This is a genomic window from Paenibacillus contaminans, assembly GCF_003285015.1.
GTDB classification, from domain to species: domain Bacteria; phylum Bacillota; class Bacilli; order Paenibacillales; family NBRC-103111; genus Paenibacillus_V; species Paenibacillus_V contaminans.
Genome location: NZ_QMFB01000005.1, coordinates 346,029 through 401,559, shown reverse-complemented (window position 1 = coordinate 401,559; position 55,531 = coordinate 346,029). Strand labels below are relative to the sequence as shown.

At 53.5% G+C, this 55,531-nt stretch carries 52 protein-coding genes (1 of these 52 running past the window's edge); 41 read left to right on the top strand and 11 right to left on the bottom strand.

The window, feature by feature from the left end; translation table 11 throughout:
* Positions 1–264 (bottom strand): hypothetical protein (locus DQG23_RS42940; protein WP_238177854.1); only part of this gene is annotated, 264 nt, incomplete at its 3' end.
* 171 nt (positions 265–435) lie between these two features.
* On the opposite strand from DQG23_RS42940, the gene DQG23_RS12050 reads away from it, so the two are divergent.
* Together DQG23_RS12050 and DQG23_RS12045 are read left to right on the top strand one after the other, a co-directional pair.
* Positions 436–2,142, top strand: coding sequence for an S-layer homology domain-containing protein (locus tag DQG23_RS12050; RefSeq protein ID WP_113031084.1), 1,707 nt, complete (start codon positions 436–438; stop codon positions 2,140–2,142).
* Between the two features lie 207 nt (positions 2,143–2,349).
* On the top strand, positions 2,350–2,901 hold the full coding sequence (locus DQG23_RS12045; RefSeq protein ID WP_113031083.1) for a superoxide dismutase family protein: 552 nt from the start codon (positions 2,350–2,352) through the stop codon (positions 2,899–2,901).
* A gap of 124 nt (positions 2,902–3,025) precedes the next feature.
* On the opposite strand, the gene DQG23_RS12040 is transcribed toward DQG23_RS12045, so the two are convergent.
* The 3 genes from DQG23_RS12040 to DQG23_RS12030 form a co-directional block, all read right to left on the bottom strand.
* Positions 3,026–3,442, bottom strand: coding sequence for a hypothetical protein (locus tag DQG23_RS12040; RefSeq protein WP_113031082.1), 417 nt, complete (start codon positions 3,440–3,442; stop codon positions 3,026–3,028).
* A gap of 114 nt (positions 3,443–3,556) precedes the next feature.
* Complete coding sequence (locus tag DQG23_RS12035) at positions 3,557–3,943, bottom strand: PspC domain-containing protein (RefSeq protein ID WP_113031101.1); 387 nt, start codon at positions 3,941–3,943, stop codon at positions 3,557–3,559.
* Positions 3,944–4,243: 300 nt separating this feature from the next.
* Positions 4,244–4,696, bottom strand: coding sequence for a DUF2621 domain-containing protein (locus DQG23_RS12030; RefSeq protein WP_113031081.1), 453 nt, complete (start codon positions 4,694–4,696; stop codon positions 4,244–4,246).
* A 222-nt stretch (positions 4,697–4,918) separates the two neighbouring features.
* Here DQG23_RS12030 and DQG23_RS12025 point away from each other — a divergent pair, with 222 nt between their 5' ends.
* Both DQG23_RS12025 and purU read left to right on the top strand, forming a co-directional pair.
* Entirely contained in the window at positions 4,919–6,046 is a 1,128-nt protein-coding gene (locus DQG23_RS12025) for a deoxyribonuclease IV (protein WP_113031080.1), read from the top strand.
* 158 nt (positions 6,047–6,204) lie between these two features.
* Positions 6,205–7,095, top strand: a complete 891-nt coding sequence (gene purU / locus DQG23_RS12020; protein ID WP_113031079.1) for a formyltetrahydrofolate deformylase — start codon at positions 6,205–6,207, stop codon at positions 7,093–7,095.
* 157 nt (positions 7,096–7,252) lie between these two features.
* On the opposite strand, the gene DQG23_RS12015 is transcribed toward purU, so the two are convergent.
* Positions 7,253–7,735, bottom strand: coding sequence for a YuzC family spore coat inner layer protein (locus tag DQG23_RS12015; RefSeq protein WP_113031078.1), 483 nt, complete (start codon positions 7,733–7,735; stop codon positions 7,253–7,255).
* Positions 7,736–8,041: 306 nt separating this feature from the next.
* Between DQG23_RS12015 and tkt the strand changes: the two genes are divergently transcribed.
* The 5 genes from tkt (at position 8,042) to DQG23_RS11995 (ending at position 15,509) form a co-directional block, all read left to right on the top strand.
* Positions 8,042–10,060, top strand: coding sequence for a transketolase (tkt, locus tag DQG23_RS12010; RefSeq protein WP_113031077.1), 2,019 nt, complete (start codon positions 8,042–8,044; stop codon positions 10,058–10,060).
* Positions 10,061–10,211: 151 nt separating this feature from the next.
* A complete protein-coding gene (gene ppnP / locus DQG23_RS12005) occupies positions 10,212–10,529 on the top strand; it encodes a pyrimidine/purine nucleoside phosphorylase (protein WP_113031076.1) in 318 nt (105 codons plus the stop codon).
* A gap of 283 nt (positions 10,530–10,812) precedes the next feature.
* Positions 10,813–10,980 (top strand): hypothetical protein, encoded by a 168-nt coding sequence (locus DQG23_RS42110; RefSeq protein WP_158560422.1) that lies wholly within the window; start codon positions 10,813–10,815, stop codon positions 10,978–10,980.
* A 32-nt stretch (positions 10,981–11,012) separates the two neighbouring features.
* Positions 11,013–12,821: a hypothetical protein gene (locus DQG23_RS12000; RefSeq protein ID WP_113031075.1), complete on the top strand. Its 1,809-nt coding sequence runs from the start codon at positions 11,013–11,015 to the stop codon at positions 12,819–12,821.
* A gap of 351 nt (positions 12,822–13,172) precedes the next feature.
* On the top strand, positions 13,173–15,509 hold the full coding sequence (locus DQG23_RS11995; protein WP_113031074.1) for an alpha-L-rhamnosidase-related protein: 2,337 nt from the start codon (positions 13,173–13,175) through the stop codon (positions 15,507–15,509).
* A gap of 714 nt (positions 15,510–16,223) precedes the next feature.
* On the opposite strand, the gene DQG23_RS11990 is transcribed toward DQG23_RS11995, so the two are convergent.
* Complete coding sequence (locus tag DQG23_RS11990) at positions 16,224–17,057, bottom strand: AraC family transcriptional regulator (protein ID WP_158560421.1); 834 nt, start codon at positions 17,055–17,057, stop codon at positions 16,224–16,226.
* Between the two features lie 190 nt (positions 17,058–17,247).
* Here DQG23_RS11990 and DQG23_RS11985 point away from each other — a divergent pair, with 190 nt between their 5' ends.
* The 5 genes from DQG23_RS11985 (at position 17,248) to DQG23_RS42105 (ending at position 21,708) form a co-directional block, all read left to right on the top strand.
* Complete coding sequence (locus tag DQG23_RS11985) at positions 17,248–18,534, top strand: Gfo/Idh/MocA family protein (protein ID WP_113031072.1); 1,287 nt, start codon at positions 17,248–17,250, stop codon at positions 18,532–18,534.
* A gap of 318 nt (positions 18,535–18,852) precedes the next feature.
* Positions 18,853–19,323 (top strand): hypothetical protein, encoded by a 471-nt coding sequence (locus DQG23_RS11980; RefSeq protein WP_113031071.1) that lies wholly within the window; start codon positions 18,853–18,855, stop codon positions 19,321–19,323.
* Between the two features lie 16 nt (positions 19,324–19,339).
* Complete coding sequence (locus DQG23_RS11975) at positions 19,340–19,525, top strand: hypothetical protein (protein ID WP_113031070.1); 186 nt, start codon at positions 19,340–19,342, stop codon at positions 19,523–19,525.
* A gap of 1,211 nt (positions 19,526–20,736) precedes the next feature.
* Complete coding sequence (locus DQG23_RS11970) at positions 20,737–21,528, top strand: hypothetical protein (RefSeq protein WP_113031069.1); 792 nt, start codon at positions 20,737–20,739, stop codon at positions 21,526–21,528.
* Positions 21,529–21,543: 15 nt separating this feature from the next.
* Positions 21,544–21,708, top strand: coding sequence for a hypothetical protein (locus tag DQG23_RS42105; protein ID WP_158560420.1), 165 nt, complete (start codon positions 21,544–21,546; stop codon positions 21,706–21,708).
* Between the two features lie 323 nt (positions 21,709–22,031).
* Here DQG23_RS42105 and DQG23_RS11965 read toward each other — a convergent pair whose 3' ends face one another.
* Positions 22,032–23,318, bottom strand: a complete 1,287-nt coding sequence (locus DQG23_RS11965) for an NAD(P)-binding domain-containing protein (protein WP_113031068.1) — start codon at positions 23,316–23,318, stop codon at positions 22,032–22,034.
* 155 nt (positions 23,319–23,473) lie between these two features.
* Here DQG23_RS11965 and DQG23_RS11960 point away from each other — a divergent pair, with 155 nt between their 5' ends.
* From DQG23_RS11960 to DQG23_RS11925, 8 genes are all read left to right on the top strand, one after another.
* Positions 23,474–24,829 (top strand): glucose-6-phosphate isomerase, encoded by a 1,356-nt coding sequence (locus DQG23_RS11960; RefSeq protein ID WP_113031067.1) that lies wholly within the window; start codon positions 23,474–23,476, stop codon positions 24,827–24,829.
* A gap of 163 nt (positions 24,830–24,992) precedes the next feature.
* Complete coding sequence (locus DQG23_RS11955; protein ID WP_113031066.1) at positions 24,993–25,634, top strand: YigZ family protein; 642 nt, start codon at positions 24,993–24,995, stop codon at positions 25,632–25,634.
* Between the two features lie 24 nt (positions 25,635–25,658).
* Positions 25,659–26,252: a TetR/AcrR family transcriptional regulator gene (locus DQG23_RS11950; RefSeq protein ID WP_113031065.1), complete on the top strand. Its 594-nt coding sequence runs from the start codon at positions 25,659–25,661 to the stop codon at positions 26,250–26,252.
* Positions 26,253–26,388: 136 nt separating this feature from the next.
* Positions 26,389–26,754, top strand: coding sequence for a DUF4383 domain-containing protein (locus tag DQG23_RS11945; RefSeq protein WP_158560419.1), 366 nt, complete (start codon positions 26,389–26,391; stop codon positions 26,752–26,754).
* A gap of 150 nt (positions 26,755–26,904) precedes the next feature.
* On the top strand, positions 26,905–27,150 hold the full coding sequence (locus DQG23_RS11940) for a DUF1128 domain-containing protein (protein ID WP_420330226.1): 246 nt from the start codon (positions 26,905–26,907) through the stop codon (positions 27,148–27,150).
* Between the two features lie 430 nt (positions 27,151–27,580).
* Positions 27,581–29,056 (top strand): PP2C family protein-serine/threonine phosphatase, encoded by a 1,476-nt coding sequence (locus DQG23_RS11935; RefSeq protein WP_113031062.1) that lies wholly within the window; start codon positions 27,581–27,583, stop codon positions 29,054–29,056.
* A 75-nt stretch (positions 29,057–29,131) separates the two neighbouring features.
* Positions 29,132–30,769 (top strand): PP2C family protein-serine/threonine phosphatase, encoded by a 1,638-nt coding sequence (locus tag DQG23_RS11930; RefSeq protein WP_113031061.1) that lies wholly within the window; start codon positions 29,132–29,134, stop codon positions 30,767–30,769.
* Positions 30,770–30,910: 141 nt separating this feature from the next.
* Positions 30,911–31,495, top strand: coding sequence for a YitT family protein (locus tag DQG23_RS11925; RefSeq protein ID WP_113031060.1), 585 nt, complete (start codon positions 30,911–30,913; stop codon positions 31,493–31,495).
* Positions 31,496–31,503: 8 nt separating this feature from the next.
* On the opposite strand, the gene DQG23_RS11920 is transcribed toward DQG23_RS11925, so the two are convergent.
* On the bottom strand, positions 31,504–32,082 hold the full coding sequence (locus tag DQG23_RS11920; protein ID WP_113031059.1) for a hypothetical protein: 579 nt from the start codon (positions 32,080–32,082) through the stop codon (positions 31,504–31,506).
* Positions 32,083–32,246: 164 nt separating this feature from the next.
* On the opposite strand from DQG23_RS11920, the gene DQG23_RS11915 reads away from it, so the two are divergent.
* The 3 genes from DQG23_RS11915 to csaA all read left to right on the top strand — a co-directional run bounded on the left by DQG23_RS11915 (position 32,247) and on the right by csaA (position 34,865).
* Positions 32,247–32,573 carry an ArsR/SmtB family transcription factor gene (locus DQG23_RS11915; RefSeq protein WP_113031058.1) on the top strand — a complete coding sequence of 109 codons (327 nt, stop codon included), beginning with the start codon at positions 32,247–32,249 and terminating at the stop codon, positions 32,571–32,573.
* 162 nt (positions 32,574–32,735) lie between these two features.
* Positions 32,736–34,448 (top strand): SulP family inorganic anion transporter, encoded by a 1,713-nt coding sequence (locus DQG23_RS11910; RefSeq protein ID WP_113031057.1) that lies wholly within the window; start codon positions 32,736–32,738, stop codon positions 34,446–34,448.
* An 87-nt stretch (positions 34,449–34,535) separates the two neighbouring features.
* Positions 34,536–34,865, top strand: coding sequence for a chaperone CsaA (gene csaA / locus DQG23_RS11905; RefSeq protein ID WP_113031056.1), 330 nt, complete (start codon positions 34,536–34,538; stop codon positions 34,863–34,865).
* 486 nt (positions 34,866–35,351) lie between these two features.
* Here csaA and DQG23_RS11900 read toward each other — a convergent pair whose 3' ends face one another.
* Positions 35,352–36,179, bottom strand: coding sequence for a M15 family metallopeptidase (locus DQG23_RS11900; protein ID WP_420330225.1), 828 nt, complete (start codon positions 36,177–36,179; stop codon positions 35,352–35,354).
* A 210-nt stretch (positions 36,180–36,389) separates the two neighbouring features.
* Here DQG23_RS11900 and DQG23_RS11895 point away from each other — a divergent pair, with 210 nt between their 5' ends.
* From DQG23_RS11895 to DQG23_RS11850, 10 genes are all read left to right on the top strand, one after another.
* Positions 36,390–37,442, top strand: coding sequence for an aldo/keto reductase (locus tag DQG23_RS11895; RefSeq protein ID WP_113031054.1), 1,053 nt, complete (start codon positions 36,390–36,392; stop codon positions 37,440–37,442).
* Positions 37,443–37,720: 278 nt separating this feature from the next.
* On the top strand, positions 37,721–38,317 hold the full coding sequence (locus tag DQG23_RS11890; RefSeq protein WP_113031053.1) for a glycerol-3-phosphate responsive antiterminator: 597 nt from the start codon (positions 37,721–37,723) through the stop codon (positions 38,315–38,317).
* 210 nt (positions 38,318–38,527) lie between these two features.
* A complete protein-coding gene (locus tag DQG23_RS11885) occupies positions 38,528–39,862 on the top strand; it encodes a sugar ABC transporter substrate-binding protein (RefSeq protein ID WP_113031052.1) in 1,335 nt (444 codons plus the stop codon).
* A 112-nt stretch (positions 39,863–39,974) separates the two neighbouring features.
* Entirely contained in the window at positions 39,975–40,931 is a 957-nt protein-coding gene (locus DQG23_RS11880) for a carbohydrate ABC transporter permease (protein ID WP_238177853.1), read from the top strand.
* A 14-nt stretch (positions 40,932–40,945) separates the two neighbouring features.
* On the top strand, positions 40,946–41,917 hold the full coding sequence (locus DQG23_RS11875; protein ID WP_113031050.1) for a carbohydrate ABC transporter permease: 972 nt from the start codon (positions 40,946–40,948) through the stop codon (positions 41,915–41,917).
* Positions 41,918–41,977: 60 nt separating this feature from the next.
* On the top strand, positions 41,978–43,303 hold the full coding sequence (locus DQG23_RS11870; RefSeq protein ID WP_113031049.1) for an alkaline phosphatase family protein: 1,326 nt from the start codon (positions 41,978–41,980) through the stop codon (positions 43,301–43,303).
* Between the two features lie 53 nt (positions 43,304–43,356).
* Positions 43,357–44,154, top strand: a complete 798-nt coding sequence (locus DQG23_RS11865) for an HAD-IIA family hydrolase (protein WP_158560418.1) — start codon at positions 43,357–43,359, stop codon at positions 44,152–44,154.
* 218 nt (positions 44,155–44,372) lie between these two features.
* Positions 44,373–45,074: a FadR/GntR family transcriptional regulator gene (locus tag DQG23_RS11860; protein ID WP_113031047.1), complete on the top strand. Its 702-nt coding sequence runs from the start codon at positions 44,373–44,375 to the stop codon at positions 45,072–45,074.
* A gap of 89 nt (positions 45,075–45,163) precedes the next feature.
* On the top strand, positions 45,164–46,423 hold the full coding sequence (locus DQG23_RS11855) for an MFS transporter (RefSeq protein ID WP_113031046.1): 1,260 nt from the start codon (positions 45,164–45,166) through the stop codon (positions 46,421–46,423).
* A gap of 117 nt (positions 46,424–46,540) precedes the next feature.
* Positions 46,541–47,338 carry an ABC transporter ATP-binding protein gene (locus tag DQG23_RS11850; RefSeq protein ID WP_113031045.1) on the top strand — a complete coding sequence of 266 codons (798 nt, stop codon included), beginning with the start codon at positions 46,541–46,543 and terminating at the stop codon, positions 47,336–47,338.
* A 592-nt stretch (positions 47,339–47,930) separates the two neighbouring features.
* Here the strand turns inward: DQG23_RS11850 and DQG23_RS11845 are convergent.
* Entirely contained in the window at positions 47,931–48,239 is a 309-nt protein-coding gene (locus tag DQG23_RS11845; RefSeq protein WP_113031044.1) for a hypothetical protein, read from the bottom strand.
* 63 nt (positions 48,240–48,302) lie between these two features.
* Between DQG23_RS11845 and infC the strand changes: the two genes are divergently transcribed.
* Both infC and DQG23_RS11835 read left to right on the top strand, forming a co-directional pair.
* Positions 48,303–48,776: a translation initiation factor IF-3 gene (gene infC, locus DQG23_RS11840; RefSeq protein ID WP_113031043.1), complete on the top strand. Its 474-nt coding sequence runs from the start codon at positions 48,303–48,305 to the stop codon at positions 48,774–48,776.
* Positions 48,777–48,946: 170 nt separating this feature from the next.
* Entirely contained in the window at positions 48,947–49,552 is a 606-nt protein-coding gene (locus DQG23_RS11835; RefSeq protein WP_238177852.1) for a YdeI/OmpD-associated family protein, read from the top strand.
* A gap of 890 nt (positions 49,553–50,442) precedes the next feature.
* Here the strand turns inward: DQG23_RS11835 and DQG23_RS41795 are convergent.
* Entirely contained in the window at positions 50,443–51,201 is a 759-nt protein-coding gene (locus tag DQG23_RS41795; RefSeq protein WP_146762292.1) for a pentapeptide repeat-containing protein, read from the bottom strand.
* Between the two features lie 18 nt (positions 51,202–51,219).
* Here DQG23_RS41795 and DQG23_RS11830 point away from each other — a divergent pair, with 18 nt between their 5' ends.
* The 4 genes from DQG23_RS11830 to DQG23_RS11810 all read left to right on the top strand — a co-directional run.
* Entirely contained in the window at positions 51,220–51,666 is a 447-nt protein-coding gene (locus DQG23_RS11830) for an OsmC family protein (protein ID WP_113031042.1), read from the top strand.
* A gap of 98 nt (positions 51,667–51,764) precedes the next feature.
* Positions 51,765–52,493: a response regulator transcription factor gene (locus tag DQG23_RS11825; protein ID WP_113031041.1), complete on the top strand. Its 729-nt coding sequence runs from the start codon at positions 51,765–51,767 to the stop codon at positions 52,491–52,493.
* Complete coding sequence (locus DQG23_RS11820) at positions 52,486–54,222, top strand: cache domain-containing sensor histidine kinase (RefSeq protein ID WP_113031040.1); 1,737 nt, start codon at positions 52,486–52,488, stop codon at positions 54,220–54,222. The genes DQG23_RS11825 and DQG23_RS11820 overlap by 8 nt, the downstream gene beginning before the upstream one ends.
* Before the next feature lie 687 nt (positions 54,223–54,909).
* Positions 54,910–55,531: the 5' portion of an ABC transporter permease gene (locus tag DQG23_RS11810; protein WP_113031038.1), read on the top strand. The gene runs 341 nt beyond the window's last position; the window shows 622 of its 963 coding nt (coding positions 1–622); its start codon is at positions 54,910–54,912; its stop codon lies beyond the right edge, outside the window.

Here is a 55,531-nt window from a genome sequence, read left to right as displayed (position 1 = left end):
CGCCGGCGCCTCGCTGCCGCGGGCCTGCGGCGCCACGCTTGGCGCCGACGCGCCCTGGCGCCGCTGCGCCGCCGTGCCGCCGTCGCTTCGTTGCGGCGTCTCCGGCGCCTTTGACGGCGCCGGGGCCGCTTCGCGATAAGCGCCGGCCCGTTCCGGCGCCGCCTCTTCGCCGGCGCCCCTTTCTTGACTGCTGCTGCAGCCGCCCGCAGCCAAAAGGGCTAAAATCGCCCAAATGATCGTTTTAGTGCTCATGCTGTTGTGCACGCTGCGATCCCTCCTTCCGCGAGCAGCCCGCCCGGCTATATTCTATAAAGCTGGTGCCCAACAAATGACTGTATACGTTTAATATGGAGACCCCGCCTGAATGCTATTCATCCGCAAAGCCGATTAGACAAAAATAGCAAATTTTACACGTTGTGCTGGAAGGCTTCCATTATGCACAATGAAAGGAAGGCTTACGCTTACGAAGTCGCTTTTTCGAAAGCGTTTAAGACGGCGCAGCCGTTTAACCTTGCCCATTTTTTCAGGAAAGGAACGAAAAAGATGCTTCGACGCTTGCAATGTATAACGGCAGCCGGCCTTGCGGCCGTTTCGCTCCTTGCCGCAGGATCGGCCGATGCCGAATCGGGGCGGCTTAACATGTCGTATTTATATTTTGGCAGCACGCAATCCTATATTCAGTATGTGGATCAAAGCAATGGAGCGTTGCAGATCGTATCTCCGAGTTTTTTGGATTTGACGGCAGACGGCAGTCTGCAGCTCACCGATAAGCTGGATGCCGAATTTGTGGAGCAAATGCACAAACGGGGCGTGAAGGTCGTGCCTTTTCTCAGCAACCATTGGGAGCGGGACAAAGGGAGGAACGCTTTGAATAACCGCGTTAAGCTGGCGGAGCAAATCGCGGATGCGGTTGCCAAGTACGGCTTGGATGGCGTCAACGTAGATATCGAAAACGTGACGGAAGCGGACCGCGACGCATATACCGATCTCGTCAAGCTGCTGCGGGCGAAGCTGCCTGCGGACAAGGAGGTTTCGGTTGCCGTAGCGGCAAATCCCGGAGGATGGACGGAAGGCTGGCAGGCTTCCTATGATTATGCCGAGCTTGCCCGGGTAAGCGATTACTTAATGATCATGGCATATGACGAAACTTATGAAGGCGTTCCGGAGGCCGGGCCAGTCGCAAGTCTTTCGTTCGTGGAGAATTCGATCCGTTTTGCGTTGACCAAAGCGCCGGCGGACAAGCTTGTGCTCGGCATTCCGTTTTACGGGCGGTATTGGCTGGCGGGCAGCTCCACAAGCGGCGCCGGTATATCGAACGAGAAGGCGGAGGAAGCCGTCGCGCGGTTTGGCGGGACGAAACAATACGACGAAAAGGCCCAATCCGCGTGGGCGACTTTTACCGTGCGGCCGGGGGACGCTCCGTTTATCGTCAACTATGCGCCGCTCGCGCCGGGGAATTACACCGTTTGGTACGAAAATGACCGCTCCATTCAACAAAAACTGACGCTCGTGCAAAAATTCGGACTCAAGGGAGCCGGCAGCTGGAGTCTGAACCAAGAAACCAAGTCGACTTGGGACTACTTTTCGATGTGGCTGAACGGCGTTTATTTTCGCGATCTGATCGGTCATTGGGCGCAGAACGATGTCTTGGCGATGATCGCGCAAAAATGGATGGTCGGCGTTGCCGATGACCGGTTCGCGCCGGAATCGCCGCTTACGCGGGCGCAGGCTGCGGCCATACTCGTAAGAGCCAAAGGGCTCGGTTCCGCAAAGCCGGCTGCGGCGAACCCGTTCGCAGACGTTCCGTCGGGCCATTGGGCGGCGAAGGAGATTGCGATTGCCAAAGAAGAGGGGCTCATAGAAGGGACCTCGGCGCGTACATTTGCTCCTGACCAGCCGATCAAGCGGGAAGAAATGGCGGCGATGCTGGCGCGGGTTGCCGGCATCACCGCATCGGCGGCTGCGAAGAGCGCGTTCGGCGACGTTACGACAGCGCAATGGTCTTATGCCGCGATTGCGGCGATGACGGAAAAAGGCATCCTTGAAGGTTTCCCGGACGGAACGTTTCGGCCGAACGGACAAATGACGCGCGCGCAAATGGCGGCGGTTATGAACAAGGCATCCGCTTGGTTTGCGGATTGACCTTTCGCTGCGCTGTATGACGGCGGTCGGTCGACCGCATGCTAGAGCGTTTTCGACAGCTGGTCGGCACGTATCCATGATTCGCTCGCCGTTGAGGGAAGACGGTTTTTTATTTGTCGGCATATGTCGCTTTATGTTTACCTTCGGAGCAAATTGCCAATCCTGTATGGAGTGGGATGAGGCATTTATAAGCGCGGAGGGTGTTGTATGAACAGAGCAAATTTGGCGGCAGGGCTTCTGCTGCTTGCGGGTACGGTATTATCGGGCTGCGGCGCGGCGAAGGAAACGGCCGGGCGCATGGATTCGGGCGGAGGAGCGGTTAACGTCAGTCTCATCAATGCGAAAGGCGAACCGATCGGAAAAGCGCTGATTACCGAGAAGACGGACGGCGTACATATCGTCATCGAAGCGTCGAAGCTGTCTCCAGGCAAGCATGGCTTCCATATTCATGAGAACGGCAAATGCGATCCGGCCGAATTTACTACGGCGGGCGCCCATCTGAATCCGGAAGGCAAGAAGCACGGCTTCGAAAATCCGAAGGGACCGCATGCCGGCGATATGCTGAACCTCGAGGCCGGACCGGATGGAATCGCGAAAGGCGAATTTGTCGACAAACATGTGACGCTTGCCAAAGGCAAGCCGAATTCGCTGCTTAAGGACGGAGGCACGTCCCTCGTTATTCACCAAGATCCGGACGATTACAAAACCGATCCGGCCGGAAACTCCGGAGCGCGGATAGCGTGCGGAGTTATTCAATAATCGATGCGAGAAAGGACGGCGTTCGCCGTCCTTTCTCCGTCATGCTTCCGCTTTCTATAAAGAGTCATCAGTGCTGAAATGGCAAAAAAGACCGCTGGATTCCGTATCCACGCGGTCTTTTTTTCTATTTGATCCGGAGCAGCTCCGCAATATCCGCTTCTTGGGAAACGGAACGAATGGACAGCCGCTCCAAAATTTTTTGCTGTTCTTGTTGAATGGACAACATGACTCGCTGCCCTTCTTTGAGCTCGGAAATATCCGTGCGCATCACGGCAATGTCGCTTTGCATGGCGATTTGTACTTCTTTAAGCGCCGTAACATCCGCCTGCATGCGGTGAACATCCATTGCCATTCCGTCCGGCTTCGCATCCGACTCGTCTTGACGGTCGCGAAGCGCGCGATAAATTTGGTACAACTCGGATTGCCCCGATTTCAGCGAATGAACATCCGATTTCAATTCGCGAACATCCGTTTTCAGCTCCTGTACGTCATTCTCGATGCGGCCGACCTTATCCAAAAGTAAATCCAGCTTGTCGCTCATAATCCGCTTCGCTCCTTAAAGTATCGATTGTTACAAGTGTAATACTTTTTAGGCGCGAAACCAAGAAAAATATTTCCGGTTTTCGAATAAAAGATATTTATAAATATAATTTTATCACAGTTCCGTTCTAGTATTCGCATTCTCGTATTTCGCCAGCTTGGCACGAAGATGGTTGATTTTTGCACGAACCGCAAGCTGCTCTTCTTCCGTCATCCAAGCTTCTTTTGCCGCTATCGCTTCATTTCTGTTGCTGTATCCGTATGCTTCGCCGCCGAACTCCATGTCCCGTTTCGCGAACGCCTCAGTAGCGGCAAGTGGCGCTTTAGGTATCAAGAATGCCGCCGCCATGTACAGAAAAATGAACCCGCCTCCCGAAAACAATACCGCAGCGACCGTGCCGAGCCGTACCATCGTAGGATCTACATTGTAACGTTCGCCGATTCCTCCGCATACACCCGCAAGCTTCACATCTTTATTGGACCGGTACAGTTTGTTCATCATTTCCATCACCTTTCGTTCTCGTCTATGTTTACATTGTAGTCTCATATCGAACGGCGCAAAACGGACCGGCGGCGGTTTTGCCCCCTGGACTTTAGTCGTAGACGGATACGGCTTTAAGTCGCAAAGCGACTTGGAAGTTTTAAAAAGAGCAGCGAAGCAGCCGCTTCGTTCCTTACCCGTACACCCGAAGCGGATATCGCGAAAATAAAACGAAGAAGCCGCCAACCCGCTGTGAATCGGACTGGAGGCTTCTTTTTGAACTGTATTTTCTAGCGTGATAGGACTTGCCTAGCCTGGCGGTTATTTCGCTCCCAGCAAATCTTTGAACTGGCTGTAGTCGATTTTCTCCTTGTCCAGGAAGGACACGAGGCTTTTGTAATCGCGCTTAGGCGTGGCCAAAATATAACCTTCGATACAGTGGTCGCGAGTGACCTCGGATGCGTTTCTCTCAAGGGCGACTTGTCCGATTCTTGCGGCGATCGAATGCTTGGCAATGTCGCGGAACGGTCCGGGAACCGGGGCGACTAGCTGGTCGAGAAATGTTTTGGAGTCGTCCGTCCACAGGTGGCGGGAGGCTTCTACGTAATGGTTCTGCCAATCAAGCTTCGATTTGCCGTCTTCCTTGGGAAGTACCTTCATAAACTTGCGGAACATGAAATAGCCGCCGATGGACATAAACGTCAGGAGCACGAACCCCCAAAACACCAGCAACTGCATAAATGTCGAATTCACTTCGCTGCTTGCCAAATACATGCTGTTCACCTCGAACCTTTTACATGGAAATTAACGCTCCGGCTTGAAAAGGCCCGGATATGGAAATTATACCTCATTTCTAGATTTAATTCGAGTTTACGAGTAAAATAGAATAGGTATATCTGGTTTGAACGCATTCATTTTGGCAGCTGCTCGGGCCGCCCGCATATCCGGCTTAGAATGGATAAGCATTTCCCAATATATGAAGGAGGTTTTTCATCGATGCTAAAAATCGGTTCGCACGTATCGTTCTCCGACAAAGGGCTGCTGAACGCAGCCGAGGAAGCCGTAACATACGGTTCCAGCACGTTTATGATATATACGGGGGCTCCGCAAAACACGCGGCGCAAACCGATCGAGGATCAATTCGTCGAGGAAGGCAAAGCGGTGATGGACAAGCACGGCATGGGCGAAATCGTCGTGCATGCTCCGTATATTATCAATCTGGGCTCCTATAAAGAAGACACGTTCGAGCTTGCGGTTCGTTTCCTGCAAGAGGAAATTCGCCGGACGAACTATTTGGGCGTCAAAAACATCGTGCTTCACCCTGGCGCATACACCGATAAAGATGCGGAATACGGCATCGCACGGATCGCGGAAGGGCTGAATGAAGTGCTGAGCGGCGTGAAGGACACGGATGTGAATATCGCGCTGGAGACGATGGCCGGCAAAGGAACGGAAATCGGCCGCAGCTTCGAGGAAATCGCGTCGATTATGGAGAAGGTCGAGGACAACCGTAGGCTGACGGTTTGTATGGACACGTGCCATATCCACGATGCCGGCTACGACATCGTCAACGATTTTGACGGCGTTATCGATCAATTCGACCGGATCGTCGGATTGGATCGGCTTGCGGTCGTCCACTTGAACGACAGCAAGAACGTCCGCGGGGCGGGCAAAGACCGCCATGCGCCGGTAGGCGCCGGATTGATCGGCTTCGATGCGATGCGATATATCGTTCATCACGATAAAATCCGCCACCTGCCGCTCATTCTCGAAACGCCTTGGATCGGCAAGGTGGACGGCAAGGAGCGTCCGATGTATGAAGCCGAAATCGCATTGCTGCGCGGCGATGTGGAAAGCAGACTCGGCAGCGAATTCCTGGATCATGTGGAGCGTCTGGAGTTTTTCTTCCGCAAGCAGGAGATCGACCCGCGCGAGTTTGTCGTCGGCACATGGGAGATTCTCAAGAACGACGCCAAAGCGAAGAAGGCCGACGGCCGCGAGCCGATGGAGCGTCTTTACGATATGATCGAGGAATCGAGACTGTTCGAGGAGCTGAGCGAAGAACAGATCAATCACCGCCTGACGGCTTGGTTTGCCGGCAAGCATGCGCTGCAGTCGGTGTAACGCAGGTGACGGGAAGTCTCCGGCCTCAAATTGCGATGCTTGCGTATATATAAGTCTGTAAGCAGAGTATAATCGGTCGGCTAGGCGGCTGAACGGAGGAACGGGCCAGTCCCAAATAAAGAGAAGCATCGTGTTGAATAGACGGGGGAGTGTCACAGATGGTTGGGATTAAACGCAGGCAGTCTGAAACGAACGAGAAGCGTGCTCGCATGCTGATTTCATGTCCGGATCAGCCGGGGATCGTGGCTGCGGTATCGCGCTTTCTGCACGAGCACGGCGCGAATATCGTTCAGTCCGACCAATATACGATGGATCCGGAAGGCGGCATGTTTTTCATTCGGATCGAGTTCGATTTGAACGAGCTGGATCGGAGGCTGGAGCCGCTGGAGCTCGATTTTGCCGAGGTCGTGGCGGACAAGTTCCAGATGCAGTGGAGCATATCGCGCGCAGATTACAAGAAGAAGCTTGCGATATTCGTATCCAAGGAGGATCATTGTTTGCTCGAGCTGCTGTGGCAGTGGCAGGCGGGCGATTTGGACGCCGACATCGCGATGGTCGTCAGCAATCATAATGACATGAGGGAAACGGTCGAATCGTTCGATATTCCTTATTATCATATCCCGGTGACGGCCGATACGAAGCAGGAAGCGGAAGCGAAGCAGCTTGAGCTGGTCGACGGCAAAGTGGACGCGATTATTCTCGCACGTTACATGCAGATCGTATCGCCTAAGTTTATCGAGCATTATCCGAACCGGATCATCAACATTCATCACTCGTTCCTTCCGGCGTTCGTAGGCGGAAAGCCATATGCCCAGGCCTACAGCCGCGGCGTAAAAATCATCGGCGCCACCGCTCACTATGTAACGGAGGAGCTGGACGGCGGCCCGATTATCGAGCAGGACGTGCAGCGGGTAAGCCACCGCGACAACACGGACGATCTGAAGCGGATCGGCCGCCATATCGAGCGGATCGTGCTGGCGCGCGCCGTTTCGTGGCATGTCGAGGACCGCATCCTTGTTCATCAGAACAAGACGGTCGTGTTCAACTAAACAATGAAACCGCCTGAAAGGGCGGTAACGGAAGGCCGCGGCTTTATGCCGCGGTTATTTTTATTAACATATAAGCGAAAGTATACGTTTCACCAATCAATTGCTATTTTTCAATCGAAAAAAGCGGCGAATTTCCGGCGGCGAATCGTTTTCGCTTTCAGGGGTACGCTTTTCCCCAGCGGAGGGTCAACTCCAGTTTGCAGCAATTGCCCTCTTCGCTTGAGGGGATGTCGAAATGGATGCCGTCGGGGGTGTAGCCCGTATGGATGGCAGCTTTCACGCCGGTGGATTTGATCAGCCTATCGACCTCTCCGTGGTTGCCGGATTGTGCGGACGTCATCAGCTGACGTGCGAAGGCAGGATTCGCAGCGACATGGCCGACCAGCTTTCCCGCCTCTGCAAGAAGCTTGTGCGTAACGGAAGCGGACCGTTGAAACTGCGACGGATCGACGGAAGGAAAAGGAACGGGCCGATCCCGCCATGTTAAAGGTCTCCAGCAGCCGGCAATCGGCCGAAGCCCGTAAAAACGGTCCAAGTCGGGGGCCTGCAGTGGCGTGATTGCAGAGCTCCAGCCGGTTATTTCGGAGTAACGCGATAAGAGTGCGGGCGGAAAGACAGGTTCGTTATTGTGAATGTTCATGCGGAAGCCTCCTATATTATCGAAAACCCGGCAGCAGGGTCTTTTTTTCGCGCGAATAGAGCCAATTGCCAACTGACGAATTTATACTATGCTTTTGCCCATTGTATGAATGACGGCTTGCCAGGGGTGCGAATGTAAAAGCGGCTGAGCTCGTCGCAGGACCGGAAAATGTGCCCGCGGACAGACAAATTGTTCCTGCGCTTTTTAGCAAAGCAAAGTGGCAAAGCGCAAAGGCACATGATACAATAGTGAGAATCGAATGTAGCAACAACAGCCGGGAAACGTTAGAGTAGGGGGAATTTAGTAATGGCAGTTTCGAACAAGTCTATTGAACAATTATCTATCATTACGATCCGCACGCTGTCGATCGATGCGATCGAGAAGGCGAAATCCGGCCATCCGGGTATGCCGATGGGTGCGGCGCCGATGGGATATGCGCTGTGGACGCAGCAAATGAAGCACAGCCCGTCCAACCCGACTTGGTTTAACCGCGACCGTTTCGTCCTGTCCGCAGGGCACGGGTCGATGTTTCTTTACAGCTTGCTGCATCTTTGCGGATACGATCTGCCGCTGGACGAGCTGAAAAAATTCCGCCAATGGGGCAGCCTGACGCCCGGACATCCGGAAGTCGGCCACACTGCGGGCGTTGACGCGACGACAGGTCCGCTCGGACAAGGCTTTGCCATGGCAGTCGGTATGGCGATGGCCGAAGCGCATTTGGCGGCCGTTTATAATAAAGACAAGTTTAACGTTGTCGACCACCATACTTATGTCGTTTGCGGAGACGGAGACTTGATGGAGGGGATTTCCGGCGAAGCGGCTTCGCTTGCGGGCCACCTTAAGCTCGGCAAACTGGTCGTGCTGTATGATTCGAACGATATTTCGCTTGACGGCGAGCTGAACCTGTCTTTCTCCGAGAACGTGAAAGCGCGCTTCGAAGGGTACGGCTGGCAATACCTGCGTATTGACGACCAGCATGACGTATCGGCGATTACAGCTGCGATCGAAGAGGCTAAGGCAGATTCGAACCGTCCGACGCTGATCGAAGTGAAGACGACGATCGGCTTCGGCAGCCCGAATGCGGCAGGCAAAGGCGGCCACGAAGGCGTTCACGGCAGACCGCTCGGCGGCGACGAGACGAAGCTGACGAAAGAAGCGCTCGGCTGGCCTCAAGAACCGGACTTTTATATTCCTGAAGAAGTACAAGCGCATTTTGCGCAAGTGAAACAAAAAGGCGATCAAGCCGGCGAGGCTTGGAACGCATTGTTTGCAGAGTACAAAGCGGCGCATCCGGAGCTGGCGAAGCAGCTGGAGCAAGCGATCGCAGGCGAGCTGCCGGAGGGCTGGGACGCCGACATGCCGGTTTACTCGACAAGCGACAAAGCGATCGCTACCCGCAATGCGTCGCAAGCCGCGCTTAATGCGCTGGCGAAGCGCGTTCCGACGATCTTCGGCGGCTCCGCCGACTTGGAATCGTCGACGATGACGCATATGAAGGGCATCGGCAAATTTACGTCGCAGGATTACAGCGGCCGCAACGTATACTACGGCGTACGCGAGTTCGCCATGGCGGCGGCCGTTAACGGAATGATGCTTCACGGCGGCGTGAAGGCATTCGGCGGAACGTTCTTCGTGTTCTGCGATTACCTGCGTCCGGCCGTACGCCTCGGTTCGATCATGAATGTGCCGTCGATTTTCGTGCTGACGCATGACAGCATCGCGGTCGGCGAAGACGGACCGACGCATGAGCCGATCGAGCAATTGCCTGCTATGCGCGTCATTCCCGGCATTACGGTTCTGCGTCCGGCTGACGCGATCGAAACGAACGAAGCGTGGAAGTTTGCCGTTCAGCATAAAGGCGGACCTGTCTGCCTCGTGCTGACGCGCCAAAACCTGCCGATCCTCGAAGGAACGGCCGAGCTTGCTTCGAAATCCGTAGCCCGCGGCGCTTACGTGCTGTCGGATGCGAAGAACGGCAAGCCGCAGGCGCAAATTATCGCGACGGGCTCCGAGGTGCAGCTGGCAGTCGACGCACAGAAGAAGCTCGCCGAGGAAGGCATCGACGTCCGCGTCATCAGCATGCCGAGCTGGGAGCTGTTCGAGAAGCAATCGAAGGAGTACAAAGACTCCGTCATTTTGCCTGAGGTTAAGGCTCGTTTGGCTGTCGAAATGGCTTATCCGATGGGCTGGGAGCGTTACGTCGGCAGCGAAGGCGACGTCCTCGGCATCGACCGCTTCGGCGCTTCCGCACCGGGACCGACCGTCATCCGCGAATACGGATTTACGATCGAGAACGTAGTGGCACGCGTCAAAGCGCTGCTGTAATACCATGCATACCGGCTGCCGGCAAGCGATACGCTTGCCGGCGGTTTTGGATTAAAGTTGTTTTATCGTTCACTTCACGGTAAGCGAGCGCTTTCTATAGAAGATAACGCGTCCGTGAATCGTTTCAAACCGACCCTTAAGGAGTGTTCCCATGTCCCAGTTCGATAACGTAAGCGTAGTGAAGAAAGCGAATGTGTATTTTGACGGGAAAGTGACGAGCCGTACGGTCCTGTTTGCCGACGGAACCAAAAAAACGCTGGGCATCATGATGCCGGGCGAATATGAATTCGGCACCGACGTCAAAGAGATTATGGAGATTTTGGCCGGAGAATTGAAGGTGCTGCTGCCCGGCGAGACCGAGTGGAAGCATATTAATGGTACAGGCGAGTTTACGGTACCCGCAAATGCGAAATTTAAGCTTGAAGTTGCCGCTGTAACCGACTATTGCTGCGCGTACATTGCCGAGTAGTAACGATTGTGAGCCGGAAAAAGCTTCTGCAGGCTGCCGGCCGGAATAAAAGAGAAGGCTTCGCTGCGGCGGAGCCTTTTTTGTGTTTCCGCGAAAGTCAGGCCTCCTGACCACGCCCGACCAATGCACCCCCGATCGGAAATGCCCATAAATAATGAACGGGTTATCCATAAATCCTCCAAAAACGATTCCGCGATGCATCCTGCAATGAGGCGCGTTTTTTGTCCAGAAAGCGATTAGGCGCCGAACGAATCGTTTGGCGTCAGAGGAGTGAAGACTCCTGTTGTCCGCTGCAAATCCGCTATGCTACTATGAAGCTGTAAGCGTGTTCACGCTTTTCTGGGCGAGTATGAAAATAATGATGGAGGAATTGGCGAAGGTGCTGTTCATAACGAGAGGGCTGTCCGGGCGGTGGAAACCGAAGACATTCGTATCGGAAAAAACCGTTTAACGGACCTTAAATGCGAAAAAAGGGGTGTTTCCATGAATAGCCGGATTCAATCGGTCGTCCAAACGCGCGACAATCTTGTCGAAATCAAGCTGGCGGACAGCTCCGACTATATCTCGTGTCAAGTAACGGTGCAAACGGATGACGGCGTATGGTCAAATGCAAGCCTGTACCCGGAGCTGGATGCGGAGTACGTGCTGAACGGCTGCTGTTTTTTGTGGAATCAGGCGCAAACGGCCGGTACGGTAAGACTTTATGGGAGAAAATCGCCCGTATTTTACTGGAACCCCTATCTTGATACGGGAATGCGAACCGGAGCTATAGAACTGAAAATCGTCCTGCTGACCGAAGCGGAGACAATCGAAGAACGCGTTACGGTACAGCTTGAGAATACAGGTGTCCGTTATTTCGACAGCTGGGACGTTTATCTGGGAGAAAACGGGTCGGAAGGGCCGCAGTACGGGCAAGGGAAGTGGAAGGTGGCGAAGGACGGCGCCAAGCGGACGGTCTCCATGGGCAGCCGGGAGTTTTTGCCTCCCATTAGGGTTCCTCTAGACCTGGCCGGGGAGTACGACATTTATTTCGGCTTTCCGAATGGGGGAGGACGGTTTCTGGCGAAAACGGGCGACGAACCTTTTGCCCGGTTCATGACGCCGGGAAACAGCATGGACCTGACGGTCAACGATTTTTTGGGAAAGCTGAATAAGGAAATATTTTGGAAGCGTCAAACGATAAACAGCCGGCATGCGTATTTGGAATTGGCTCAGCTGCAGGAAACGGTGGCCGACCATTACGAATTCGGCTGTTTAGCCTATATCAAGCTCGTTCCGTGCTCGGAAGAAAGCGGGAGCGCAGGCTCGCCGGACGCAAAACGGCCGAAGGAGCTCGTCCTGTTTTACGAGCCCTACAGCTATTCGCTTCACGGCTTTCATGATGCAGAGACGATGAACGGCGTCATGTTGGAGGAGTTTATGGCGCTGAAGCCGACGGAGATTACGTGCCAAACGGTGCGGATCGGCATGAAGTCGCTCCATCACAGCAAGCATATCGGGCGGATCGACAAGCCTGCGCGAACCGACGAGAATACGGTGATCGACGATCCGGTCAAGCTGGTTGCGAGCTGCGACATTCTCCGCGAGTCCGTCCGCGGGGTTCAGGGGCGCAACGTCCGACTGACCGCCAACATCGGGATGAACAGGCCGTACGTCTGGCTGCCGGAAATATCCGAACGGTTCGTCTCCGACAACCCTCATCTGCTTGAAAACGGTTATTTCGATTACGAGCGGGAGGAAGTGCGCGAATATGCGATGCGGATCATCGCGGAGCTGATCGGCGAATACGACATCGATGGCCTCGTCTTCGACTACATGCGCAGCGACGCGAACCAGACGGCCGAGACGCTTGTTGAAATCATCTCGCGAACGAAGCGGCTGCTGCAGGACAAAGAAACGCGGACCGGCCAGAAGCTGGAGCTGAAAGCTAGAATACCTGCTGATCAAATCGTCTACTACGAGGCGATGAAGCTTTGCACAGCAAACGGTTATATCGACGGCATTATTCCGTCGAATCTCGTCGCCAGCGAGCCGCTGCCGCCGGTCGAGCATTACGTAAGGTTATGCAGAGGCAGCGAAGTCAAGGTGTACGGCTGCATCGACGGATGGCGCTTGCCGCTCGGCGGCGAAGCGAGGGCGGGCAACCTGCAAATTTCGCACTCGCCGCAAAATATAGCCGATTATCTTGAGCGTTATGACCGGCTCGGCGTGGACGGCATATTTGTATATCAGGCCGATCAGGTTACGGGCAATCCTTATTTGACGCGAATATTCGACCGTCTGCAAGGATAGGCGCCGGATATATTCGTCCTCGTGTACGCGCCCGATCCCCGCAAGCCCTACGCGATCGAAAGGCTTGATGCCGCAATTGATTTAACGGCGTGCAGGTATCTATCGATTCGAGCGTATCGTCCCATATCGTCGCATATTCACCGTGCTTGATCGCATTGCCGTTTCTCGAACATGATGCGCCGTTCATGCTACCGCCCGGCTGCCGCCGGGCGGTAAGTTCACTTAAAATCTGCATTTTGTTTTTTGTTTCTGCGAATATCTTTTATTTCCCTCGGGGATGTGTTATGTTCGGAAGTAACCGGAACTTTTAAGTAATCGATTACTAAACACGTTTCTAAAAGGAGAAGGAAAATGGAAGCGACTTGGATTTGGTCGAACGACATAAACGGAAAGTACAACCACTTCGTCGATTTTCGACGGACGTTTTATGCGGATTCGCAGATCAGGAACGGCATGATCCGGCTTTCGGCCAATCAGGAATACAGGTTGTTTGTTAACGGAACATATGTGGGCATGGGGCCGTCTCCGAGCGACTATCGCTGGCAATACGCCGATTCGTACGACATAACCGCTTACTTGCATGAGGGTCTGAATGCGATTGCATGCGTCTGTTACCACATCGGTATTTGCGAATCGACGATCGCTTTCGAAAGAGGGCCGGCCGGCTTTTGGGCGGAGCTGGACGTTGAGTCGGAGAACGGCCGTACTTCGATCGTTACGGATGCAAGCTGGCGCGTTCGCCAATCCCCCCGTTGGGTGCAAAATACGTCGCGGATCAGCAGATGGGGCGGTTTTAAAGAAATATACATTACAGGCAGCGAGGACGAGTGGCGGGAGCCGGCTTACGACGATTCGGAATGGCATTTTGCGGAGCCTACGGCTGATGCTGCCGATGGAGGTGCTCCGCTTGCACAGCCGATCCCGAGGGAAATTCCGTTCCTGCACCGCGAACTGCTGCAGCCTGCCTCGCTTGTCCGCATCGATGCGAATAAAGGAATGATTAGCGGGATATCGACTGCGGCGGACTATCGGGCGGATCGGCTATCCGACACGACGATCGATGCGTCGGCTCCCGGCTCCTTTCCGGGGCTTGTTTTCGATTTTGAGCGGGAGGTTGTCGGTTATCCGTATCTGCGTTTGACGGCTCCGGCAGGAGGCGCAGTCGACATCCGCTACGGCGAATCGCTTGACGTGGACCATGTCGATACGATTTTGCTCAAACCGGGCGCGAACGATTGGACGTCGTTCGGCCGCCGCGCGTTTCGTTATATGCAGCTTACTTTCCATGCTTGCCCGGAGCCTGTCGTCCTGGAGAGCTGCGGGATCGAGCATGTCCGCTATCCGTTCGAGGAAATCGGGCAATTCCGATGCAGCGATCCGCTGTTGAACCGGATATGGGAAGTCGGCAAAGAGACGGTTTTGCTGAACAGCCAAGAACATCTCGAAGATTGCCCATGGCGCGAAAAAGCGTTATGGGTCGCGGACGAGCTCGTTATGGCGAAGGTCATTTACCCGCTGTTCGGAGATACGGCGCTGGTCAGAAAATCGCTGCTGCAGGGTGCGCGCATCCAAAACGCGGACGGCTCGATTCCGGCTACCGGACCGGAATCGAATCCTTCCGTGATGCCCGATTTTTGCGCTTATTGGCTGCTGGCGGTGTGCGATTATTGGAAATATACGAAGGATGAGCCGTTTATTAAGACCGTATGGCCGAATATTGTGAAGGTCTTCAAATGGTTCGGGCGGCATGAGGATGAACACGGCCTTTATCACCATAGAGAGCATGCGGCAGGGTACAGCTTCGTGGATTGGGCGCCGCATATCGACCGGCGGGAGCGCGTAACGGCAATCAGCTGTGTTCATCGCAAGGCGCTGCTCGGCTTGGCGGAGATCGCCGCGGAGCTGGAGCTGGACGATTGCGGAAACGCTTGGACCGCCAAGGCGGAAGAGCTGAAGCGGGCGATTCGTCTCCATTGTTGGGACGAGGAGCAACGGGGCTTTGTCGATTGCGTGACGGACGGCGGAAAGTCGGAGCTCGCTTCGCTGCAAACGAATGTGCTGGCTGTTTGGTGCGATGTGATGACTTATGCGGAGTTCATCCGGTATAAGGAGCATCAGGAGAGCCGCAATGCGATCGTTCCGGTTAAAAGCCCGTTTTTCCAATGCTTCGTATTGGAGATGCTCGCTCAGAACGGCGCCGGGGAGGATTTTACGAATACGATTCGAAGCTACTGGGGCGAAATGCTGAACCGGGGGGCAACGACCTGGTGGGAAACGTTCGATCCAGCTTCGCCCGCCTGTACGGTGCCGCACCGGTTCCAGGGCAACACCCCGACGTATTTGCGCGATGACGTACCGGTCAGCCACTGCCATGGGTGGGGAGCGGCGCCGACTTATATGCTGACACAAACCGTTCTAGGTGTCGATGTTCTTGAAGATGCGGGGAACGGAAAGATACGTTTGCGGCCCCATGTTTTCGATCTGGAATGGGCGGAAGGAACGGCGGTATCGTCTTACGGGCGAATCGGCGTCTCGTGGAAGCGGGAGGATCCGCATTCCTGGACCTGCCATGTCACGCTGCCGGAATCGGTCGGCCTGGAGGTCGAGTGGGGGGACGAGGCGCTGCGCCGCATTCCGAACAAAACGGTGTACGTCAACGGGGAACCGATGGCCGTAGTGGAGGGGTGAGCAGGCGAAGAAATAGGCCGACACTTCCGGCCTATTTGACTCGACCCGGCCCGCGGCGTGGAAATAGGCCGACAATTCCGGCCTATTTGGCTCGATCGGGCCTTCGGCGTGGAAATAGGCCGACAATTCCGGCCTATTTGGCTCGATCGGGCCCGCGGCGTGGAAATAAGCCGACACTTCCGGCTTATTTGACTCGACCCGGCCCGCGGCGTGGAAATAGGCCGACAATTCCGGCCTATTTGGCTCGATCGGGCCCGCGGCGTGGAAATAAGCCGGCACTTCCGGCTTATTTGACTCGATCCGGCCCGCGGCGTGGAAATAAGCCGGCACTTCCGGCTTATTTGACTCGATCCGGCCCGCGGCGTGGAAATAAGCCGGCACTTCCGGCTTATTTGACTCGACCCGGCCCGCGGCGTGGAAATAGGCCGACAATTCCGGCCTATTTGGCTCGATCGGGCCTTCGGCGTGGAAATAGGCCGACAATTCCGGCCTATTTGGCTCGATCGGGCCCGCGGCGTGGAAATAAGCCGACACTTCCGGCTTATTTGACTCGACCCGGCCCGCGGCGTGGAAATAGGCCGACAATTCCGGCCTATTTGGCTCGATCGAGCCAGCGGCGTGGAATAGGCCGACAATTCCGGCCTATTTGGCTCGATACGGTCCGCGGAGGAATGGGAAACAAGCCGACATTTCAGGCTTATATGGATTTCGTCCTTATCCGTCCGCCTGCACTCGCTCGTTTTTCCGGTAAGCGGTCGGCGAGCAGCGCGCGATCTGCTTGAAAACCCGGCCGAAATGGGCGATGCTGTCGAAGCCCGCTTGCTCGGCAACGCGGGTGACGGGGATGGCGGTTTCGCGGAGCAGCCGCCGGGCTTCCATTACGCGAACGTTGTTCACATATTCGATGAACGTAAAGCCGGTGATGTCGCGAAACAACCGGCTGAAATGATAGGGCGAAATAAAGAACCTTTCGGAAATATGCTGCAGGCTGAGCGGATCATCGAAGCGGCTGTTGATATAGGCGACGATTTCGTTGATTTTCCGCTCCTGCGGCCCCGTACGCTCCACCGAGTCGATGCCGGACGCCGTCGTCAAACGCGAGCAAAAGACTAGCAGCTGGGTCAGCAGGGCTTTGATATAAAGCGCAGCTCCTTGCTTTCGGGCGTTCATTTCCTGTTCGATGCCGAGAAGGAGCGCTTCGGCGGTCCGCCGGTCGTCTTCCGCAAGGCGTATCACATGGCCGGCGCTTTGAAAAGGAAGCTGTAAGCTGACGCTTTCCTGCTCCCACGCCGGCGCCAGGAAGCGTTCGTGAAAATTGATCAGCAGCCGCTCATGAGCGATCCGGTTCGCTTCCGTCGTTTTGTGCAGCTCGTTTTTGCCGATGAAGACGATATCGCCGGCTTTCACGTGATAGGTTTTGTTCTTGATGAAGTAGTACCGCTCCCCCGAGCATAAATAGTAGATTTCGTATGTATCGTGAAAATGGTTGGCCGGCATCGACATCGCTCCGGCTACTTTGTTGCGGTGAAATTCGAAATCCGCGGCCATCGTGCAGTCCCCTTTTGTACTTCGAGTTACCGTTATTGTAGCAAATAAACAGCTATTTTGGCAGCAAGATATGCAAGCTTTTATCCGAATAACGGCAATATCGGCATAGTTTAATTGCTTATATTGCGCTAATCTGAATATAGTTTTATTGAGGATTAGCAACTCGAATAAAAGGGCGGAGGTGCCGGACATGGCCAAGAAAAAATACGCGCTCGTCGGGACGGGCGGGCGTTCGCATATGTTCGTCAATGCGGTAGCGCGCGACTATAGGGAGACGGCGGAGCTTGTCGCGTTCTGCGACGTCAATCAAACGCGGATGGATTACGCGAACAGGCTGCTTGAGAAGGAGCACGGGCTTCGCCCGATCCCGACCTATAAGGAAGACAGGTTCGACGAAATGATCGCGGCCGAAAAGCCGGACGTCGTCATCGTTTCGACCGTCGACCGGACGCATCATACGTATATCATCCGGGCGATGGAGCTCGGCTGCGACGTCATTACCGAGAAACCGATGACGGTGGATGAGGAAAAATGCCAAGCGATTCTGGATGCGAAGCGCCGGACCGGGCGCAGCTTGCGGGTTACGTTCAACTACCGTTACGCTCCGCATAATACGAAGGTTCGCGAGTTGATCGCGGACGGCGCGATCGGCGACGTGTTCTCGGTGCATTTCGAGTGGCTGCTCAACACTCGGCACGGCGCGGATTATTTCCGCAGATGGCATCGCGATAAGGCCAACAGCGGCGGTCTGCTGGTGCATAAGTCGACGCATCATTTCGACCTCGTCAACTTCTGGCTGGGCTCGCAGCCGAAATCGGTTTTTGCGATGGGCGGACTTAACTTTTACGGCAAAGAAAATGCGGCGAAACGCGGCGTCACGCAATTTTACGAGAGGGCGCACGGCAGCGAGGCGGCGAAAGACGATTTTTTTGCCATCCATTTGGACCGCAACGAACAGCTCAAGGAGCTGTATCTGAATGCGGAGCATGAAGATGGCTATCACCGCGATCAAAGCGTTTTCGGTGAAGGCATCACGATCGAGGACACGCTCGGCGTTATGGTCCGGTACCGGAGCAATGCGATTTTGACTTATTCGCTCAACGCTTACTTGCCTTGGGAAGGCTTCCGCGTCGTGTTTAACGGCAGCAAAGGCAGAATCGAGGTTAACGTGGTCGAAGCTTCCCATATTATCGCAGCGGGCCGAAGCGAGGACGACGGCAAAGTGAAAGATAAAACAATTATGGTTTATCCGATGTTCGAAGCGCCGTATGAGGTCGAGATCGAGGAAGGCATCGGCGGCCACGGCGGCGGCGACACGGTTATGCTGAACGACATTTTCGGCGTGCCGGCGGAAGACCGCTTGAACCGCGCGGCGTCCCATGTGGACGGAGCGATGTCGATCTTGACGGGTATTGCCGGCAACATTTCGATTCGCACGGGACAGCCGGTCGACATTGACGGGCTGGTGAAATTCTAGATTAGGGGATTATCCGGAGCAAAATAGCTTGATATTCGATTAGACGGCGCTTGCCGTCTTTTTTGCTTATACGCGCCAAGTCCAGTAAAAAAACTCCAAAAATAATATGAAAAAAATTACTATATCCCAAGAAGCGGCCGCTCCCCGGCAAAGATCATAACACGTTGTTCTCGCAAGCGATCAAATTGCGGGGAATTTGTCCGGAGAACGGGAACGGAACGAATTCTAGATTCGTTCCGTTCTTTATTTTTTAATAGACACACATATTCCTAAATATGGTAACATGGAATGAACTTGCTTGATTCGAAAGGAGAGTTTATGAGCAAAAGCGTCAAAGTTTTGTTGGTGGCTGTTATTTTAGCCGGTTTGATCGGATGCTCGTCCGAGCAGGAGATTGTTCCGTTCAACGATAAGAATATTACAATGAAGTTAATAAATTCCCAGTCGAACAATGAATTCAAGTTGTACGACATTGAAATTGAAAACAAAGGAAACGCGGCGATCGAATACATCAGCTTTTACCTTGCTTTTCCTATCAAGCACCAGAACGGAACGAAAAGCAATCCGTTTAAGCTCGAGGGGAAAACGGACACCAACAAACCGATCAAGCTGCAAAAAGGCGAGAAAGTCGTCTACAATATTTTCGCCCCGATCAAAGAAGTATTCGGGCAATCGGATTTGCTCGATTACGAGCATCCTTCGATAGAGTTGAAGGGATTCGTAAGATCGGGAGACGAACATATTCCGTTTGGCATGAGCGGGAGCATGGAAATCTATCTTAAACAATGACCGGGGGGATGGAAAGATGAAGACGTTTGTTTATCCGTTCTATGCACTAATACTGGGCGTGGTAGCTTTCTTTACGGGAGAAATCGTCACTTTCATCATGCTTGGTTTTATTCTTCTTGCACTGACGAATATTGTAACCGTACTGAGAGAGATATCGCGAAAGCTGGATCAAAAAAATAAGGATACCCGGTCCGGGCCATAACGGTTTCCTTCCGGACTTGCTATGAAGGCTGCTGCGGCAGCTTTTTTCTATTTATTGGGGCGTCAGCGATTTGTGCGATCGACGAGGCGTCCGAAATACCCGGAAATAAGCTTCTAAGAAAACCTTCGTTTTTGGATGACTCGGTTCAACAATTCGTTGGGCTGTATTTGCGGCGTTCGGACAAAGCAGTCTTGGTGCTTATGCCGTCGGTCGTCAAAGCGATTCATCGAACCGAATGGAATGGAGATCCTTTATGCTGGAACTCGATTTTGCCCGCTTGGAGCAGGGAATCGAGTACCTCCTTACGCCGTAGTCCGATTCCACCTGCTTGGAGAGCGGATTTACCGGTATGTCTAGTCAAATAGCCACTGCAAGCGGGCATTTTCGGACTCCAGGCAAGGGAAAGAACCCAGAGTCGATTTCAAGCGGGCAAAACCGGACTGCAGCAAATGCAAACGACGAGCGACAGAATGGCAGTGGGGAATATAAGGGAGAGAAAGCTCCAATTCATCGCCAAGGATGACGGTGCAGCATGTAAGGCTTCCGTCTCTTCCGCGTGTCTGACTTTTGTAATCGGGAAACCGATTTGCCTGACCCGACTCGACTCGACCCGACCCGATCCAACTCGAACCCAAACCCAAACCCAAACCCGACCCGACTCGACCCGACCCAACTCGAACCCAAACCCAAACCCAAACCCAAACGCAAACCCAAACCCAAACCCAAACCCAAACCCAAACCCAAACCCAAACCCGACCCGACCCGTCGGATGGGTCTATCGACTTGAGCGGCGGCTCCGGTTTCGGTTTGGATGAAGCTGACGGCGCAGCCGGTTACCTCGAAGCACCAAATCGGCGGCTATAAAGCCTTCTCATCGCTTTTGCAGCCTACTCTCTCAGATGTTATAGAAGTCAGGTCGTTTGACCATGATAGAGATGAGGGGGAATAAACATGTTCGGAAAAAAGAAAAAGAGTAACCTTCATCTCACGATAAGCAATCGGAGGAAGATTCATAGCTCATCGCGCCAAGAGCTTTTTCAATTTGAGATGAAGGCCAATAAACCGCTGCCGCCGGCATCCCACGGTACCGCTTATTTGCGGGGAAAACAATAAGGCCATGTCGAAGCCCCTAAACGATTAGGGGTTTTCTTGTTGCTTGGAAAACTTTACAACTGTATAGTAAAAGTGTAAAAAGGAGGAACGCCGGGAAAATGAAGAGATTCGGACAAGCTCTAATCGGAACAATAATAGGCAGGCTGATTATTGCCGCTATCATTATTATGGTGCCGGCGTTACTTGAAGAGACGTTCGCATTAAACGACTGGCTCTCGAAGCCGTTTAAGCTTTTGGCGGAGTGGAAGGCGGAAGGCGCGCTTGCGGGCAGAGCTAAATTTACGGTACTGCTTCTGATTTATGGCTCGATGTTGGCGTTTGCGGCTGCATTTATTTTCAACCGGATCAAAGCGAAAACACCGGCGGCAGTGCCTTACCGGTCCCGCAACAATTATGAGAGAATGATTGCGGAGGTTAAGGAAGCCGTTAATAACCGCCAAGCGTCCAAAGAATTAAAGTACGAAAAAATAACCGGCTTATTCGATGCCCTGATTGACGATGTATGCAATTTATTTCAGCTTCAAAGAGCGGACGTACGTGCGGTGCTTGTCGTGAACTCGCGAGGCAATCACAAGTTGACGGGGTGGCGTTGGGGGCGTGCCTGTTCGATCGACCAGGAGCGGATGGATACGAAGGCGATAGCCAAATTTCTCGAGACGGAGCTTACCTATCCGATTTGGCAAGAGGTTAAGAGCCATTTTGATCATACGGATTCGGATACCTTGCTTTTCATAAGAAATAGCGGAACGTTGGGATTGGGCTGCTTGATCGCCATAGCCGATCCCGTCGATGTAGAAGCGCATATCGGCGAATGGGAACAGATCGTGAAACCGTTTACCATGTTGGGTCATATGGACAAGCTGGTACAATTTGTCGTAAAATATAGCTAAAGGAGGCGATTCGGGATGCTAAACTTGATCGATCGAATATTTGGCGGCAACCATAGTAAAGAGCCTATTAAAATCGTTCGCAAGGTGAAACACTCGGAGAAGCCGGCTCTGACGAACGCCAAGCACGGGACAGTTATTTTACGAGGCAAAATAGAAGAAGAATATAAAGCGGCGAAGTAGAAGCCGCCTTCCGAAGCCCTTCAAGTTTCTAACTTGAAGGGCTTTATTTGTATTCGACGGTAAACGCGCGTCCCAGCGTATGCTTACGAAGTCGCTTTTTTCGAAAAGGACATTATTAGTGTGATTCTCCTCATTGGTAAGCGCAAAAGGCGGTTTTACCATGAGAACAGTTAGCCTAGACTCATTGATAGTGAGGAAAAGGTTATTATGTTCCGGCGCGACAGCAAAAAAACACACAGGACAATTCTTCAAGGCGGATGCCGAGAATTGTCCTGTTTGGCGTAAGCGGGGTGTTTCCGAATCCGCACCGAGAAGTATACGGGTTACGCTTGCTCGCTCGAATGCTGCTTAATGTAATCTTCCAGCTTGATGCGGATGTACGGCGGCAGGCCGGACATCATGCAGCCGTAGCGGAATTCGTTGTTTTTCGATTCGATCCGGATGATTTTGCCGGTAATCGGCGGCAAATCGGCTTCCTTCGGAAAGTGAATGACGATGAACATGTCGCGCGCAAGCGGGAATCGGGAGACGATTTGCAAACCGCTTTCGGATAAATCGACCAGATTGCCTTCAATGTTCTGGCCGGAGAACGAGCCCTCCTGCTCCCATTGATAGACGGACAGCTGCAGCTTGATATTCAAGCTGATTCGCGTATTGCGGCGGCGTTCCTTGGTGTCGGGAGCGGCTGCCGATTCGTCGTCGCCGGAAGGCTCGTCGGCTTGCTTGGGCTCGATTTTCTCCTGCATCCAATCCTCGTAGCATTGCACGACCGAGCATAGATCCTGCGGGCCGAGCCCTTTCGCCAGACCCATCTGGAACAAAGCCGCGGCGCTGTTCAGCATCGGCGAGGGGAGCTGGAATTGCTGCGTCAGCTGCGAGGCGAGGAGCAAATCCTTCAGCATCAGCTGCAGCGAAAATTGATTGGAAAAGTCGCGTCCGATAATTTTGCTGCCCTTCAGCTCGGCTTGCTTGCTGTTCGCACTGCCTGCCAGTACGATCTCCAAAAACATTTCGGGGTCGAGTCCCGATTTGACGGCAATCGACAAGCCTTCGGCAAGTCCCGCCGCATTGATGCCGACCATCGTATTATGCGCGAGCTTGGAGGAGGATCCGGAGCCGGACGGCCCCATGTACAGCATTTTGCTGCCGAGGGCATCGAACAAATCGCGATTCTCTTCGAACACCTCGGCGTTCCCGCCGATCATAAAGACAAGCGTGCCGGCTTCCGCCGCTGGCTTGCTTCCGGTAACGGGCGCATCGAGAAAGTCGACCATATGCGATGCCAGTTCTTCATGAATGCGTCTGCTTGTCTGGGGGGCGACCGTACTGCAGTCGATAACCGTCAGACCCGGATGCGTGCCTTCCAATACGCCCGATGCGCCATAAATGACGTCAAGCAGGGCTTGATCGTTGCTCACATTCGTAAATAAGACTTCTACCGAACGTGCCAGATCTGCAGGAGAGGAAGAGGTATCGGCTCCAAGCAGCGCCAGCTCGTCCATTTTTTCCGGAGAGCGGTTGTAGACGGTCACGTTGTAACCGTTTTTCAACAGGTTTATGGCCATCGGTTTTCCCATCGTTCCGAGGCCGATAAATCCGATCGTTTTCATGGTATCACCTCGGTATCATTTTACCATGACGGACCTGTCGAGGGAACTTGCATTTCGGTAGGGAAGCCATTATGCTTGTTGATATAACATGGCCTGTAAGGCCATACGGATAATGGGAATCAGAGAATATCGGTTAGACGAGGGGAGCTTTCCGCATGGGGAACAAATTAAGCTTTGATTACAGCAAAGCGCTGCCGTTTATCGGACAGCATGAGGTCGACTATTTGACGGCGGCGGTACGCACGGCGCACGGCCAGCTTCACGAACAAACGGGAGCGGGCTCGGACTACCTGGGTTGGGTGGATTTGCCCGTCGCATACGATAAAGAAGAGTTCGGACGGATCGAGCAGGCGGCTAAACGGATTCAAGCGGATTCGGACGCGCTTGTCGTCATCGGGATCGGCGGTTCTTATTTGGGAGCGCGGGCGGCCATCGAAATGCTGTCGCATTCGTTCTACAACCTGCTTCCGAAGGATAAACGCAAGACGCCGGAAATTTACTTTGTCGGCAACAACATAAGCTCGACATATGTAACGCACCTGCTGCAGCTGCTGGAAGGGAAAGACTTCTCGGTCAACGTCATCTCCAAGTCGGGCACGACGACCGAGCCTGCGATCGCATTCCGCATTTTCCGCGAGGTGCTGGAGAACAAGTACGGCAAGGAAGCGGCGCGCAAACGCATCTACGCGACGACGGACAGCGCCAAAGGCGCGCTGAAGCAGCTGTCGACGGCGGAAGGCTACGAATCGTTCGTCATCCCGGACGACGTGGGCGGCCGTTACTCCGTGCTGACAGCGGTCGGCTTGCTGCCGATTGCAGTAGCGGGCATCAACATCGGGGACATGATGCAAGGCGCGGCGGACGCCCGCGAGCGTTACGCAAACCCTGAGCTTAGCGAGAACGAATGCTATCAGTATGCGGCCGTGCGCAATGCGCTGTACCGCAAGGGCAAAACGACGGAAATTTTGGTCAATTACGAGCCTTCGCTTCATTTTGTGTCGGAATGGTGGAAGCAGTTGTACGGCGAAAGCGAAGGCAAGGACTATAAGGGGATTTTCCCCGCTGCAGTCGATTTCTCGACGGATCTTCACTCGATGGGCCAGTTTATCCAGGAAGGCAACCGCAATTTGTTCGAGACGGTCATTCAAGTAGACAAGATATCCGAAGAGATCGTCATCGGCACCGATGCGGACAATCTGGACGGACTTAATTTCTTGAGCGGACGGACGATGGATTTCGTCAACAAGAAAGCGTTCGAGGGCACGATGCTCGCCCATACGGACGGAGGCGTGCCGAATCTGATCGTGACGCTGCCGGACATGACGCCTTACACGTTCGGCTACATGGTGTATTTCTTCGAGAAGGCTTGCGGCATCAGCGGCTACCTGCTCGGCGTCAACCCGTTCGATCAGCCGGGCGTCGAGGCGTACAAGAAAAATATGTTCGCGCTGCTGGGCAAACCGGGCTTCGAGAAAGAAAAAGCGGAGCTGGAAGCTCGGCTGACGAAATAACGGTACGGGAACGTACGGAACTTTAGCGGTAAGACGAGGCGGCGCGTCGCAGGATGTGCCGCTCTTCCCTATGAAATGGGCGATACACCGGACGGTGGGAGCCTCGTGGCCGTGTGCCCGGCACATACTGTAATACATTCACGTAAACGAGGGGAGGGAAAGCATGCTCGCGAGCTACAAAACGGTCAAACGTTACGGGAATGCGGAAATCGTCATTAAAAAATCGCGTTTTATCGGACATGCCAAACCTGTCGCCTCCGAGGAGGAAGCGGTCGCCTTTATCGAAGCGATCAAAAAAGAGCATTGGAACGCCACGCACAACTGCTCCGCTTACGTCATCGGCCAGCGGGACGAGTGCCAGAAGCAATCGGACGACGGCGAGCCAAGCGGAACGGCCGGCAAGCCGATTTTGGAAGTCATCAAGCACCAAGGCCTGAAAAATGTCGCGGTTGTCGTCACCCGATATTTCGGCGGCATTATGCTCGGAGCGGGCGGTCTCATCCGGGCTTACACCGATGGAGCCGTAGTCGGACTCGAGGCGGCGGATCCCGTGTATCGGGTGCTTCACCGCGAGGTGCTGGTCGCCATCGAATATACGTGGCACGGCAAAGTGGAAAATGAACTGCGATCGCGTCAAACGCTTATGGGGGAAACGGCATTTACCGACAAGGTGACGCTGGCCTGTTTGCCGCTTGAAGAGGAAGCGGATCGCTTTATCGCCTGGATGACCGATTTGACGCAGGGACAGGCGACGATTTTGAAAGGCGAAGCCCGATATATCGACCATGAGACGCTGCCGGGCTAGCGTTTGCGAGAGGGGACAAGAAGCATGTCACCAAGAAGAAGCGTCGATCAGGAGCTCAGCAGGGAACGAATACTCGAGGAAGCGGCCGTACTGTTCGCGAAGCATGGCTATCGGGATTTGACGATGCGCAGCATCGCCAAGGAAATGGGGTACAGCCATGGCGCGCTGTATTATCATTTTAAAGACAAAGCGGAACTGTTTTATGCCATGGTCAAGGAAGACTTCTCCATGATTTTGGCCAAGCAGCGGGAGATGCTGAAGGGGAGCCGCGTGGGCGATATCGGCCAGCTGAAGCGGCTGATGACGGAGTTTATCAAATTCGGCATCGAAAATCCGCATCATTATGAAATTATGTTTTTGATCAACGACGCCGAGCTTCGCAAGCATTCGCGCGTCGAGCAAGCGCAATGCCTCGATTTGTTCGCTTCGGTCGTTCGCGGTATTATCGGCAGCCGGAAAGAGGCTCAACACAAGATGTATACGCTTCCTTGGAGCTTGTTCATGTCGATGCACGGATTCATCACGTATACGATTCATTACGGGCAAACCTATAGCGAAGTCAAGAAAATGGCGGAGGACCACATCAACAATTTATGCGAAGGAATCGGGAGATCCTGACGTAGGATGAACGGGCGGTCATGATCTTTTTTACAGCCGAATGAGCATGTTTGAACGATGCCTCCTCATAAGCTTGTATTAGGATCGAACCGCGGGACATGCGGAGATTCAAGACAAGCGAAGGAGGCGTTTCATTTTGGACCGGATTTACGCGCGCTGGATCGGAAGTATTTTTACGGTAATTGGCGTTATCGGTTTTTTCGTCCAGGATTTGTTCGGCATTCTTCACCTGCATACGGCGCATAATGTGTTTCATCTGCTGATCGGGATCACCGGCATTGCCGCATCGGTACTGCCCGGCTGGGCTTTGCGCTACACGCAAATCAGCGGGATCGCCTATTTGCTGCTCGGCATCCTCGGTTTTTTCGTGCCGGAGTTGTTCGGGCTCATGCACCTGGCGCTTTCCGACAATATCGTGCATCTCGTATTCGGCGCGCTCGGAACGTATATCGGTTTCGTGCTGAACACAAATCAGCTTGTCATCCAGAAGAAAACGGCGTGACCCGAAGCTCTTCGGCACTTCCGGTAAGCTCCCTTCCGGTTGTTAGGCGGCGGGGGGCTTTGTCTTGACCGAGTGGAACGGGCTTGCCGCTAAGCGGGTTATTTTCGCATAAACGTGGTACAATGGGGAAAGCGAACAGATGGAGAGAGGATGAGACGAAGAATGGATTTATCGCAAAAAACGATCGAAAACGCGGCCTTCATGATCGAGGCGATCAAGACGAAGCTGCGCGTGGCTACCGGTGCCGCAATCAAGCCGGATCATTTCGATTTTGAGCTGTATGAAGATTTGAAGGACATTTACGATCATGTAAACAGCAAAAGCACATTCAGCGTCAGCGAAATGGATGCGATCGTGCTTGAGCTCGGAAGATTGCGCAAAGTCGAAGCGAAGTAACCGAGCGTCGCAACGCGCCTTTCAAGCTCCGCAATATGCGGGGCTTTTTCGCGTTGGCGTGTGCGGGGAGACGGGGGTTATCGAGCGTTACTGCGCGCGTATCGTGCTCCGCAGTATGCGGGGCTTTTTTTCGCGTTGGCGTGTGCGGGGAGACGGGGTTATCGAGCGTCGCAACGCGCCTTTCAAGCTCCGCAATATGCGGGCTTTTTTCGCGTTGGCGCGTGCCGGGCGTCGGAGTGATCGAGCGTTACGGCGCGCGTGTCGTGCTCCGCAGTAGTTCGAAGGACGAACGTTTCCGGAACTTCATGCGGTTCCCTACTACTCGGTTCAGCGGCTTCCTGATATAGTAAGCATTAAGGACTAATGACCGGATAAAATCGCTCGCGGCAACCTATTAATCGCTGAGGTTCGAGCGGAAGGGAGCATCATTTTGATTCGTGCGGACTATGTGCTGTTGCGAAAATTGTCGACTATTTTTATAAGTATCGCTGCGGCGGGGGGCGGGGGCACCTTTTTATCCAATGCGTACATTTCCCGATTCTCCCGCGAAGAGGCGTGGATCAGCGCACTGGCTGCCGTCATCGGTTATTCGGGGCTATTGATTATATTGTTCGCTTATGCGTATGTTCGTCTGGGACCCGTACGCCGCTGGTTGGCCATGGGAAGCAAGGGGAGTCCGGCCGGGTTATGGAACCGCTTAAACCGGTTTCCCGCCGAGGCGTTCGTAATTGTTGCCGCTTACGGCACGGCCGTTTCGCAGCTGGCGCAATTTATCAGAAGCAGGTCGGCGGGAGCTGCGGAAAGCGATTTTTGGCTGGAATATGGCAAAAGCACGCTTTTTAACCTCTCTACTATGCTTTTGCTCGGATTAGCGCATTATTGCCTGCTGCAGCTGCTGCTCCGGCGTTATGCCAGAAAACTCCAAACTACGGAAATGCCTGATGTGCGTTTTTATACCTTCGTTCGGCCGCTGGCCGTTTCCTTTTGCTGCGTTGTTGCGTTTGCGGGGATACGGATCATTTGGTATGCATACGACCGGTCTGCGGAAGGCCTTCCGCTTGAAATAGGCGTTTTTATGACGATTGTATTGGCTGCGGCAGGGCTTGGGACGGTGTTGTTCGTAACGGTGGCGCGCGTATTTTTTAAAGAATTGAACGGGATCGTCGGGGAATTGCGCAGATTGCTGCATAAGCCGCGCGAGGAATTGCTTCGGAGTATTCCGCTCGCGGCCGGCGACGAGACGGGGAAGCTTGCTTCGGCGTTTAATGCGCTGCAAACGCGGCTGAACCTCGAATATGAACAAATGGAAAAAGACGTTCGGTTAGCAGGGGGCGTGCTTCGTCAGCTTTTGCCGGAGCGGGAGCTGATGCTTCCTTCGTTGGCCGTATCGTTTGCCGTACAAGACGCCGGGGAGGCAACGGGCGATTTGTACGATGCGATTCCCCTTGATGAAGATAGAACGGCTTTGGTGGTAGGCAGCGTCCAGGGGAGCGGAATGTCTGCGGCGCTGGTCATTTCCGCGCTTCTTGTGCTTGTCCGTGCGGAGGTTCGCAGCGGCGGAAGCGCCGGCGATGTTCTGGAGCGGCTTCGCAGCCATTTTACCGACGCGCTTCCGGCCGGGATGCCTGCGGCAGTAGGCCTGTGCATGGTCGATGCGCGTACGGGCGCCGTCGAAGCGGGAGCATTGGGAGACTTTACGCTGTGCTGCTCGGACGGGGCGCGCGGGATCGATGCCGCGCAATCGGCATCATGGAATAGCCCTCTTCTCGGATATGCGCCGGCCGGTCCGATTCCTCCGGCGTATATTTCCGTGGAGCCGGGAAGCCGGTTCGTTTTTGCCCGGAGCGGTGAAGGCGCTTCAAAAGGTCGTCCGGCGGTTACGGCCGAACTGCGGCACCGTACGTAGACGGCGGCAGGGAGCGTTTGAAGGACAAGCGTGTGAGAAACGGACGGATTAAGGAAAGAAGAGAGGGGGAAGGGCGTGAACAAGGAGGGAACGGGAAAAGAAGGCTCGTTAATGCTGCGTTTTTTTGGGCTTTATTCGCTCTCGCTTTTTGCAGGGATAAGCTTCATCATGTTCACGAATCTATACGGGCTTCAAATCCGGCTTGAAGAAATGCTGTACACGACGATTCCTTTTCTGCTTATATCCGTTCTGCTTTTCGTGCTTATGCTTCTCCTCTTTACCTGGTATCGTCTGCGGAAAATAATCGCCTATGCGAACGGCCGGAAGTCGAACGTATCGGGAGAGGAAGCGTTTCGCAGGCTGCTCCGTTTTCCCGTGGACATATTTTGGGCCATTATGGGGATTTCGGTGTTTTTTACGATTGCGTTTCATGTATTCGATTACGGCGCCGAAGGGTTCGGACATTTACTCCGTTCTTCGGAAGAACGATGGTATTTGCTCACGACCATGCTTCACGAGCTTAGCCTTGCGCTTATGCTCGCCGTTTTGCTGTACACCAGCAGCCGAGCCAGCCTGCGTCCTTTCCTGATGCGGCTAAACGCCGTCAAATTGCCCGATCAACCCGGCAAATCGTTTCAACGGATGCTGCTGCTGACGTTTTTCTCTTGTTTGCTGCTAACGATCCTTTCGCTACTGCAAACGATAGCCGAAAAAACATTCAGCGGCGAGCCTCTCGATTTCAACCAGCTTGTGGTCGTCGCAGGCGTTTCTTTCTTTTTCGGATTGGGGAGTTTGCTGCTGCCGCTGCTGCAATTTCGCCGGGAGGTTCGGCTGCTGACCGGGCGGTTGTTCGCATTGCAGGCAGAGAAGCGCGGCGTCCCCCGTAAAATACCGATCGTGTCGTTGGACGAATCGGGGCGTCTTGCCGAGGCGTTCAACGAGCTGCAGGCACATACCGAAAAAGCGTACGAGGATTTGACGAAGGAGCTTCGTCTTGCCGCAAGCGTTCAGCAAAAGCTGCTGCCGCCGCCGCTGCAGGGAGACGGCACCTTCCTCTGCTCGGCGTTATGCGAGCAAAGCTTGGAGACGGGCGGCGACTTCTATGATTGGATGAAGCTCGATGAACGGAGATTGGCCGTACTCGTCGGGGATGTGATCGGCAAGGGGATGCCGGCTGCGCTGATCATGTCGTCGGTTTTGGCGTTGTTTCGTCTGGAAGTGAGAAGCGGAGGGACGCCCGGCGAGGTGCTCAGCAGGCTGAACCGCAGAATTGTGGAGACGCTGCAAGGGGAAATGCTCGTAACAGCCGGCCTAGCTTTCATCGAGCTGGATATCGGGAGGCTGCATTATGCGAGCGCTGGGCATCTAGCCCCCTATGTCGTCAGCGACAGCGGGGAAGTGAAGGAGCTTCCGGTCTCATCCATGCCGCTTGGCGTAGACGAAGAGGAGCGTTATTTGCATGAGGAGTACAAGCTTGCAGCCGGCGACCGGCTCATCATGTACTCCGACGGCGTCGTCGAATCGCTGCATGCCGACGGCACGATTTACGGCTTCGACGAATGGGAGCGCCGGCTCTCGGAAACGGACGGCAGCATGCCGCTGGACGAGCAGCTTCGCGAATTGATGGAAAAGCTCCCTCACGGGGCCGGCTCGGAGCCCGAGGACGACCGCACGATCGTTTGTGTCCGCTGGACGGGCAGGGCCGTTGATTAGTCATTTGAGGACGGTTAACGGATTGTTGAGGATGGGACAGCGTCTAATAAAGAAAACCTCGAGTTTTAGTTTGTGACATGGAACCCAAAGCCCTGCGCATATAATGACAAAGGACAAGTGTGCTGCGCGGGGGGATCATGAATGTCGTTATTGCCAAAGACGCTTGCGGTCGTTAGCGGGAGCTTGGCCGTCGCGGTTGGGGTCGATTTGTTTCTCGTTCCGTACAAGCTCCTTGACGGGGGGATGATCGGAATCGGGCTTCTGATGAAATATTTTTTCGGCTTCAAACCGGGGATCAGCATTATTTTTGCCAGTTTGCCGATCTTTCTATTCGCTTTTCTTCATCAAAAATCGCTGTTTTTGCGCAGCGTCGCGGGTTTTCTCATCTCTTCCTATTTGATCGATGTACTTAGTCCGCTGAGCGAGCTGCTGTCGCTCCCCATCATGCTTCACGCGATTTACGGAGGCGCCCTGATCGGAACCGGCATCGGCTTAATGCTAGCCTACGGCATCAATACCGGGGGAACCGACTTGCTGGCCTTCATGCTGTCGATGCGCAACGGCATCCCGACGGCAGTCCTTATATTTGTCATCGATTTTATCGTTCTGCTGACCGGAATATCGGTTATAGGCACGCAGCGTACGCTCTACTCCATGGTCACGATCTTTTTCGTCGCGGCGTTCACCTATTATTTCTCCAACCGTCAAGTATTCGGGGCGGCCTGACAGCTGATTTACAGCATTTCCAATGCAAGCTGAAGATTTTTGAAATCTTTTAAAACGTAACGCAGCTTTTTCTCGATTTTTCTTTTGATCTCCGGATCGGTATAATCCATCAGCATGTCGACGTAACGGTCGAGCGTTTCTTTGATTTCAAGCACCCAATACGGGTAGTTAATAGCGATTTGCTCCTTCAAATCCTCGGCGAACGCTTCGGATAAAAAACGGATTTTCGGCGATTCCAGCATCCTGTCAACGACGAAGGACGGCGGAGTCGTGTCCTCCCGGAACTGCTGCCCCGGCACCTGATCCCAGAAGCTCTCCCATTCCGTGATCAAGCCCGCTTCGTAGAAAATATATTTTAAAAACCCGCATAACCAAGCCGTACAGCTCGTGTTCCGCTGCTGGCAGCCGACGCCGTTGTTCAAAAAAGAGCAGCCCGTGCAGCAGGAACCGCCGCTAGGAATGCAAACTTTGCATATAAAATCGGCCCCGGCCCCGTGGAGATAATCGAGACCGGCATCGATTGCTTGATGCTTGGTTACTAGATGCAAGGGCTCCTTCGGTTGGAATGATTTCAATGAACCTGACATGCCGTCACACCTCACTTTGACCCCGAGCGGGCAGTGGATAAATATCTGATTATTTGAATATACCTGTATTATATGCATAGAAAGGTTTGTTTTACAACTCGCATCCCCGATGTGGTATTATATTCTGTATATTCAGATTTTCAGATTTTAAGGGGCTTGGGCAGATGAATCGTGAAATCCAGCAGTTTAAATCGGAGTTTTTTAAAGCCTTGGCTCATCCGATGCGCATTCGAATTCTAGAAGTGCTGTGCGAAGGAGATAAAAATGTCAACGAGCTCCAGGCGATTCTGGGGAGCGAAGGCTCCGCCGTATCGCAGCAGTTGGCCGTGCTTCGCAATAAGAACGTAGTCAGCGGCACGAAAGAGGGCACTTCCGTTATTTATTCGCTTCGGGATCCGCTTATTAAGGATCTGCTTACGGTTGCCCGGCAAATTTTCGACAATCATTTGGTCGATGCCATATCGTTATTGGAAAATATGAGAAATGAATAAGCAAGCCGGCGCCGGTTATTGCGCAAAGAGCCTCCAATTCCGCAGACAATCGGAAATGGGGGTTCTTTTTTGAGGATGAAAATAGCATTGACAAGGACAAATTGTCGGGTGTATATTCTCCATATATTCAAATAATCAAATATATGAAAAGAAGGGTTACGAATGATGCTGCGGGGAAGATTTGAAGGCTATGACGCCAATTATTTTCGCCGAGACTTGTTATCCGGACTTATCGTCGGTATTATCGCCATTCCGCTTGGAATGGCTTTTGCCATTGCGGCGGGAGTAAATCCCCAGTACGGCATATATACCACGATTATCGCCGGCTTTCTCATCTCGCTGCTCGGCGGCTCGAGGTATCAGATCGGGGGGCCGACGGGAGCGTTCGTGCCTATTCTATTTGCGATCGTCATGCAATACGGGTATGAAAACCTACTGATCGCAGGGATTTTGGCAGGGCTGATGCTTGTGCTGATGGGGATTTTCAAGCTGGGGGCGCTTATTAAATTTATTCCGCGTCCGGTTACGATCGGCTTTACCTCCGGAATAGCAGTCATCATTTTCTCCGGGCAAATCGGGAGCTTCATAGGGCTGACCGACATTCCCAAGCACGAAAGGTTTCTTGCCAACATGAAGGAGATCGGCATGCACCTGACGGGGATCAATCCGTACAGCGTCATCACGGCCCTTATCAGCCTTGCGATCATTTTGGCGACGCCGCGTTTTTTGCCGAAGCTGCCCGGCTCGCTCATCGGACTTGTCGTGTCGAGTATCGTTGCGGTTTTGTTTTTTGACGGCAAGGTCGCGACGATCGGCTCGACGTACGGCGCCATTCCGAGTACGCTTCCGGGTTTTCATTTGCCGGACATCACGCTGGACCGGATGATGACGCTTATTCAGCCGGCTTTTGTCATTGCGATGCTCGGGGGCATCGAATCGCTCTTATCTGCCGTAGTCGCCGACGGCATGACGGGACAACGCCACAACAGCAACCGGGAACTGATCGGGCAAGGGATCGCCAACATCGTTACGCCGTTATTCGGCGGGATTCCGGCTACCGGCGCGATCGCGAGGACGGCTACGAATATTAAGAGCGGTGCGGCCAGCCCCGTTTCGGGCATGATTCACGGCGTCGTCGTGCTGATCGTGCTGCTGCTGTTCGCTCCGTTTGCCTCGGCCATTCCGCTGGCTGGCATGGCGCCAATTTTGATGGTCGTAGCATGGAATATGAGCGAACGAAAGTCTTTTATCCATGTGCTCAAGACGAGAACGGGAGATTCGGCCATTTTGCTGATCACGTTTTTTCTGACGGTGTTGACGGATCTGACGACGGCGGTTGAGGTCGGCTTGGTTCTGGCGGCGGTCCTATTCGTCAAACGAATGAGCGATATGCTAACGGTCGCTAAGGTTTTGCCGGATCCGGCCTCCAAGCATGCGAAGGTAGCGCCGCACGTCGTGAACGACCGGCATGATTGTCCGCAAATCGCCATTTTTACGGTGGATGGGGCTTTATTTTTCGGCGCTGCGGCAATGTTCGAGCATTCCATTATGCGCACGATTTCTTATCGGCCGGGTATCCTGCTTCTAAGAATGGGGAAGGTGCCGTTCATGGACACGACAGGCGAGTCGAATTTGGCCAACGTGGTGAAGGATTTCCAGAAGAACGGCGGCATTGTTCTCGTATCGGGCGTGCGGCCCCAGCCGAAAGAGGTTTTGCAAAGAACGGGTTTGTACGAACGGATCGGGCCGGAGCACTTTTTCGAGCATACCGGCGAAGCGATCGATTATGCCATTACGAAGCTGGACCGGCAAAAATGCTTGGGCTGCAAGCATATGGCTTTTCGCGAATGTGCGGCTTTATCGGAAGTAAAGTGAGGGGCTGTACGGGTGGAAGAGTTGCAAACCTGCTTTCCACGATTTATCATAGCTAAAAATGATCAAGTTGGGACAGGAGCGAGTAAAGTGGCAGTTATCGAGGATTTCATGAAGCTGGATATGCGCATCGGTACGGTGCTGAAAGCCGAGCCGTTTCCTGAGGCAAGAATTCCGGCGATCAAGCTGGAGATCGATTTCGGCGAATTGGGTATCAAAAAATCAAGCGCGCAAATAACGAAGAGGTATGAGCCGGAAACGCTTGTCGGACGGCAGGTTGTTGCGGTAGTCAACTTTCCGCCGCGCCGTATTGCCGGCTTCGTATCCGAAGTATTGGTGCTGGGCGGCGTGCCGGGTGAAGGTGACGTTGTACTGCTCCGTCTCGACGAAGAGGTGGCGAACGGTACGCCGATCGCATAGATGTAGTGCTTTGCTCTTTGGACGGTAGGGGGAATACCAATGAAGCCTATCCGCAAAGGACTTCGGGCTTTGGCGTATTCACCAGCAAAGAGGCTACCCATAACGAGCTTCTTTCCCTTCAAGTGGTATAGTAACTGGAAAATGTACATCTATTTTCCGGATTTCGCGGCTTCTGAACAAACTAGATGGAAAATCTGCAGTTGATTTTATCCGTTTCAGCTATTATGGATGAAATCAATGAAAATACATGTAGTTTTTCCATCAAAATGCCGATTTTTCATGTTTTAAGCGAAATTAGCTGTAGTTTTTCCATCAAGACCCAGAGCAGGGCATGAACGGAGCTATCCCGACAGTCATTTCCATTTTCATGCCCATCTGTTGTCGCTTAATAATGCCGAATCGGCAAACAAATACGCTTCCACCAACTTTACCAGTGTCTTGGAAGCGTATTTGGGTGCTGCTGCGGCCGATCGACCGCTTTCGCTTTTACTTGGACACGGGTACGGCATTTAAATGTTCTTCCAGCGTGCTCCCTTTGTCCGCGATCTCTTTGGCCATTTTCGTGCCTACATAGCGGATATGCCATGGCTCATACTGGTAACCGGTAATTTTATCTTTTCCTTTCGGATAGCGGATAATAAAGCCGTACTCATGCGCATGCTCGGCCAGCCATTTGGCTTCCTTCGTTCCGCCGAAGCAGTCCTGAGCGGCACATTTACCGTCGCTTCCGCTAACGTCGATGGCAAGCCCGGTCTCGTGCTCGCTCGTTCCCGGCACGGCGCTGTATGTTTTCGCTTTCTCCAAGCCATCCTTTTTGACGTAGCTGTTAAACAGCGACGTTTGGGTGGCATGCGACCGGTAAGCCGAAACGCCGGCTAAGCTGATGTCGTCTTTCTTGGCGCCGGCAAAAAGCTGTTCGATCGCTTCCGCCGCTTCCTTGCGCATTTTGCGTTTCTCAAGCTTTTCTTTGAACGTAAACGGGATGTCCGGATAAACGAGATCGGTCGGATTGTAATTGTCGGGCAGCATATTTTGCTTGTTTACGAGCACCGTGATGCTTTCCGGTTTGGCGATGACCTGAACGCCATCGTTTTTGCCCGGGGTGGCGCTAGGTTTGGCGCTCGGCGAAACGGACGACGAAGCCGAAGGGGAGCCGGCGGTCGGCGTCGGTTTCGCGGTCGGCGATTGGGATGCGGCGGCCGAGGGGCTCGCAGACGGTGCCGGCGAACCGGCCGGGGCTTTATCTTTGCCGCAGGCGCTAAGCAAGCTGACGGATATAAGAAGCGCCATGGCGGCGAGCGAACGTTTGTTCATCATCATGTCCTCCGTTATTCTAAATAATAAATTTTTCGTTTTAGCGGATGAGTGCGTATAAGTCTCGCTTCACGCAATTGTAAAACTGCGAATATGCGGCTGTCAAATGATTGGGACTAATTTTGGTTACCCCCTTCAGGTTCGAAGTATGATAAAATCGAGAAGAGTATACAGGTATCATACAACTCGATTGGCGAGGAGGCTTCGAATATGGATGCGTTAACGCCGAATCCGGCGCTGTATCATGTCCCGTTCCGCACGAAGGATTTCAACGGAATGCCTTATCGGAGACTTGGCTCTACCGGGCTGCGGGTTTCGAATATCGGGCTCGGCACTTGGAAAATCGGGCTTCCGGAAACGGGAGACGAATCCCGCGTCGGCGAGAAGGAGGCATTTGCCTTATTCGACCGTGCGCTGGAGCTGGGCGTTACCTTATGGGATACAGCCAACAGGTATAATGCCGGCTCGGGCAACTCCGAGCGAGTAATCGGTAGATGGCTGCGCGCAAACGCGGCGCACCGGCGCGATATCATTCTCGCGACGAAGCTGTTCGGAGGCATGGACGGCTTGACGCCGAACCACAGCGGCCTGTCGCGCTCGAATATTATCGACTCGGTTGAGGCCAGCTTGGCGAGAATGCAGACGGACTGGATCGATTTGTTATATTTTCACTCGTTCGACCCGGAAACGCCGCCGGAGGAAAGCTTGGCCGCCGTGGAGGATTTGGTTCGTGCCGGCAAAATCCGCTATTTTGCGGTATCGAACTTTACGGTTGAGCAGCTGGAGCTGTATAAGCGGCAAGCCGGCTCGCTGTCAATAAGGAGCGCCGTTACGGCGGTGCAAAACCAGTTCGACGTATTGGACGGGGAGCAATCCGATAAGCAAGGCGTGCTCGAGTACTGTGCCGCTAACGGGATTTCGTTCGTGCCGTGGAGTCCGCTCGCCCGCGGTCTGCTGACGGATCGCTATCTGGACGCATCGAAGGTGGGGCCTGGGGATCGCCGCTATGACGAAGGAGACTGGCAGCTCGAAGCAGGCACGAAGAGGAAGCTGGAGCAGTTGGCCGTACTGGCCCGCGAGTGGGGGCTGGAGCTAAGCCAGCTTGTCATGGCTTACATGCTGTCGCTGCCGGGAATGGGACCGCTCATTCCGTCGTCGACGACGGTGAAGCAGCTGGAGTCGAATGCCGCAGCCGGCAAAATCGTTCTCGAGCCCGCGCAGCTTGACCGGGTGAGTGAAGCGTTGGAATGGGCGGCTTTGTAAGGAAGCAGACGGCATTGGGGGTGCCGAGTAAGGCATTTCCCTCATGAGCTCGGATGCTGTGCAGCATCGTCGGACTATGAGCGAAAACGCTATGAGTGTACGTCAACAAATAAGAAGGCTGCCGGAACGAGATCGAGCCGGCGGTCTTTTTAAAAATATAAGACTTACATGGCAGTGCAGGGAAGCGGGCCGGCTGCAATCGCCTTTACAAATACTAAACAAACAAGAAGCGATCTGTGTGATATAGTGGATTCAGCAGGCATCTAAGGGAGTGGAAGATGACTTTACTTCATAGAATCGGGAGCAAGCCCATCGTTGCCGCTGTACGCAAACTGTCCGAACTGCAAGCTGCGATCGAATCCAATGTGGACAACGTGTTTTTTATGGGAGGAAGCGCATCTGAGATCATTCCGGCCGTAACGAAGGTGCGGAACGCGGGAAAGCATTCCTTCATCCATCTGGATTTAATTCGCGGATTGTCAAGCACGGACAAGGAAACGATCGAATTCGTAGCGGAGCATATCCGGGCGGACGGTATCGTCACGCCGAAGAGTCATATGGTGAAAGCAGCCAAGCAGGCGGGGCTATACGGCATCCTTCATTTGTTTGTCATCGATTCGCTTGCCGTGGATAACGGTTTGAAGATGATCGATCAGCTCGAACCCGATGGAATCGAGATCATGCCGGGGGTTATACCGAAAGTAATTGAGAGATACGCAGCAGCCTGCGATAATATCCCGATCGTCGCCAGCGGATTAATCCGTACGGTGGACGAAGCCCGAACCGCATTGAATGCGGGTGCTACCTCGTTATCCGTGTCGGAAACGGCGTTATGGTACCAAAGCTTCCAAGATATTTTCCCGGGCGGGAGTTAAACCGAATAAAACCGATTGAGTTATGGGATGAGAGAAAGCTCAAGGAGTTGCAACCTTCCGTTGATGACGGGGGGCGGCCTCTTTGCGCCTTCTCTCTTTTTTGTCTGCAATCATGACGGCTACGAAGGAGGTGAGGCCCGCACAGCGCGGCATCATTTGTATGTTCTTTTGATCCATAACCAACTACATCAAGCGGGAGGTCTTTCAGAAATGGTTCGTCGTTTTCGATTTGCTAAGCTGGCCTGTGTCACTTTGATCGCTTCCGTTGTACTGTCCGCATGCGGTGCATCCTCGACCCCGTCCGGCTCGAAGGATAGTCAAGCCTCATCGGCCGCTCCTGCCTGGACCGGGGAGATTACCGTCTGGGATGGCCCGAGATGGGCGGACGGTCAAAACAATAAATATTTTTGGATCGAACAGAAAAAAACGGAGTTTGAAAAGCTTCATCCGGGCGTAACGATCAAGATCGTACAAACCCCATGGGCGGAGATGGAAGACAAGTTAAATGTAGCAATCGCGGGGAAGGCATGGCCGGATCTGGTATACAACGTCAGCAACCGTACTGCGAGCATCAAGAACATTCAGCAGGGTGTCGTGGAGCCGATCGATCCGTTTTATACCAAAGAAGAGCTGAACGATTTCTTCCCGAACACGTTAGCCGAGTATGAATACGAGGACAAGCATTATGGAGTTCCTGTCAGCTCCCGAGTCCATACGATGCTGCTTAACCTGGATATTTTCAAAGCTAGAGGAGTAGAGCCTCCTAAAGACGGCAAATGGACCTACGAAGAATTCGCAGACAAGATGAAGAAGCTCACCGGCGACGGGAAGCACGGCTTCTCTACTTACATTATGCCGAGTTACTACGAGGCATGGCCGTTCATCATGATGGATGGCGGGCGCCCGCTAAGCGAGGATATGACCCGATATACGTTCGATTCCCCCGAAGCGATCAGCGGCCTGCAAAAGCTCCTTGATCTGAAATTTAAGCATCAATCAGCTCCGCCCGATATGGGGACGTCCAACGTCGGCGATACGTGGAAGCAATTTGCCGCGACGGACAAGCGGTTGATGGCCGTTCAGCCATGGAACTCATGGGCGATCGCCTCGGCTCAGAAGGATCCGTACAAGATGAATTTCATGGTCGCCGAATACCCGAGCGGCGCAACCGGCAAATCGACTACAATCGGCGATGTTCTCGGCTGGGTCATGTTTAAGCAAAAAGATGAAGGCAAACGCAAGATGGTCGCCGAGTTTATGAAGTATTTGACGACGACGGAAGAAATCTACACGACGGCCAAATATTACGGCGTTTTCCCATCCAAGAAATCGTCGGCGGAAAAACGTCCGTTCGCGGATAATCCGCAAATGGAGCAAGCGCAAAAAATATCGGAAAATGCCGTCATCGTGCCCCGTCATCCCCAATGGGCCAAAATCGACGAGTTGATTCAAAAAGAACTGCAGCTCGCCGTCAACGGCACGAAAACTGCAGAGCAGGCGCTTAAGGACGCCGGTAAGCAAGTAGAGCCGCTTTTGAAAAAATGACTAAGTAACGATTGAAGCTGTTCATAGAAATAACGTTCCGAAACGATAAGAAGGTCAGGGGCTTCCGGTAAGACCCGGGGGCTCCGGGCCCCTCATGAGGAGGATTTGGGCTTTGGGTTCCTATACGCATCAGACGATAGCCGGAATATCCTTCAGGCAAAAACTTAAACGCAGCTATAACAAGTATGCGTCCGCTTATTGGTTTTTACTGCCCAAACTGCTGTTGTTTGCGCTCTTCACCGTAATCCCGGTCATTTGGTCGCTAGTGCTTTCCTTTCAAAAGTTTGAAATTTTCGATGCCCATTGGGTCGGACTGGACAATTACATCGAGGCTTTCCGCAGCGAGATGTTCCGGGTTTCCTTGTGGAACACGTTTGTATACACGATCGTTACTGTGCCCGTATCGGTTTTATCGGCTTTAGTCATTGCTTCGCTTGTTTTTCCGCTGAGGCCGGTATCCCGGACATTTTTCCGCGCGGCCTTTTATATCCCGACGGTTACCTCAATGGTCGTTATTGCGATGGTATGGCGCTGGATGTTTAACTACCGGTTCGGCTTGTTCAACGGACTGCTGGAATGGGTCGGTTTGCAGCCGATCGATTGGCTGGGTCAAACATCAATGGCTCTCTGGTCGCTTATCTTGATGAACATACTCATACCGCCCGGAGCGGGCATTATTATTTATTTGGCGGCCATGGGCTCCCTTAATCCGAATCTCGTCGAGGCGGCCCGTATTGATGGAGCGTCTTCCTTTCAAATTTGGCGGCGAATTACCGTACCGCTGTTGAAGCCGACGACTTTTTATTTGATGATTTTAACGTTGATCGGCTCGTTTCAAGTGTTTACCCAAATCGTCATGATGACAGGCGGCGGTCCGGGCAACGCTACTGAAACCGTTGTTCATGTCATCTACAAAACCGCCTTCCGCGATTTCGATTACGGTCTTGCTTCCGCGCAATCCGTCATCTTGTTTGGGGTGATTATGATGTTCTCGATCATCCAGTACCGGATATCCGGCGATGACGACAGACGGCGCTTCAAGTTTCGCAAAAGAAGCAAGAACAGCTAAGAGAGGAGGACCCCATGACCTATACCGTAAGAAATCGCCTCGGAAAATGGATGGTATACGGATTGTTGCTTGTTGTGGCGATCATCTCTCTGCTGCCGTTGTACTGGATCTTCACAACATCCCTTCAGCTTCCGTCCTATCAGAATGAAGAGATGAAGCAGCCCGTATCGTACGTGGAATCCGATCCCCCCAAGCTATATCCGTACGGAATTGTGGAGTACGTTTCCCAATGGCAAAAAAAGCGGGACGCCGAGCAGGCGGGCAATAAACAGCAAGCGCAGCTGCACGAAAGCAAGATGCAGGAAGTGGTCAGTTCCACTTTCTCGTCCTATGTATATTTGTTTAAGAACACCCAAATTGCACGGTGGCTGATCAATACGACCTTTATTGCCGTATTGGGTGCGGTCGGGACTATATTGTTCGATACGATGGCGGGTTACGTGCTGGCCAAAAAGCAGTTTCCGGGGCGTATGGCGTTGTTCTGGATTATTCTCGCCACGATGATGATCCCCGAGCAGGTTACGCTCGTTCCCACTTTTATGATCGTGCAAAAACTTCAAATGTATGATACTTTGTGGGCGGTTATTTTCCCTGGGCTGGCCGGAGCGTTCGGTGTATTTCTAATGCGTCAGTTTTTGGTCGGCACGCCAAGCGAACTGCTGGAAGCGAGCAAAATCGACGGGGCGTCCGAGTGGAAAACGTTCGTCCATGTTGTCATCCCGTTAGCCATGCCGGCGATGGCTTCGCTCGGAATATTCACCTTTGTGGCGCAGTGGAATTCGTTCTTGTGGCCGATCATTGTATTGAATGATGTCAAATGGTTTACATTGACCGCCGGACTTAAAACGCTGCAGGACGCCAACCTGTCCGATTTCAAGCTGTTGATGACAGGTGCGGCCGTAGGGGCTGTGCCGGTAATCGTAATGTTTGTAATGATGCAGAAATACTTTATTCAAGGCTTGACGCTGGGCGGTCTTAAGGAGTAGCCGAGTTCCTCGGAGCGAGGCTGCAGTGAGTGGATAAACATCGGAGGAGGTCTTTAAAACATGCACAAGGAGCACACCGAACTACCCCGTGTCCTGATCGTCAGCATCGACGGCTTGGGGTACAGTAACTGGAATCGAAGCGACGTGCCCATGCCGAATTTAAAGAAGCTTGCAAAGCGCGGCGCCGAAGCCGGGATGAGGAGCATTACACCTTCAGCTACATGGGCCATTCATACGAGCATCGTATGCGGCACCTTTCCCCGCAAACATGGCGTTCTGGGCAATTGGGTCGTGGACCGCGAAACGAATCTTGTCGGAGAGCACTTTGGAGAGCGGATGTATCCGAAGGAAGAGTCCGTTCATGGCTTGACGATTTATGATGCGGTGAAAAAAATCGGAGGCACTACCGCCGCCTTGTGCTGGCCCAAAACGTGGGGGGCGGAAGGGCTGGATTTCGTCATTCCGGAATGCTACGAGCAGGATCGGATGGAAGCCGGAAGCACGTCCTCTTTGTGGAATGAGCTGGTCGAAATGGGCTTGCCTATGCACATGTATGCCCCCTGGAGCAAGGACCATGCACGGGGTCAAATGCAGGACTGGCTGACAACCGAAATCGCCAAGCATATCATCAGGCGCCACTCGCCGAATTTGCTGCTTGTCCATTATTTGCTTCCGGACAGCTATCAGCACGATTATGGAACCCGTTCCAACGAACTGGACTGGTCATTAACCTATATCGATGAACGGATCGGAGAACTGCTCCAGGAACTGGAGGCTTCCGGCGGTCTGGAGGAAACGTATGTGGTCGTGATGTCCGATCACGGCTTTGCCGATGCGGTCCGAACTTTTTATCCGAACGTGATGTTCAAGCAGCAGGGCTGGTTCGACGAGGAATTCCCCGAACGGAGCAAAGCGGTCGCCGTTTCCAACGGCGGCAGCGGGTACGCCTATCTGCTGGAACAAGATCCCGAGGAAAGAGAAAAGCTGCGGGAGCAAGTTCGTTCCCGGCTTAAGTCAATGGAAGGTATCAGACTAGTGGTGGAGGACGATGCGGAATTTGCTAAATGGGGACTCCCTGCTGTCGGTGAACACAGCCGTTTTAAGCCGGACTTCGCCTTTGATATGCATCTGGACTGGTTTGTCAACTTTGGACACCAAGGCAGCGAGGTAACCGCAGAGCGGTCGAAATTTACGGGCATGCATGGCTATTTCGCGGATCGGGACGAGATGAAGGCATGTTTTGTCGCTGCAGGCCCGGGAATCGAGCCGGGAAACCGTCTGCCGGATATCGAGCTTGTCGATGTGGCGCCGACAATCGCCGGCTGGTTCGGTATCGCAATGCCGGATGCGGATGGGAAAAAGCTGCAGTTGGGAAGAAAGGGCTGAGGGTCATGCAGGTTTTGAAGAATGGCGACCGGAGCGTATCCGGAGCTTTAGAAATGCTTTTAAACGCAGAAGCTGTATTTTTTGATTTGGACGGTTGCGTCTACTTTGGCGAAAGACTGGCCGACGGGGCGTTGACGCTTTTGGAGTGGCTGCAAGGCAGAGGAAAGATGATCCGGTTTGTAACGAACAACTCTACCGACACAGGGGCACAGGTGGCCGCCCGCTTATCCCATATGGGCTTAAAAACACCATCCGAACAAGTGATGACCGCCACAGAGCTTATAGGATTGCACCTGCTCAAACTATACGACCGGACAACGCTTAAGGTAATCGGCAGCCGTTCCCTTCATACGGCCTTGGAGCGGGCGGGTCACCGATTAGTGCCGTTGTACAGCATGGAGCGTGCAGATGCGGTCGTCATTGGCAGAGACACGGCATACGATTATTCCAAGCTTCAAGCGGTCCTGGAAGAAATGGATAAGGGCACGCCGGTGCTTGCGACCAATCCGGACTTGTTTCATCCGGGCAGCCGGGGCGAAAAAGTGCCGGAGACCGGTGCTTTGTACAGCGCGTTCGAGGCGATTACGGGCCGGAAAGTAAACTATTTCGGTAAGCCTGCGCCATACATGTTCGAGCTTGCCATGGAGCATTGCGGCATCAAGTCCCCTGAATTATGCGTGATGATCGGGGATAATCTGCAAACGGATATTGCAGGCGGCCGTTCGGCGGGCATGAAGACGATCTGGCTTTACGGTGCGAATCGTCCATCGCCGGATAATCAGGTCCCTTTAAGCTGTCGACCGGATTTTGCGGTTCCGGATTTGCAGTCCCTTTCGGCTCGCATCGAATGAAGCGGCTTGTAACCTGGAGATCGTGAATAAAGATCATGAAAAGTAACGCCGTTTCAGCATTTGCTGCGTCCGCGCACTTGTGTTGGAGCGGCTTAATGAAAACCAAAATAAACAACCCGCCCCGGTACGTACCGTAGTCGGGTTTTTGCATGTGCACAAATTTATAGTAGCATCAGACTTGATCCTATGTTACAATCTGGCAAACAGGAGATGATCTGATGAATTCGAAGGTTAGCTTTTCGTCCGTCCATCGCAAGCCGCTCGTCGATGAGGTCGTGCAGCAGCTGCAGAAAAAAATATCTTCAGGAGAAATCAAACCGGGAGATAAAATTCCGACGGAGCCCGAGCTGATGGAGCAGTTTCATGTAGGCCGTTCGACGATTCGCGAAGCGGTGCGCGTGCTCGTTCATGCCGGCCTGCTCGAAAAGAAGCAGGGCTTCGGCACCTACCTGAAGCATGGCGCCATGATCCAGGAGCCGCTGGACAGCAGACTGCGCAGAGCGGAAATTATGGAAGTGTACGAGGTCCGGCAAATGATGGAGCTGGAGATCGCAAGGCTTGCCGCGGAACGCCGGGACGAGGACGATCTCGCCGCAATCAAGGAGCATCTGGACACGCGGAATCAGGCTCTGGCGAACAAAGACATCAAGACGTACATCGATGCGGACATCCGTTTTCATATCGCGGTTTCCATCGCCAGCAAAAATGCGGTCGTCATCGACCTGTACAAATCGCTTTCCGTATTCGTACGCGAAACGCTGGCCAGTATTTTCGCCAATCCCGAAGGGCATGACCCGCAAACGGATGCGCACATCAAGCTGTACGAGGGCATTCGCGATCGCGATCCGGCGGCGGCCGTAGCCGGCGCGTCCCGCTATTTGAAGGGCACGATCGAAGAGCTTTTTGGCGAGACGAACTAATCTTTTCGAACTAACCTCATACCGAGGTTTGTCTATAAACATCAGATGATATGATGTTTAAATCTATTTTATAGTAAGGGTGATGTAACATGAGCTCCGCAACAGCAAGCGTCGGGCAGCAAGCCCGGCATATGACCGTATTTTCCGTTCTTTTCATGATCAGTTCCGTGCACTTATTGAATGATGCGATTCAATCCGTCGTACCCGCAATGTTTCCGATTTTACATGAGTCGCTTAACTTGTCGTTCTCGCAGATCGGCTTGATCGGCTTTGCGCTGAATGTGACCGCTTCGATTTTGCAGCCCTTGATCGGGCTTTATACCGATACGAGACCGAAGCCGTACCTGCTGCCTATCGGCATTTTGTTCACTCTCGCAGGGGTGGTGGGACTCGCGTTCGCTCCGACGTTTTTCTATATTATGCTTTCCGTTATCCTGATCGGTATCGGCTCGTCGGTGCTTCATCCGGAGTCGTCGCGTGTCGCATACCTGGCCGCAGGCAATAGACGCGGTCTGGCGCAATCGATTTTTCAGGTCGGGGGCAATATGGGCCAAGCGCTTGCGCCGGTCATGACCGCGCTAATTTTCGTTCCGCTCGGGCAAAAAGGAATCGTCTGGTTCGCGATCGCCGCAATCGTCGCCTTGATCATTCAGACGAAGGTCGCTCATTGGTACAAAGCCAACCTTGTCGCTCGTCCGAAAGCAAGCAAGGGGGGAGCCGCTGCTCAGCCAGCCGGCGCGAGAGGGGCGATCGTCGGCGTGTCGATGACCATTTTGCTCATGCTGTTGTTTTCCAAATTCGTATACGTCGCAAGCATGACGGGTTTTTATTCCTTTTATGCGATTGACCGCTTCGGCATTTCGGTCGATCAGGCGCAGCTGATTTTGTTCGCTTTGCTTTTTGCCGGTATGGCCGGTACGTTTTTTGGCGGACCGCTGGCGGATAGGCTGGGACGCCGCAATATGATCTGGTTCTCGATATTGGGCACGGCTCCGTTCTCCCTGCTGCTGCCTTATGCCAACAGCATGCTTTGGGCAATCGTATTGTGCATCTTTATCGGCTTTATCCTGATGTCCGGCTTCTCGGTCATCGTCGTATATGCGCAGGAGCTGTTTCCGAATAAAGTAGGCACCGTCTCCGGATTGGTTTTCGGCGTGTCGTTCGGGCTTGGCGGTGTCGGCTCGGCCGTGCTCGGGAAGGTGGCGGACGTATCGGGCATCGATTTGGTTATTCAGGTTTGCGCTTATTTGCCGCTCCTTGGCTTGTTGGCCGCTTTCCTGCCGACGGACCGCAAGCTTCACGCATTGTCCGCAGGATCGGATTCGACGACGGGAGCCATCAAAGGATAACAGTTAAGTTCGGGTCTGACCGCCCGCTGCGCAGCGCCGCAACGTTCGCCGGGAGAGATGCGCGTCGGGAGAGCCACGCTTGGTACGGGCGGCAGTTCTAGGATGGAGGAACGATAGATGAAGCAAGTCATCGAAGTCGAGAATGTAACATGGCGAAGAGAGCAAAAAACGCTGCTCCAAGACGTCACCTGGAAGGTGGCCAAAGGGGAGCATTGGGCGATACTGGGACTGAACGGCTCCGGCAAAACGACGCTGCTCAACATGATCAACGGTTACCTTTGGCCGACCAAGGGAACGGTCAGCGTTTTTGAAAGGCGGTTCGGCACGGTCGACCTGCGGGAGCTGCGCAAGTCGATCGGCTGGGTCAGCTCCTCCCTGCAGGAAAAGCTGTACGCCGGCGACAAGACGCAATCGGTCGTACTGAGCGGGAAGTTCGCGTCAATCGGGCTGTACGATAAACCGTCGAAGGAAGACGAGGAATATGCGATCGAGCTGATGGAACAGCTGCGCTGCTCGCATTTGATCGACCGAACGTACCAGACATGCTCGCAAGGGGAGAAACAAAAGCTGCTCATTGCAAGAGCGCTTATGGCGTCGCCGAAGCTGCTCATTTTGGACGAGCCGTGCAACGGGCTGGATTTTATTTCGCGGGAGCAGCTGCTTTCCAGCATCGAGCGGCTAGCACAGCGGCCGGACGCGCCGAATCTCGTTTACGTCACGCATCATACGGAGGAAATCGTACCGATTTTCGGCCACTGTCTGCTAATGCGCAGAGGAGAAGTGTTCCGCACGGGCAAAACGAGGGACGTGCTGACGGAATCGGTTTTGACGGATTTTTTCGAAACCGGCATTTCCGTGCATTGGCACAATGAGCGTGCGATCCTGACTTGGACGGGGCATAACGTGGAGGGATAAGGTCGTACCTGCTTGCAGCAAGCGCAGCCCTTAAGCAGCAGACTAGCATCCGGTTCCGCGCGAAGCTTGACGGCCGGCTAGCGAACGAGCGTCCCATACGGGAGTTGCACGCGACGGTATGCGAAAGAAGCAGATGACGCGGCGTTTGGCAGGTTACGATGGGCAGAAACTCGTGATGATCGTTGGAATCCGCCGAGATTGAACACCCTTGTTTTTCGCTGCAAACAGCAGGTGATGTGCGAAAGCTGGAGCGGTGCATCTATGAAAGAAACGCTCCACAGGCGTTCGCACGTACGGCATGCAGCGCAAAAAGGGGCTATCTCAAAAAGGTATTTCAAGTAAGTAAATCCCAAAAGATGTGCAAAGACGCTTCCAAAACCACTTTAATAGTGGGGTGGAAGCGTCTTTTTCAAAATATAAGCGTATATGTTTCACATAACAAGTGCTTATATTTCAACGGTAAACGCGCGCGTCCCAAAGGACGGCGAAGCCGTTTATCCTTGTGCAATGTTCGTATCGATGCGTTTGAGACAGCCCCTTTTTGACGTTTCGTATGCGAAAAAGCCGCTGACACGGGGCAGGCGGGCGGACGTTAACGGCTGCGCTTTTTACGGTTGGCGATTTCTTCGGTGACGACGAAAGCCAAATCCTCATTGCCGAACAAGGACAGCACGTTAAGCAAGGTATCGTCCGTAATGTCGCCGGCTTCTTCCTTCGGCACGGTCAGTTCGAAGGCCTGCTGCAGAGCGGCGTTCGCGGCTTGCTCCGGGTATGCGCGCAAATATAAGGCGGCCGGGTCAAGCCCGTTATTGACGCACCACTGGGCAAAAATGAGAATCATCGTCTGTTCGTCCCGCTCGTAATTACGTATAATTTCTTCTTCCAATTCGGTACGCCGCATTTGAAAAAACTCCCTCCAGGCGGTAATATGGTTCATTATAACGAAAGTTAAGGTGCGGTCACAATGATCAAAAATGAAAAAATCAAAGCGTTCGAAGTGCAGCTGACCGGCGTAAACGGGGAAGACTTGGGGATTGTGCCGACTTCCGAGGCGCTGGCAATGGCTAGAAAGCTGAAAGTCGATCTTGTATGCACGTCGCTGATGAGCAGTCCGCCGCCATGCAGGCTGATCGGTGCCGGAGCGGCCAAGCAGGAAGCCCAACAGGCACGCAAGCAGGAAAAGGCGCCGAAGCTCAAGGAAATACGTCTTACTCCGCATATCGAAGAACATGATTACGAGACAAAGCTGCAGCAGGCGGAACGTATATTAAAAGCCGGCGATGCGGTAATGCTGGTCGTGAAGATTCAAGGCAAGGAGGGCGCCAAGGCGAAAGAATTGCTTGAAGCGCTGCTCAAGGATTTGAAGCCGTCCGGCAAGCCCAAAACGGGGATTCAGCTTAGCGGCAAGCAAGCTGCGGTTCAGTTGGATCCGCTGTAATCGCATGGGTATGCGGCAGCCCCACTGCCGTTTACAGCAAAAACGCCGCGGTCTAAGGGTGCGATGTGCCGGAAGAGGCTCCCGAGACGCACAGCTCTCCGTCCGCCGGAGGTAGAGCACTCTGCAGGCGTTTAGCTGGAGATGAATTTCGAAGATGGGAGCGATGAACGATGACCGAGCCTGCGAAAGCGCCGGTGCAGCCTGCTTTTTTTGCAGTACCATCCGATTTCCACAAATGGCTGGAGGAGCAGCACGACAAGTCCAAGGAGCTATGGGTCGGCTACTATAAAGTCGGTTCCGGCAAGCCAAGCATCACGTGGCCGGAATCGGTCGACGAAGCGCTCTGCTTCGGCTGGATCGACGGATTACGCAAAGGCATAGACGGCGACAGCTACATGATTCGTTTTACGCCGCGTAAGTCAGGCAGCATTTGGAGCGATGTCAATACCAACAGGGTTGCGGAGCTTACGGCACTCGGCCGTATGCAGCCCGCCGGTCTCCAAGCTTTCGAGAAACGCAAATCGGAGAGAGCCGGTGTCTATTCCCACGAACAGAAGGAAGAAGCCAAACTGTCCGAGCGGCAGGAGGAGCTATTCCGTGCGAATCGGAAGGCTTGGGATTTTTTTCAATCGCAGCCGGCATCCTACCGAAAAACAGCCATATGGCTCATTGTTAGCGCAAAGCGGGAAGAAACGAAACAGAAGCGGTTGGACGAGCTGATTGCCGAATCGGAAAAGGGGAACAGGATCAAGCAGTTGACCCGCTTCTCCAAATAGTATCGCGAACGGCCGGCGGAGACGCCGGCTTATTGCGTATAGGCTGCGGCTAAATCCTAGGGTATAAGTACGGGGTCAGGCTTTATACGATTGCTATGGAATGCTTCGGTTAAGAATGAAGCCGGCGTGTTCCATCTAAAAGTTTTGGGTGAACCGAGTACAATTTTCCGCCTCACCTGGCCCGTTCACTGAGTGATTATGAGCTAAAGGTAATTATTAGTGACCCGTGTTCCGGAGAGATAATAAGGGGAAGGCATTTGTTAGTAAGGCAACGTTACTGTTTCTAGCTGAAAACCCGTGTTCCGGAGAGATAGTGAGGCAAAGGAAATTATTAGTAAGGCAAACGTTACTGTTTCTAGCTGAAAACCCGTGTTCCGGAGAGATAGTGAGGCAAAGGAAATTATTAGTAAGGCAAACGTTACTGTTTCTAGCTGAAAACCCGTGTTCTGAAGAGATAGTGGGAAAAGGAAATTATTAGTAAGTCAGACGTTACTGTTTCCAGCCGAAAATCCGTGTTCCGGAGAAATAGTGAGGCAAAGGAAATTATTAGTAAGGCAAACGTTACTGTTTCTAGCTGAAAACCCGTGTTCTGAAGAGATAGTGGGAAAAGGAAATTATTAGTAAGTCAGACGTTACTGTTTCCAGCCGAAAATCCGTGTTCCGGAGAAATAGTGAGGCAAAGGAAATTATTAGTAAGGCAAACGTTACTGTTTCTAGCCGAAAACCCGCGTTCCAAAGAGATAATGAGGTAAACGCAATTGATAGTGAGGAAAAGTTTATTATTAGTTGCGTTTACCTCACTAGCAGGTGAGAACGACGATTTCACCAGTGAAATAGTGAGGATTACCGCATTAACAGTGAGGTTTTCTTCACTAAGTGCGCGGTCGGGGCTAATCCCATAGTACCTGAAAAGCTTCGGGACGAGGTTTGACAGCCGACGTGTGACCGAGCATCATGTACTCGAGCATCGTGTGACTGAGCATCGTGTGACTGAGCATCGAGTGACTGAGCATCGAGTGACTGAGCATCGAGTGACTGAGCATCGAGTGACTGAGCATCGAGTGACTGAGCATCGTGTGACTGAGCATCGTGTGACTGAGCATCGAGTGACTGAGCATCGAGTGACTGAGCATCGAGTGACTGAGCATCGAGTGACTGAGCATCGAGTGACTGAGCATCGAGTGACTGAGCATCGAGTGACTGAGCATCGAGTGACTGAGCATCGAGTGACTGAGCATCGAGTGACTGAGCATCGAGTGACTGAGCATCGAGTGACTGAGCATCGAGTGACTGAGCATCGAGTGACTGAGCATCGAGTGACTGAGCATCGAGTGACTGAGCATCGAGTGACTGAGCATCGAGTGACTGAGCATCGAGTGACTGAGCATCGAGTGACTGAGCATCGAGTGACTGAGCATCGTGTGACCGAGCATCGAGTGACTGAGCATCGAGTGACTGGGCATCGAGTGACTGGGCATCGTGTGACTGAGCATCGAGTGACTGAGCATCGAGTGACTGAGCATCGAGTGACTGAGCATCGTGTGACCGAGCATCGAGTGACTGAGCATCGAGTGACTGGGCATCGTGTGACCGAGCATCATGTAACCGAGCAGCGCGTGTCGAGAAGTCGTGCGTGGTACTGAAAGCATGTTTAAGGAGGGACTTATGTGGCGAATGGGGGCAATGAGCTGCTCGTTAAGGCGGAATGGCTCGGCAAGCGGCAGTTTCGCGCCAAAGGGGCGAGCGGGTTCGACGTGATCATGGATGCTTCGGTGGCGAACGGTGGGGAGAGCTCCGGGAACAGACCGATGGAGCTCGTCCTGATGAGCGTGATCGGATGCATGGGCATGGGTGTGGCAGGCGTGCTGGACAAAATGCGAAAGCCGCCGAAGGCGCTCGAAATCGAGGTCGAAGGAACTCGATCCGCAGAGCATCCGAAAAGGTTGACCGAAATTAAGCTGACCTTCCGCGTGCAGGGCGACATGGCGCCGGAACGTCTTTGGCGTGCCGTACAATTGGAGCTGGAGAAATACTGCCCGGTCGTAGCTTCGTTGAATGCTGCGGTCATCCCTCATATCGTGTTGAATGGAACGAGCGTTACACCGAATCGTTGATTTTCTGACATTTTCGAGGGGCAGCGCCTGTTATCCATAGAAGGTTCGCGCTATAATTAATCGCAAACCTTTAGATTCGTGATAATGGAGGGAATGCCGTGATCCGCACCAAAGTGATCGTCGTGGATGACGAAGTGCCCATTCGCGAAAATTTGAGAGCGTTTTCTTGGGCTCGGCACGATTTCGAACTGGTAGGCGAAGCCCGCCATGGGCAGGAGGCGCTGGAAATATGTCTCAGCAAGCAGCCCGATATTGTCGTAACCGATATCGTGATGCCGGTGATGGACGGTCTGCGGCTGACGAGCCGGCTGAAGGAATGGAAGCCGGATGTACAAATTATTATGCTTACTTGCCATAGCGATTTTGAATACGCTCGTCAAGCCTTGGTGCTTGGCGCTTGCGATTTTCTGCTCAAAGGCACCTATCACGACGAGGATTTGCTCGCCTCCCTGGCCAAGGCCAAGAGCCGACTGCCCGGCATGCCGCAGCAGGAGCCGCAAGCGGATAAACGCTACGAAATCAGGCGTGCGGTCGCTTTTATCCGCGAGCATTTGAAGGAGTCGTTCGGCCTGCAGGAGGTCGCCTCCTATGTCGGACTTAGCGCCAATTATTTCGGCCAGGTGTTCCGCAAGGAAACGGGCGAAGTCTTCCAGGATTACGTCAAAAGGGAACGCATGGAGAAAGCCGCCCATCTGCTGCGAAACAGCCATCTGAAGGTGTATGAAGTGGCGTCCGAGGTCGGTTTTCCCAATTACCGTTACTTTACCGACGTCTTTTGCAAACAGTACGGCGTAAGTCCGCGGGAATTCCGGGGCGGTCATGGGTAAACCGGGCTGGCTTCTCGGCAGTATGTTCGTCAAGCTGTTTCTTGCCCTCGCTTTGGTCAGCATGCTCGTCTTTTCCGGACTTTTGTACAGCGCGCTCAGCAGCTCACGCGAAGCTTTGATCAAGCAAAAATCGGAAGATATGACCGTGTTTATCGAACGAACGGGCCAGTACCTCGAATTGTATTTGGCGAACATCCGAAATATTTTGCTGAACGTGTCGGGCCGCGTCGATGAGGAGCTGCTGGCCGATCCTGCCGCTTTGCGCAAAATGCTGAACGAGCAAATCGAGATCAACAGCGCGATCGTCTCGCATATGTTCATTATGAACGGCGACGGCGAAATTTTGTCCAACGACCAGCTGTTTTACGATATTGTCGGCCATCCGGAGCTGCCCCGGCTGTTTCGCATCGCATACGAGAACCCCGGGCTTGTCAATTGGAGCGAGCCTTATTACTCGCCGCTTATGACGGAACGTACGATTGCGTTTGCGCTTGCCTTGAAGGACGGAGCGGGCATCGTGCTGGCGGAAATCAACACCTCCCAGCTGACCGCGCGGCTGAACGAGCTGCTGTATGGGACGGGGCAGGGCTTTACGCTTTTTACCGGCAAAGGGAACATCGTGTCGTACGATCCGAACAGCAAAATCGTTCCGTATAAACCGGCTACGCTTCCGGCCGAAATGGACGACGAGTTCGTCAGGGAGCTGACCGGGCTGCCGAACGGCATCAGCCGGATCGAAGGAGCTGCCGGCCCGCTGATGGCGGTCAAGAGCGAAAGATACCAGCTTGGCTGGTATTTGGTTACGCTAACGGACGAGCGGGTGTTCCGCTCCGGCGTGCGGGATTTGTATGCGCGGTTTACCGGCATCGGCGCGCTTTGGTTTTCGCTGCTTATCGTTTTTACGATTGCGATCAGCCGGTATTTTACGAGGCCGGTGTACAGGCTTGCCCTACAGATGGACCGGATACGCGGGGAGCGGTTTACCGCCCCTGTGCTGCAAGTGAAACGAACGGATGAGATCGGCCGTCTTTCCCGCAGCTTTCACATGATGCTGGGGCGTATTCAGGAGCTGTTGCAAACCGTGAAGGAGAACGAGGAACGGAAAAAAGAAATCGAGCTCAAGCTGCTGCTCAGCCAGATTCGGCCTCATTTTCTGTACAATACGCTGGCTTGCATCGGCAGTCTTGCCAAACAGCATCGGGCTGCGGAGGTGGAGGAAACGATTCGCTCGTTGATTCAGCTGCTGTCTTACAGCCTTGGCAAGAGCGAAATGGTTACACTGAAGGAGGAGCTGCAGTCGCTGCGGTCCTATGTGCAGATTCAAAAAGTGCGATACGGGGACGCGTTTCATTTTTGCGAGGAGATCGATCCTTCGATGCTGCAGATGTTTGTTCCGAAGCTTATTTTTCAGCCGCTGGTGGAAAATTCGATTTTTCACGGGCTTGCGGCCAAAGGCGAGGGCATCGTGACGATCCGGGCGCGTGCGGAGGAAGGGAAGCTGCTGCTTTCCGTTCGGGACGACGGGGAGGGTATGACGGAGGCGCAAATCCGGGAAACCTTGTCGGATGCGGAGGAGAGTGTGCCGAAAAAAAGTGTGAGCGGATTCAGCATCGGCCTGAGGAATGTGCAGGACCGAATCCGCCTTAATTACGGACCGGCGTATGGTCTTCAAATTGTTTCCGAGCCGGGCGAATGGACGGACGTCACCATTGCCCTGCCGCTGCCGTAGGCTTATGCCTACGGTTTTTTTGTGTGGTCGGAAAGTATACGATTTCATGTGGCAGGAGCAGTTATTGTGATGGTATATATGAGCTGCGCCTAAATAATGTTTCAGGCAGTGCTTTGCTTATTACCGAACTCAATCGCGATGGAACGCCCGATCGAAAATAGATGAATACAAGAAACCAACTGGCATTTAGTCCCTTCTGTTCGTTGTAATCCGAATTTACCCGCTTGGAGCAAGGAATCGAGGTTCCTCTTACGCTGTAGTCCGATTTCGCCTGCTTGGAGAAGGGAACCGTCGGTGTGCCGAGCGAAATAGCCGCTGTAAGCGGGCATTTTCGGACTCCAGGCGAGGAATGGAGTTCAGACTCGATTCCAATTGGGCAAAATCGGACTGGATCGCATGCAAGCGACGAGCGAAGGGGGCGTTTGGAAATAGAAGCGTATATGAAGTTTGTTTGCTTAGAAAATTTCAGCATATCAAACCTGCTCCATTTTACTCCTCATCGCTTCCCGGTACTCCTGATTGCCCCTCTTTCCTTTTGCCATTCCTGCCAGTTCTTCAACCCCAACGACATCATTGACGTTCTGACAATTTGAAGGAATCGCTGTATATTTCCCGGTTTCGCCCCTCGCTATAATTACTTATGAAAGCTCTTACAACACACTAGCACTCGCAAAAAGGGGGGACCACATGCTGGAGCTGCAAACGACGGAAGCCGCCCTCAAACAGCCGCTGCCCGCAAAACGCCAGTCGTTCTGGGGAAAGGTTTGGCGATACAGAGCGCTCTATTTGATGCTGCTTCCCGGGCTGCTGTATTACGCCGTTTACCAATACGGACCCATGTACGGGGTCGTTATCGCGTTCAAGGACTATAACGTGATCAAGGGAGTCATGAACAGCCCTTGGGCGGATCCGTGGTACAAACATTTCAAAGCGTTTTACGACTCGCCGTATTTCATGCAAACGCTTAGCAACACGTTCCTTATCAGCGTATATAAGCTGGTTTGGGGCATGCCGCCCGGCATCATCCTGGCTATATTGCTCAACGAAGTCAGGCACAGCCTCTTCAAAAGGTTCGTGCAAACCGTCAGCTATTTGCCGCATTTTTTGTCGATGGTCATCGTCTACGGGCTCATGATCGCGCTGCTGTCGCAAACCGACGGCTTGGTCAATCAGTGGGTCAAGGAGCTTACCGGCACGACCATCCCGTTCCTGCAGTCTACGGACTGGTTCCGCACGCTGCTCGTTACCTCCGGCATATGGCAGCACGTAGGCTGGAGCGCCATCATTTATTTGGCCGCGATCGCGGGCA

Coding starts and splice junctions, on each gene's coding strand:
- DQG23_RS11870 (WP_113031049.1), top strand. CDS start 41,978: ATGCACAAGGAGCACACCGAACTACCCCGTGTCCTGATCGTCAGCATC.
- DQG23_RS11960 (WP_113031067.1), top strand. CDS start 23,474: ATGGGGAACAAATTAAGCTTTGATTACAGCAAAGCGCTGCCGTTTATC.
- DQG23_RS11995 (WP_113031074.1), top strand. CDS start 13,173: ATGGAAGCGACTTGGATTTGGTCGAACGACATAAACGGAAAGTACAAC.
- DQG23_RS11975 (WP_113031070.1), top strand. CDS start 19,340: ATGAAGACGTTTGTTTATCCGTTCTATGCACTAATACTGGGCGTGGTA.
- DQG23_RS12000 (WP_113031075.1), top strand. CDS start 11,013: ATGAATAGCCGGATTCAATCGGTCGTCCAAACGCGCGACAATCTTGTC.
- DQG23_RS12015 (WP_113031078.1), bottom strand. CDS start 7,735: ATGAACATTCACAATAACGAACCTGTCTTTCCGCCCGCACTCTTATCG.
- ppnP (WP_113031076.1), top strand. CDS start 10,212: ATGTCCCAGTTCGATAACGTAAGCGTAGTGAAGAAAGCGAATGTGTAT.
- DQG23_RS12025 (WP_113031080.1), top strand. CDS start 4,919: ATGCTAAAAATCGGTTCGCACGTATCGTTCTCCGACAAAGGGCTGCTG.
- DQG23_RS41795 (WP_146762292.1), bottom strand. CDS start 51,201: ATGCTTTCAGTACCACGCACGACTTCTCGACACGCGCTGCTCGGTTAC.
- DQG23_RS11820 (WP_113031040.1), top strand. CDS start 52,486: ATGGGTAAACCGGGCTGGCTTCTCGGCAGTATGTTCGTCAAGCTGTTT.
- DQG23_RS11890 (WP_113031053.1), top strand. CDS start 37,721: ATGACTTTACTTCATAGAATCGGGAGCAAGCCCATCGTTGCCGCTGTA.
- DQG23_RS11955 (WP_113031066.1), top strand. CDS start 24,993: ATGCTCGCGAGCTACAAAACGGTCAAACGTTACGGGAATGCGGAAATC.
- DQG23_RS11885 (WP_113031052.1), top strand. CDS start 38,528: ATGGTTCGTCGTTTTCGATTTGCTAAGCTGGCCTGTGTCACTTTGATC.
- DQG23_RS11835 (WP_238177852.1), top strand. CDS start 48,947: ATGACCGAGCCTGCGAAAGCGCCGGTGCAGCCTGCTTTTTTTGCAGTA.
- DQG23_RS11860 (WP_113031047.1), top strand. CDS start 44,373: ATGAATTCGAAGGTTAGCTTTTCGTCCGTCCATCGCAAGCCGCTCGTC.
- DQG23_RS11940 (WP_420330226.1), top strand. CDS start 26,905: ATGAGACGAAGAATGGATTTATCGCAAAAAACGATCGAAAACGCGGCC.
- DQG23_RS12045 (WP_113031083.1), top strand. CDS start 2,350: ATGAACAGAGCAAATTTGGCGGCAGGGCTTCTGCTGCTTGCGGGTACG.
- DQG23_RS11915 (WP_113031058.1), top strand. CDS start 32,247: ATGAATCGTGAAATCCAGCAGTTTAAATCGGAGTTTTTTAAAGCCTTG.
- DQG23_RS11980 (WP_113031071.1), top strand. CDS start 18,853: ATGAGCAAAAGCGTCAAAGTTTTGTTGGTGGCTGTTATTTTAGCCGGT.
- infC (WP_113031043.1), top strand. CDS start 48,303: ATGATCAAAAATGAAAAAATCAAAGCGTTCGAAGTGCAGCTGACCGGC.
- DQG23_RS11875 (WP_113031050.1), top strand. CDS start 40,946: ATGACCTATACCGTAAGAAATCGCCTCGGAAAATGGATGGTATACGGA.
- DQG23_RS11920 (WP_113031059.1), bottom strand. CDS start 32,082: ATGTCAGGTTCATTGAAATCATTCCAACCGAAGGAGCCCTTGCATCTA.
- purU (WP_113031079.1), top strand. CDS start 6,205: ATGGTTGGGATTAAACGCAGGCAGTCTGAAACGAACGAGAAGCGTGCT.
- DQG23_RS11970 (WP_113031069.1), top strand. CDS start 20,737: ATGAAGAGATTCGGACAAGCTCTAATCGGAACAATAATAGGCAGGCTG.
- DQG23_RS11990 (WP_158560421.1), bottom strand. CDS start 17,057: ATGGCCGCGGATTTCGAATTTCACCGCAACAAAGTAGCCGGAGCGATG.
- DQG23_RS12030 (WP_113031081.1), bottom strand. CDS start 4,696: ATGTATTTGGCAAGCAGCGAAGTGAATTCGACATTTATGCAGTTGCTG.
- DQG23_RS11985 (WP_113031072.1), top strand. CDS start 17,248: ATGGCCAAGAAAAAATACGCGCTCGTCGGGACGGGCGGGCGTTCGCAT.
- DQG23_RS11855 (WP_113031046.1), top strand. CDS start 45,164: ATGAGCTCCGCAACAGCAAGCGTCGGGCAGCAAGCCCGGCATATGACC.
- DQG23_RS11895 (WP_113031054.1), top strand. CDS start 36,390: ATGGATGCGTTAACGCCGAATCCGGCGCTGTATCATGTCCCGTTCCGC.
- DQG23_RS11845 (WP_113031044.1), bottom strand. CDS start 48,239: ATGCGGCGTACCGAATTGGAAGAAGAAATTATACGTAATTACGAGCGG.
- DQG23_RS11910 (WP_113031057.1), top strand. CDS start 32,736: ATGATGCTGCGGGGAAGATTTGAAGGCTATGACGCCAATTATTTTCGC.
- DQG23_RS12040 (WP_113031082.1), bottom strand. CDS start 3,442: ATGAGCGACAAGCTGGATTTACTTTTGGATAAGGTCGGCCGCATCGAG.
- DQG23_RS11865 (WP_158560418.1), top strand. CDS start 43,357: ATGCTTTTAAACGCAGAAGCTGTATTTTTTGATTTGGACGGTTGCGTC.
- DQG23_RS11925 (WP_113031060.1), top strand. CDS start 30,911: ATGTCGTTATTGCCAAAGACGCTTGCGGTCGTTAGCGGGAGCTTGGCC.
- DQG23_RS11900 (WP_420330225.1), bottom strand. CDS start 36,179: ATGAACAAACGTTCGCTCGCCGCCATGGCGCTTCTTATATCCGTCAGC.
- DQG23_RS11850 (WP_113031045.1), top strand. CDS start 46,541: ATGAAGCAAGTCATCGAAGTCGAGAATGTAACATGGCGAAGAGAGCAA.
- tkt (WP_113031077.1), top strand. CDS start 8,042: ATGGCAGTTTCGAACAAGTCTATTGAACAATTATCTATCATTACGATC.
- DQG23_RS11950 (WP_113031065.1), top strand. CDS start 25,659: ATGTCACCAAGAAGAAGCGTCGATCAGGAGCTCAGCAGGGAACGAATA.
- DQG23_RS11965 (WP_113031068.1), bottom strand. CDS start 23,318: ATGAAAACGATCGGATTTATCGGCCTCGGAACGATGGGAAAACCGATG.
- DQG23_RS12050 (WP_113031084.1), top strand. CDS start 436: ATGCACAATGAAAGGAAGGCTTACGCTTACGAAGTCGCTTTTTCGAAA.
- DQG23_RS42105 (WP_158560420.1), top strand. CDS start 21,544: ATGCTAAACTTGATCGATCGAATATTTGGCGGCAACCATAGTAAAGAG.
- DQG23_RS12035 (WP_113031101.1), bottom strand. CDS start 3,943: ATGATGAACAAACTGTACCGGTCCAATAAAGATGTGAAGCTTGCGGGT.